General features: G+C 68.1%; 30 protein-coding genes and 1 tRNA gene (1 of these 31 cut by a window edge). 17 read left to right on the top strand and 14 right to left on the bottom strand.

The genetic code is table 11. The annotated features are described in order from the left end of the window. Positions 1 to 218 carry the final stretch of an aldo/keto reductase gene (locus NUV79_RS17555; RefSeq protein WP_257734391.1) on the top strand. It extends 835 nt beyond the left edge of the window, so 218 of the gene's 1,053 nt are visible here — the last part of the coding sequence; the start codon falls outside the window, past its left edge; its stop codon occupies positions 216 to 218. A gap of 3 nt (positions 219 to 221) precedes the next feature. On the opposite strand, the gene NUV79_RS17560 is transcribed toward NUV79_RS17555, so the two are convergent. The 6 genes from NUV79_RS17560 to NUV79_RS17585 form a co-directional block, all read right to left on the bottom strand. Next, entirely contained in the window at positions 222 to 1,496 is a 1,275-nt protein-coding gene (locus tag NUV79_RS17560) for a M20/M25/M40 family metallo-hydrolase (protein ID WP_257734392.1), read from the bottom strand. Between the two features lie 44 nt (positions 1,497 to 1,540). Continuing rightward, a complete protein-coding gene (locus NUV79_RS17565; protein WP_257734393.1) occupies positions 1,541 to 2,473 on the bottom strand; it encodes an acetamidase/formamidase family protein in 933 nt (310 codons plus the stop codon). 157 nt (positions 2,474 to 2,630) lie between these two features. Beyond that, entirely contained in the window at positions 2,631 to 4,178 is a 1,548-nt protein-coding gene (locus NUV79_RS17570; RefSeq protein WP_257734394.1) for an ankyrin repeat domain-containing protein, read from the bottom strand. Between the two features lie 191 nt (positions 4,179 to 4,369). Then, a complete protein-coding gene (locus tag NUV79_RS17575) occupies positions 4,370 to 6,124 on the bottom strand; it encodes an ABC transporter ATP-binding protein (protein ID WP_257734395.1) in 1,755 nt (584 codons plus the stop codon). Between the two features lie 22 nt (positions 6,125 to 6,146). Beyond that, positions 6,147 to 6,947: an ATP-binding cassette domain-containing protein gene (locus NUV79_RS17580; RefSeq protein ID WP_257734424.1), complete on the bottom strand. Its 801-nt coding sequence runs from the start codon at positions 6,945 to 6,947 to the stop codon at positions 6,147 to 6,149. Between the two features lie 189 nt (positions 6,948 to 7,136). After that, positions 7,137 to 8,036, bottom strand: coding sequence for a helix-turn-helix transcriptional regulator (locus tag NUV79_RS17585; RefSeq protein WP_257734396.1), 900 nt, complete (start codon positions 8,034 to 8,036; stop codon positions 7,137 to 7,139). A 228-nt stretch (positions 8,037 to 8,264) separates the two neighbouring features. Here NUV79_RS17585 and NUV79_RS17590 point away from each other — a divergent pair, with 228 nt between their 5' ends. The 9 genes from NUV79_RS17590 (at position 8,265) to NUV79_RS17630 (ending at position 20,011) form a co-directional block, all read left to right on the top strand. Next, positions 8,265 to 10,481, top strand: coding sequence for a TonB-dependent siderophore receptor (locus tag NUV79_RS17590; protein ID WP_257734397.1), 2,217 nt, complete (start codon positions 8,265 to 8,267; stop codon positions 10,479 to 10,481). Positions 10,482 to 10,550: 69 nt separating this feature from the next. Beyond that, positions 10,551 to 11,441 (top strand): ABC transporter substrate-binding protein, encoded by an 891-nt coding sequence (locus NUV79_RS17595; protein WP_257734398.1) that lies wholly within the window; start codon positions 10,551 to 10,553, stop codon positions 11,439 to 11,441. Then, positions 11,434 to 13,431, top strand: a complete 1,998-nt coding sequence (gene fhuB, locus NUV79_RS17600; RefSeq protein ID WP_257734399.1) for a Fe(3+)-hydroxamate ABC transporter permease FhuB — start codon at positions 11,434 to 11,436, stop codon at positions 13,429 to 13,431. Before NUV79_RS17595 ends, fhuB begins: the two co-directional genes overlap by 8 nt. Further along, positions 13,424 to 14,500: a siderophore-interacting protein gene (locus NUV79_RS17605; RefSeq protein WP_257734400.1), complete on the top strand. Its 1,077-nt coding sequence runs from the start codon at positions 13,424 to 13,426 to the stop codon at positions 14,498 to 14,500. Before fhuB ends, NUV79_RS17605 begins: the two co-directional genes overlap by 8 nt. 139 nt (positions 14,501 to 14,639) lie before the next feature. Then, positions 14,640 to 15,149 carry an RNA polymerase sigma factor gene (locus NUV79_RS17610; RefSeq protein ID WP_257734401.1) on the top strand — a complete coding sequence of 170 codons (510 nt, stop codon included), beginning with the start codon at positions 14,640 to 14,642 and terminating at the stop codon, positions 15,147 to 15,149. Between the two features lie 96 nt (positions 15,150 to 15,245). After that, on the top strand, positions 15,246 to 16,205 hold the full coding sequence (locus tag NUV79_RS17615; protein WP_257734402.1) for a FecR family protein: 960 nt from the start codon (positions 15,246 to 15,248) through the stop codon (positions 16,203 to 16,205). 101 nt (positions 16,206 to 16,306) lie between these two features. Further along, positions 16,307 to 18,580 (top strand): TonB-dependent receptor, encoded by a 2,274-nt coding sequence (locus NUV79_RS17620; protein ID WP_257734403.1) that lies wholly within the window; start codon positions 16,307 to 16,309, stop codon positions 18,578 to 18,580. Then, positions 18,580 to 19,689 (top strand): ABC transporter substrate-binding protein, encoded by a 1,110-nt coding sequence (locus NUV79_RS17625; RefSeq protein WP_257734404.1) that lies wholly within the window; start codon positions 18,580 to 18,582, stop codon positions 19,687 to 19,689. The genes NUV79_RS17620 and NUV79_RS17625 overlap by 1 nt, the downstream gene beginning before the upstream one ends. A gap of 10 nt (positions 19,690 to 19,699) precedes the next feature. Next, complete coding sequence (locus tag NUV79_RS17630) at positions 19,700 to 20,011, top strand: DUF2218 domain-containing protein (protein WP_257734405.1); 312 nt, start codon at positions 19,700 to 19,702, stop codon at positions 20,009 to 20,011. A gap of 60 nt (positions 20,012 to 20,071) precedes the next feature. Here the strand turns inward: NUV79_RS17630 and NUV79_RS17635 are convergent, their stop codons facing one another. The 3 genes from NUV79_RS17635 to NUV79_RS17645 all read right to left on the bottom strand — a co-directional run bounded on the left by NUV79_RS17635 (position 20,072) and on the right by NUV79_RS17645 (position 28,211). Continuing rightward, positions 20,072 to 25,894 carry an autotransporter domain-containing protein gene (locus NUV79_RS17635; RefSeq protein ID WP_257734406.1) on the bottom strand — a complete coding sequence of 1,941 codons (5,823 nt, stop codon included), beginning with the start codon at positions 25,892 to 25,894 and terminating at the stop codon, positions 20,072 to 20,074. Then, positions 25,895 to 27,055 carry a D-alanyl-D-alanine-carboxypeptidase/endopeptidase AmpH gene (gene ampH / locus NUV79_RS17640; protein ID WP_257734407.1) on the bottom strand — a complete coding sequence of 387 codons (1,161 nt, stop codon included), beginning with the start codon at positions 27,053 to 27,055 and terminating at the stop codon, positions 25,895 to 25,897. A gap of 220 nt (positions 27,056 to 27,275) precedes the next feature. Further along, the gene (locus NUV79_RS17645) at positions 27,276 to 28,211 is read right to left on the bottom strand and encodes a LytTR family transcriptional regulator DNA-binding domain-containing protein (protein ID WP_257734408.1); all 936 of its coding nucleotides are present in this window, start codon (positions 28,209 to 28,211) and stop codon (positions 27,276 to 27,278) included. A 170-nt stretch (positions 28,212 to 28,381) separates the two neighbouring features. On the opposite strand from NUV79_RS17645, the gene NUV79_RS17650 reads away from it, so the two are divergent. Beyond that, a complete protein-coding gene (locus NUV79_RS17650) occupies positions 28,382 to 28,939 on the top strand; it encodes an EAL domain-containing protein (RefSeq protein ID WP_257734409.1) in 558 nt (185 codons plus the stop codon). 78 nt (positions 28,940 to 29,017) lie between these two features. On the opposite strand, the gene NUV79_RS17655 is transcribed toward NUV79_RS17650, so the two are convergent. Further along, positions 29,018 to 29,107 (bottom strand) — tRNA-Ser (locus tag NUV79_RS17655). 187 nt (positions 29,108 to 29,294) lie between these two features. On the opposite strand from NUV79_RS17655, the gene NUV79_RS17660 reads away from it, so the two are divergent. The 5 genes from NUV79_RS17660 (at position 29,295) to olsB (ending at position 35,245) form a co-directional block, all read left to right on the top strand. Further along, a complete protein-coding gene (locus NUV79_RS17660) occupies positions 29,295 to 29,615 on the top strand; it encodes a hypothetical protein (protein ID WP_374679292.1) in 321 nt (106 codons plus the stop codon). 82 nt (positions 29,616 to 29,697) lie between these two features. Beyond that, entirely contained in the window at positions 29,698 to 30,354 is a 657-nt protein-coding gene (gene msrA, locus NUV79_RS17665; RefSeq protein WP_257734425.1) for a peptide-methionine (S)-S-oxide reductase MsrA, read from the top strand. 116 nt (positions 30,355 to 30,470) lie between these two features. Further along, positions 30,471 to 32,009, top strand: a complete 1,539-nt coding sequence (locus NUV79_RS17670; RefSeq protein ID WP_257734411.1) for a YifB family Mg chelatase-like AAA ATPase — start codon at positions 30,471 to 30,473, stop codon at positions 32,007 to 32,009. Between the two features lie 92 nt (positions 32,010 to 32,101). Continuing rightward, positions 32,102 to 34,195 (top strand): hybrid sensor histidine kinase/response regulator, encoded by a 2,094-nt coding sequence (locus tag NUV79_RS17675; RefSeq protein WP_257734412.1) that lies wholly within the window; start codon positions 32,102 to 32,104, stop codon positions 34,193 to 34,195. Between the two features lie 186 nt (positions 34,196 to 34,381). Next, positions 34,382 to 35,245: a l-ornithine N(alpha)-acyltransferase gene (gene olsB / locus NUV79_RS17680; RefSeq protein ID WP_310095200.1), complete on the top strand. Its 864-nt coding sequence runs from the start codon at positions 34,382 to 34,384 to the stop codon at positions 35,243 to 35,245. Between the two features lie 6 nt (positions 35,246 to 35,251). Here the strand turns inward: olsB and NUV79_RS17685 are convergent, their stop codons facing one another. From NUV79_RS17685 to NUV79_RS17695, 3 genes are read right to left on the bottom strand one after another with little or no spacing between them, the layout of a single operon-like run. After that, a complete protein-coding gene (locus tag NUV79_RS17685; RefSeq protein WP_257734414.1) occupies positions 35,252 to 36,118 on the bottom strand; it encodes an SDR family oxidoreductase in 867 nt (288 codons plus the stop codon). Beyond that, positions 36,115 to 37,353, bottom strand: a complete 1,239-nt coding sequence (gene queG, locus NUV79_RS17690; protein WP_374679294.1) for a tRNA epoxyqueuosine(34) reductase QueG — start codon at positions 37,351 to 37,353, stop codon at positions 36,115 to 36,117. The genes NUV79_RS17685 and queG overlap by 4 nt, the downstream gene beginning before the upstream one ends. Then, a complete protein-coding gene (locus NUV79_RS17695; RefSeq protein WP_257734416.1) occupies positions 37,251 to 37,943 on the bottom strand; it encodes a glutathione S-transferase family protein in 693 nt (230 codons plus the stop codon). The genes queG and NUV79_RS17695 overlap by 103 nt, the downstream gene beginning before the upstream one ends. 257 nt (positions 37,944 to 38,200) lie before the next feature. On the opposite strand from NUV79_RS17695, the gene NUV79_RS17700 reads away from it, so the two are divergent. Continuing rightward, positions 38,201 to 38,998 carry an undecaprenyl-diphosphate phosphatase gene (locus NUV79_RS17700; RefSeq protein ID WP_257734417.1) on the top strand — a complete coding sequence of 266 codons (798 nt, stop codon included), beginning with the start codon at positions 38,201 to 38,203 and terminating at the stop codon, positions 38,996 to 38,998. Here NUV79_RS17700 and NUV79_RS17705 read toward each other — a convergent pair whose 3' ends face one another. After that, complete coding sequence (locus tag NUV79_RS17705) at positions 38,999 to 40,729, bottom strand: MFS transporter (RefSeq protein ID WP_257734418.1); 1,731 nt, start codon at positions 40,727 to 40,729, stop codon at positions 38,999 to 39,001. Between the last annotated feature and the right edge of the window lie 186 nt (positions 40,730 to 40,915).

Below are 40,915 nucleotides of genomic sequence, written 5' to 3' on the forward strand. Positions count from 1 at the left end.
AGGCGGTCTGCGCCAGCCATCGCGTCGCTCTGCCGCAAGCCGCGCTCGCCTTCTGCGCCTCCCATCCGGCCGTGGCGACGATCGTGCTCGGCGCCGTAACGCCGCAGGAGGTCGCCCGCAATCTCGACCTCGTCGCACGGCCGGTCCCGGCCACGCTCTGGCGCGATCTGAAGACCGAGGGACTGCTCGGCGAAGCGGCGCCGGTCCCAGAGACCTGAGCCTTACTTGGTGGCTGCTCCCGTCGAGCCGAGATAGTCGACCGCGCAGGCGACATGCAGCTTCATCACTGCGATCGCCTCGTCGATGGTGACATGTTCCTCGTCGGTGCCCATGCTGATCGGCGAGGGCCCGCAGATCAGCGCGGGCACGCCGCGCCAGCGCCAATAGCGGGTATCGGTGCCGCCGAGGCTCGAGACCGGCGGCGCGTCATGGCCGAGCAGCTCCCGGATATTGCCGCGCAGGATGTTGGCCATCTCGCTGAACGGATCGGTCAGGCTCGCCGGGTAGCTGTGATCCTCGTTGACCACCATCTCGCAATCGGCCTCGCGGGCGAGTGTTTCGAGATCGGCGCGGATCGCGTCGCGGTCGGAGCCGATCGGGATGCGCATGTCGAGATGGGCGATGCAATGCGTCGGGATCTGCGTCGCCTTCTGCCCGCCCTGCAGGATGCCGACATTGACGGTGATGCGCCTTGCGACGTCGCCCGCGCCCTTGCCGAGGTTGAGATCGGCCGCCGCGATCGTCTCGGCCGAGGTCAGCACCGCGTCGATGTCGGGCGGCAACTCCGCGAGCTTGAGATGGTAGCGGTCATAGATCGCGGTCACGAGCCGGCTCACATCCGCGATCGGGTTGCGCGCCCGATGAGCATAGCCGCCATGGCCACCGATGCTCCTGGCCGAGAGCGAGAAGCGCAGCGTGCCCTTCTCGGTGAAGCGCAGATTGGCGAGGCCGCTCGGCTCGCCGTTGAGGCAGCAATCGGCCTCCATCTCGTCGCCGAATTCATCGAACAGGTATTTGGTGCCGTAGCGCCCGCCCGACTGCTCGTCCGAGACCACGGTCAGCGATAGCGCGCCATTGAGCTTCTCGCGATGGGGATAGAGCTGGCAGAAGGCGAGGATCGAGGCGAGGGTCCCGGTCTTCATGTCGGAAGCGCCGCGGCCCATGATCTTGCCGTCGATGATCTCGGCCTCCCAGAGCCGCTCGTTGGTGACCGGGAAGATGTCCATATGGCCGTTGAGCATGAGATGGCGGCCGGGCTGGCCGGCCTCCCAGCGGCTGATGATGTTCGGCATCTCCGGCACGAAGGCCTCGGTGCGGTGCGAGACGCCGGCGGCATCGAGCAATTCGCGCACGAAGGCGGCGGCCTCGCGCGTGTCGCCCGGCGGGTTGACGCTCTTGATGCGCAGGAAGCGGCGCAGCAGTTCGATGATCTCGTCGCGGCGCTGATCGATCGCCTGAAGCAGTTCGGCTTTCAGGGCGGCTTTGTCGGTGGACATGGTCGGTCTTCTTGGTCGGCGTTTCGAAGCGAGAATGGAGGAGATCAGCCGCCGGTGCGGAACGACATGGCGCGCGTCAGCTCGGTTTTCTCCAGCCGGGCGGCGACGCAATAGGCGGGGTTGAAGACATTGGCGATGTCGTAGCGCACCGCCTGTCCGAGCAGATGGCTCGCCTCGACCGGATCGACGCCGAGATCCTCGCCGACCCAGCGCAGCAGTTCCGTCGTGGCGAATTGCAGGGGCTGGTCGAGCGGGCGTCCGCTGGCGATGACGAGCAGATCGGTCTCGGTCTCGCAGCGCGGCCAGCGCAGGTTTTGCTTCTTCAGGAGCTTCACGGTGAATTCGACCTCGAACGAGGTCTCGACGCCGGTGCCGGCAATCTCGCCATCGCCCTGGCAGGCATGGCCGTCGCCGAGGAAGAACAATGCGCCGTCGACGAAGACCGGGAAGGCGATGGTCGCGCCGGGTCCGAATAGCCGGTAGTCCATATTGCCGCCATTGGCGCCGCTGGTCGCGGTCGAGATCGCCTGGCCGCGCTCGGGTGCGACGCCGAAGCAGCCCATCATCGGGGCGAGCGGGAAGCTCCAGTCCTTGATCCGGGCGGAAGGCTCCAGCAGCTTCACCGTGCCGGCTTCGGCATCGATCGCCCATTCATGGCGCTCGCGCTTCGGCAGATCGGCCAGGACCGAAGGGTCGAGCACGCCGGGCGCGAGTGGCGAATAGGTCCAGCCGGTCTTCCGGTTCGGCGTCATCCGCTCGATCGTGACCAGCAATGCGTCGCCGGGCTCCGCGCCGGTGACGAAGAACGGCCCGGTCATCGGGTTGCCGCGTGGGGCATGCTGCGCGCCGTCGCCGCCAAACCCGGCCGCATCGAGCGTGGTGGTGACGACGCTGTCGCCGCTGGCGATCTCCAGCACCGGCGGCAAGGTGGCGAGCACGTTCGAATACTGCGTGGGAACGAAGTTGTGGCGCGCCATGGAAGCCTTCCTGAGCCGGGTTCGCGTCGGTGTCGGACCGCGACCGTAGGAGCAAGCCCCCGGCTTGAGAAGCACTCGCAGGCGAGGGGGCGCCCTGCATGCGCGGCGACCGGCCGCTGCGGGGCACCCCCTTTCAAGTCGAAGCGAGAGGGAGCGGCTACGCCTCCTCCGCCGCCTCCCCATCCAGCAGGTCCTGGACATCGTCGGAGAAGCCGTAAGGCTTGAACCGCTCCAGCGGGACGCCGTGGTCCAGCAGGGCCCGCGCGCAGCCTGCATGGTCGCCCGGCGCGGGCTCGCCGAGATCGTCCGCCTGCGACGCGAAGGACAGCGTGCCCAGCGCATTGTCGCCATAGCCATGGCGCGTCTGCCAGTCGGCGCCATTCTCAAGCAGCAGGCGCGTCATGACGGCGTCGCCGGCGAAGATGGCGAGGTTGAGCGCCGTCGCCTGCCAGGCCGTCTTGACCTCGCGGGGCCAGCCGAGCGCGAGCATCGTTCGCACGGCTTCCGTCCGGCCGATGGCGGCAAGCTGCGGCAGGATCGTCAGCAGGCTCTCATCCAGCCCGGCGATCAGGCCGGGATCGTCCAGCAGGAAGGCGCGCGCGGCGGCCTCATCCGCGCGGCTGCAGGCCGCGACGAAAGCTTCCGCCGTCGACAGCGGCTCTTCGGCTCCGGCCTGCGCCAGCAGCTCGGCGATATCGTCCCGCCCGAAAAGACGGGCGAGCTTGTGGGCGCTGCGGCCGCGCCGGTCGGCGTTTCCGTCGTCGACGCCGGCCGCGATCAGCGCCGCGATATGCGCCTTCGACCGTCCGCGCCGGATTGCATGGTGCAGCCAATACCCCTTTTCGTTGGCGGAGCCTTGCGCGAGCAGCAGCTGCAAGCCGTCGATGCGGTCGTAGTCCAGCGCGCGCCCGATCGCGTTCGTCCCCGCGACCTTGGCGCCGGCATCGAGCAGCAGGCGCGCGCAGGTCGGATCGGGGCTCTCCATCGCATGATAGAGCGACTCGTTGTCGTCGGGATCGGCGCCGGCTTCGAGCAGGAGCTGCGTCATGCCGGGGTGGTGGGTGCGCCCGGCGGCGCAATAGAGCACCGAGAGCGGATCGCCCGGATAGCGCGGATCGGTCCAGCGGCCGTTGACATCGGCGCCGCGGCTGATGAGCAGGCCCGCGCTTGCGAGCAGGCCGGTGGCGAAGGCAGGCTCCCAGATCAACTGGGAATTAGCGACGAGGGCGAGCGGCGGCATCGTGTAGGGCCCGACCGGCCGGTTGGCGAAATCGGCGTCGGCGTCGAGCGCGGCTTCCAGCCTGCCGGTATCGCCGGTCAGGCAGGCGAGCCAGGGGGCGCCGAGGGCGAGCCCCGGTTCCGCCTCCAGCATGCGCCGCGAGAGCGCCCGCTCGCGCGCCCGTTCCGAGAACATAAGTTCGAGCCAGCGCGTACGCCTTTCGGCCTCGGAGCTACGGCACCAGTCGACATGGCGCTTGAGCTCCAGCCAGGAGCGGAAGCCGTGCTCGCGGGCGATCACGGACTGGGCGTCGTGCAAGCGATAGGGCTGGGCGGCGACGAGGGCTGTGGGGCGGTCCTGCGCAGCCGGCAGGCTGCTCCGGAAGCGGGCGATGGCTTCGCCGTCACCGGCGCGGAAGGCGCGCAGCAGCCGCTTGGCCTGCTTGCGCAGATGGTCGAGATCGGGAGATGCGGGAAGTCTGGACATGAATCCTCCTGTGCATCAGGCCGAGAACCCGCAATCGGCTGCACGGAGGGCAGACAGGACAATCAGTCGTCGAGCGAGCAGGTTAGACCTTTTCCGCGGGTCCGGAGGCGTCTCGTTCCGCCTGCGCCTTGGATAGAGCCTGTCGCTTCCGCGCTCAAGCCCCCTGACGCGATTCCGTTGCCGTCGCCCGCTCAGGCGACGGCATTACCCGAGACCGCTCCCGGCATGCCGGACTGCGCGGCATGCAGGCTGCGATAGCGCCCGCCCTGCCGGGCCAGCAGCTGGACATGGCTGCCTTGCTCGACGACGTCGCCATTCTCGACGACCACGATCCGGTCGGCATTGGCGATGGTCGCGAGCCGGTGCGCGATGACCAGCGTCGTCCGCCCGCGCGACAGTTCCGCCAGCGAGAGCTGGATCGCCTTCTCCGTCTCGGTGTCGAGGGCGGAGGTCGCCTCGTCGAGGATCAGGATCGGCGGGTTCTTCAGGAAGATGCGGGCGATGGCCAGCCGCTGCTTCTGACCGCCGGAGAGCTTGACGCCGCGCTCGCCGATCACCGTGTCGAGTCCGTCGGGCAGCGCCGCGATGACGGCGTCGAGCCGGGCCTGCCGGGCGGCCTCGACGATCTCTCCTTCGCTCGCGCCGAGGCGGCCATAGGCGATGTTGTCGCGGATCGTGCCGGCGAAGAGGAACACGTCCTGCTGCACGATGCCGATATTCGAGCGCAGCGATTTCAGCGTCATGTCGCGGATGTCGATGCCGTCGATGGTGATCGCCCCACCTGTAACCTCGTAGAAGCGCGGCAGCAGTGAGCAGATCGTGGTCTTGCCGGCGCCGGAGGGGCCGACGAAGGCGATCGTCTCGCCCGCGCTGATCTCCAGGTTCAGCCCGTCGAAGATCGGCCGCCCCGCGCTGTAGCCGAAGCGCAGGTCGCGATAGGCGATGTCGCCCCGCAGGCGCTCGATCTCGCGGGCGCCGGGCCTATCGGCGACATCGGGGCGCGTCGCCAGGAAGGCGAGATAGCGCTGGAAGCCGGCGATGCCCTTCGGATAGCTCTCGATCACCGCGTTGATCTTGTCGACGGGGCGGAAGAACACGCCGACCAGCAGCAGGAAGCCGACGAAGCCGCCGGCCGACAATTCGCCGCGCACGACGAACCAGCCGCCGGCCAGCATCACCACCACCTGCACGAAGCGCATCGAGAGATAGGACAGCGAGGTCGAGGCGGCCATCAGCTTGTAGGCGGCAAGCTTGGTGTCGCGGTAATGCCGATTGCTCTCGGCGAAGAGCCGGCGCTCGTGATCCTCGTTGGCGAAGGCCTGGACGACGCGGATGCCGCCGACATTCTCCTCGATCCGGGCGTTGAAATCGCCGACCCGGCCATAGAGCGCATGCCAGTTCGTGGTCATGCGGCTGCCGTAGCGGATCGTGACGAAGGCGGTGAGCGGCACGACCAGCGCGGTGATGATCGCGAGCTGCGGATGGACCCAGAGCATCAGCGCGAAGGCGCCGATCAGGGTCATCACCGCGATGAACAGATCCTCGGGGCCGTGATGGGCGACCTCGCCGATCTCCTCGAGGTCCTTGGTCAGGCGCGCCACGAGATGGCCGGTCTTCTGGTTGTCGAAGAAGCCGAAGGAGAGCTTCTGGAGATGGTCGAAGGCTTTTGCGCGCATCTCCGTCTCGATGCCGATGCCGAGCATATGGCCCCAATAGGTCACGATGACCTGCAGGCCCGCGCTGATCAGATAGGCGACGAAGAGGCCGGCCGCCGCAAGTCCGATCATCCCGAGCTCACCGGTCGGCAGCAATCGGTCGATGAACAGCGTCACCGCGACGGGAAAAGCGAGTTCGAGCAGGCCGGCCGCGACCGCGCTGCAGAAATCCAGCAGGAAGAGGCCGCGATGCGGCCGGTAATAGGCGGCGAACCGCTTGATCAGGTCCATGTCGGTCTCCGCGGGATCGCTCTCAGGCTGGGAGGGCGATCGGGCGCTGTGTCTGCGGATGGGCGATGACGCTCATCTCGACGCCGTAGATACGGGCAAGCTGCTGCGACGTCATCACCTCGTCCGGTGTTCCCCTGACGATCAGCTTGCCGGAATGCAGCGCGATGATCTCGTCGCAGAACCGTGCCGCCATATTCACGTCGTGCAGCACGACGATGACACCGAGGCCCTTTCTCGCGGAGAGATCGTGCACCAGCGAGAGCACCTCGATCTGGTGGGCGATGTCGAGCGCCGAGGTCGGCTCGTCCAGCAGCAGGCATTCCGCATCCTGCGCGATCAGCATCGCGATCCAGACGCGCTGGCGCTCGCCGCCCGAGAGCGTATCGACCAGCCGGTCGGCGAAGGCCTCGACACCGGTCAGCGCCATGGCCTCCGCGACCTTTTCGCGGTCCCTGGCGCCGAAGCGGCCGAGCGCGCCATGCCAGGGATAGCGGCCGAGGGCGATCAGCTCCTTGACCAGCATGCCCGAGGAAGCCGGCGTCTGCTGTGGCAGATAGGCGACCTTGCGGGCGAAGCCGCGGCTGCTCCAGGCTTCGAGCGCGGTACCCTCAAACCTGACCGTGCCGGCTGTCGGCGCCTGCTGGCGGGCGAGCAGCTTGAGCAGCGTCGACTTGCCCGAGCCGTTATGGCCGATCAGCCCGACGACCTGCCGCGTCGGCAGCGACAGCGTCAGCGATTCCAGCAGCACGCGGCCGGGCACGCCGAAGGAGACGCCGTCGAGATCGAACAGGTTGCCGTCGCCAAGCGGGGTACCGGCGGCCATCGACAAGGCCCTTTCAGCCAGCAGGCCACCGGCCCGGGCGGGAGTGGAAAGCGTGTTGTCCATGGTCCGGTTCGCCTTGGGAAGACATTCGGCTGATGGAGATCGCCTTGCCCTACACCGCAGCCGTCGTCGGCGAAAGATGGGCTCTGGCATCGAGGCCTTGCAGCAAGCTGCCGGCGCTTTCGCGCTTCAATCCAGCGCCAGCGCCTTTTCCAGCGTGCCGCGCCGCCAGGCGGCCGGCGTCTCACCGACCATACGCCGGAAGACGCGGGTGAAATGCGCCTGGTCCGAGAACCCGGCCTCCACCGCGACCTCGGTCAATGACCGGTCGCCGGCCGCCAGCAGCCGCTGGCCCTGCTCGATCCGGGCCTTGAGCTGCCATTGATGCGGCGGCAGCCCGGTCGAGGCCTTGAAGGCGTGGCTGAAATGCGATTGCGACAGGCCGACGAGCCCGGCGAGATCCTGCAGGCGGATCGTGCCGGCCGCGTGCTCGGCGATGTAGTCCGTCACGGTCCGGAGCTGCCGGCTGGTCAAGGGCGTGCGGCGGCGCGGCGCCTCGCGCCTGACACCGAACAGGTCGATCAGCACGGCCATGACGAGGCCGTCGCCATAGAGGTCGTGCCGTGCGTCGGGCTCGGCGCATTCGCCGGCGATGAGCCGCGCCAATGTCTGGATGCGCTCGTTCGTGAACATGATGCGCGGCTGGCGCAAGAGCTCGGGCGACAGGGCCTCGCCGAGGCGCTCGCTGACACTGGCCGGTTCGAAATGCAGGTCGAGATGGCGGATGCGCATGCGCTGCTGCGTGCGCCCCCAGACCGGCACGCCGGCCGGCATGAAGCTGATCGAATGCGCGCCGCCCCGTGGCGAGACGCCCGGCTCCGACGGATCGAGCCGCGTCTCGAAGCTGCCGCCGACCTTGTCGAGCACGATGAAGAGCCGCGGATGGTCCGAGACGTATTCACCGGTGGCGCCGGCCTGGCACTCGGCCTGCCAGAGATCCGCGATGACGCCGTTCCAGCTGCGGCATTTGAGCGAGCCGATCACGCTGATGCCTTCGCGGACGGATCGCATGCCTGGCTGGAAACCCATCCTGACCCTCCTGCGGCCGGATCGTCGCGCCGATGCGCGTGTTCAAAATGCAACGCGAAGAACGCAATTGTGCCTGCCTGCCCAGGAACGTTCAATGCATGACAGGAACGATCAATCCCCTATTACTTAGCAGTGATACGTCGCCATGCAAAGCAGTGCCCGCATTTTGAATGGTTCTAAATTTGAGCAATTCTCATAAGGCACACAATATTGGGGCTTGGTCTGGCCATGTGCTATAAGCGAAACATGAATAAGAACTTTGTTCTTCGTTCGACTGTTTCTTTGGGTGCGATGCTATACGGAGCGGTCGCCTTCGCGCAGTCGGCGCCCGGCCCGACGGTCCAGCTCGACACGATCACCGTCGAAGGCCAGGGCGAGAAGGCGACGGGGCCCGTCACCGGCTATGTCGCGACGCGCTCGGCGACCGGCTCGAAGAGCAACACGCCGATCACGGCGATCCCGCAGTCGGTCTCGGTCATCGGCCGCGAGGAGCTCGACGATCGCAAGGCGCTGAAAGTCGACGAGGCATTGCGCTATACCGCTGGTGTCCAGGCCCAGCCTTTCGGCTCCGATCCCGATACGGACTGGTTCTTCGTCCGCGGCTTCCAGGCGACCCAGACCGGCGTCTATCTCGACGGCCTGCAGCTCTATTCCTACGGCTTCGGCGGCTTCCAGATCGACCCGTTCATGCTGGAGCGGGTCGAGGTGCTCAAGGGGCCGGCCTCGGTGCTCTATGGCGGCTCCAATCCCGGTGGCATCGTCAGCCTCGTCAGCAAGCGGCCGAACGGCAAGAATTTCGGCTATGTCGAGACCGGCATCAATAATTTCGGCAATGCCTATCTCGGCATCGATGTCGGCATGAGCGACAAGCAGGGTGTCTGGAGCACGCGCCTCACCGGCAAGCTCTCGGGCGGAGACCAGTACACCGACTACTCCAAGGATTTCCGCGGCACGATCATGCCGCAGATCACCTACCAGCCGAACGGTGCCACCCGTATCACCGCCTATGGCGCCTATAGCTATCTCGACCAGGTTCATTCCGGCGGCGGCTTCCTGCCTTATGTCGGCACGGTGGTGAACGCGCCCTTCGGCAAGATCCGGCGCGATGCCTTCTTCGGCGAGCCGTCGATCGACAGCCAGAAGCGCGTCACGACCATGCTGGGCTACGAGTTCCAGCATGATTTCGGTGGAGTGACCTTCTCGCAGAACGCCCGCTACGGCCAGATGCGCGGGTCCCAGCTCGGCCCCTACGGCTATGGCTATGCCGGGCCGGATGCGCCCTTCGGCAACCGCTTCCAGCCGCTGGCGCCGGATTACCAACTCTATCGCATCGGCTTCCAGGAGAACACGAAGGTCAACACCTTCACCATCGACAACCGCCTCGAAGGCAAGTTCGACACCGGGCCGCTGCAGCATTCCTGGATGGTCGGGCTCGACTACAAGTATTTCGAGATCGACCATGTCCAGGCATCGGGCGGCGCCACGACGATCAGCGTCACCAACCCGGTCTATGGCACGCCGCAGGGGGCGAGCTTCGTTTATCTCGACCAGAAGCTGAAGCACCATCAGGTCGGCGTCTACCTGCAGGACCAGATCCGCTTCGGCGGCGGCTGGCTCGCGACCTTCAACGGGCGCTATGATTATGCCGAGAAGAAGTCGGTCAGCCCGGCCGCGCTCGCCTTCTCGCCGAGCTATGACGACCGGGAAGGTGCCTTCAGCGGGCGCGCCGGCCTCGCCTACGAGTTCGCCAACGGCATGACGCCCTATGCCAGCGTCGCGTCCTTCTTCAACCCGGTCTTCGATGGAACCTCGACCGGGACGCCCGGCGTCTTCCTGCCCTTCAAGCCCGAGAAGGGCTGGCAGGTCGAGGCCGGCGTCAAATACAAGCCGACCTTCGCCGATGCGCTCTTCACCGCCTCGGTCTTCCATATCGTCAAGGACAATGTCCTCGTTCCCGCGCCGACCTTCTTCAACGCCTTCGCCCAGCAGCAGCTCGGGCAGGTGACCTCGAGCGGTGTCGAGTTCGAGGCGAAGGCCAACCTTACCGAGAACCTGAAGGTGCTGGCCTCGCTGACCGCGTTCAATCTGGAGATCAGCAAGCACACCGATCCGTCGCTGGTCGGCAAGACGCCGTTCATCGTTCCAGAGATCACCGCATCGGGCTGGGCCGATTACACCTTCACGGAAGGAGCGTTCAAGGGGCTGAGCCTCGGCGCCGGCATCCGCTATGTCGGCAAGTCCTGGGCCGACAATGCCAATACCCTGAAAGTGCCCGGCGCGACGCTGGTCGATGCCGCGATCCGCTACAAGCTTGGCAACTGGGGGCTGGCGGTCAACGTCACCAATCTCTTCGACAAGGCCTATGTGAAGAGCTGCCAGGATTTTTCGAGCTGCAGCTATGGCGATGCCCGCACCGTCACCGTCTCCGCGAACTATCGCTGGTGAGGCTCGTCTCCCAGGCATCGAAGGCCGCAGCCCTGCGCTGCGGCCTTCTGCTGTGGTAGTGCCACGCGCATGACGTGCTTCACGGCATATCCGACGCGCCGCGCCGCGCTCGCCCTGATCGCGGCGGCGGGCGTCTCCCGGCCGGCGCACGCTGCGGGCCTGCGCGTCGCGACCGTCGACTGGTCGGTGCTGGAGACCCTGCTCGCGCTCGGCCTCCCGCCGGTCGCGGCGCCTGAACTGCGCCAGTTCCGCGAGATCGCCGTCGAGCCTGCGGTTCCAGCGAGCGTTGTCGATCTGGGCCTGCGCGGCACGGTCAATTTCGAACTGCTGCTGCTGTCGCGGCCGGACCTGATCTTTTCGTCGAGCTTCTATATTGGCTCCGAGCCGCGCCTGCGCCGGATCGCTCCGGTCGAGAGTTTCTCGGTCTATGCGCCGGGGCGGCCGCCCTATGAACCGGCAGTCGCCATGACGCGGGCAATCGGCGAGCGCCTTGGCGTCGCTGCTGCCGCCGAACGCTACATCGCCGAGACCGGGGCTGAGTTCGCGGTTCTGCGCGACAGGCTGAAGCCCTTGGCGACGCGCTCGGTCATTCCCGTCAATCTCGGCGACGCCAGGCATTTCCGCGTCTTCGGCGACGACAGCCTGTTCGGCGAGGTGCTGAAGCGGCTCGGCCTCGCCAATGCCTGGACCGACCACACCAGCTATTCCGCGATGGCGCCGATCGGGCTCGAAGCACTGGCCCGCGTGCCGGAAGCTCATATCGCGCTGATCCCGCCGGTGCCGCCCGGTGCGATGGAGACCCTCGCGCGCAGCGCCTTCTGGAACGCCCTGCCCAATCTGCGCGAGGGCCGGCTCCTGAAGATCGGTTCGATCAATCCCTATGGCGGCCTGCCGGCGGCGCGGCGCTTCGCGCGGCTCCTGAGCGAGGCCCTGATCGCGGCGGAGGCGCCGCGTGGCTGAGGCCGCCGCTCCCCTGCGCCGCCCGCTCGGTGGGCGCCCCGGCATCTGGGCTCTCGCCGTACTGGCGGCGGCTGTGCTGTCCGCAGCGGTGATGGCGACGCGGCCTTCGCTGCCGGCTTCTCCGGAGCTGGCGCGAGCGCTTGAAAGCATCCTGCTTTGGCACAGCTTGATGCCGCGTGCCGTGACCGCGCTGATCTCAGGCGCGGCGCTCGGGCTTGCGGGCATGCTGCTGCAGCGCGTGCTGCGTAATCCGATTGCGGATGCCTCGACGCTCGGCATCGCCTCGGGTGCACAGCTCGCGCTCACCATCGCCTCGGCCTATGCGCCCGCGCTGATCGCCTTCTCGCGGGAAGGCGTGGCGCTGGCCGGCGCCTTCGCGGCGGTCGCTTTCGTGCTCGGCCTGAGCTGGCGGCGCGGCCTCGATCCGATGACGGTGGTCCTGTCCGGCATGGTCGTCTCGCTGGTCGCAGCGGCGGCGAGCGCGACCGTCATTCTCGCCAAGGGCGAATATGTGCTGTCGCTGTTCATCTGGGGCGCCGGCTCGCTCAACCAGCAGAGCTGGGATGCTGTCCTCGCGCTCGCGCCGCGTCTGGCCCTGAGCGCCGTCGCTGCGGCGCTGCTGCTGCGTCCGCTCGCCTTGCTCGGCCTCGACGAGGACGTGGCGCGTGGACTGGGGCTGACCTTGCATGCCGCTCGCCTCGCGGTGCTCGGCATCGCGATCTGGCTGGCGGCCAGCGTTACGGCCGAGGTCGGGGTGATCGGCTTCGTCGGCCTCGCCGCGCCGGCTTTGGCGCGCGAGCTCGGCGCCCGCACGCCACGCCAGATGCTGCTGGCGGCACCGGCGCTCGGAGCGCTGCTGCTCTCGATCACCGACAGCGCCGTGCAACTGCTCGGCTCAGGCTTCAACGATCTCGCACCGACGGGCGCGGCGACCGCACTGTTCGGGGGGCCGCTCCTGCTCTGGCTGATGCGGCGGGTCCCGCCATCCCTGCCGCCGCAAGCCAATGAAACTGCGTGGCGGCTGGATCGGCAGGCGCGCTCGCTGCTCTCGCTCGCTCCTCTGGCCGTTCTCGTCCTGGTGGTGGCAGCGCTCGGCCTCGTGCTCGGACGCGGGCACGACGGCTGGGGTTGGGCGACGGGCGCGCTGTTCTGGGACCTGCTGCCGTTTCGCGGTCCGCGCCTCGCCGCTGCCGGCGCGGCCGGGGCGCTTCTCGGGGCGGCCGGGTGCCTGATGCAGCGCCTGACCGCGAACCCGCTCGCCGGTCCCGAAGTGCTCGGCGTCAGCGCCGGCGGCGGCGTCGGGTTGCTGCTTGCACTCACATTGATGCCGGCCAGTCCCTTCGCGATGCTCGCCGGCATCGCCGGTGGTTCACTCGCGGTGCTCATCGTCATGCTGGTTTTCGCCGCGCGCCCCGGCATCGGCCCGCAACGCCTGCTGCTGGCCGGCATCGCAATGGGGGCGCTCTGCATGGCCGTGGTCTCGACGGCGATGGCCCAGGGCGACCTGCGCGCCTACATGCTGCTGGTCTGGCTGTCGGGCTCGACCAATCGGGCCGGCCCGTTCGAGGCCTGGACCGGCCTGATTGCCTGCGTCGTCCTGATCCTGCCGCTCCTGCTCGCCATCCGCTGGCTCGACCTGCTGCCGCTTGGCGAGGCGACGAGCCGCAGCCTCGGTCTGCCGGTGGAACGCAGCCGCCTCTGCCTCGCTGCCATGGCCGCGCTGGCGACGGCGGTCGCCTCGCTTCTGGTCGGTCCGCTTAGCCTGATCGGCCTGATCGCGCCGCATCTCGCTCGCCTCGGCGGCTTCGCCCGCAGCCGCGACCAGCTGCTTGCCGCCATGCTGATCGGCTGCGGCGTGATGATCCTTGCCGACTGGCTCGCGCGGCTCGTCGTCTTTCCCTATCAGGTCCCGGTCGGGCTCTTCGCCGCATTGATCGGCGGGCCCTACCTGATCTGGCTCTTGAACCGTGGAGGAAGCCGCCATGGCTGAGCCCGAACTGCGCGCCGATGCGTGCGTGACGATGCGTGATCCAGCGGCCATGCTGGAGCGGCTCTGCGCGCATTTCGTCGAGCACGGCACGGTGACGCATCACGACAGGGGCGTCCGCCTCGAAGGTCGTTTCGGCGCTGTGGAACTCTGCTCCGCCGCCGGCGCCCTCGACATCGCCGTGACGAACCCGAACGAGACCTATCTCTTCGTCGTCACCTCCTCGGTCGCCGAGCACCTGCATGAATTCGCCGAAGGCGAGACCCTTAAGGTCGGCTGGCGCGGCAACTTGCCCGAGCAGCCGCGGATTCCATACTTTCGCGAAGCGGTGGTGCGCGAGGCCTATGACATCACCCCCGCAATGCGCCGCGTCATCCTGTCCTGTGAGGACACCGCGCATTTCGAGAGCGGTGGCCTGCATGTCAGCGTGCTGATCCCGCCGTCGGGGCGCGAGCCGGTCTGGCCGGGCGTCGGGCCGGATAATCGGGTGATCTGGCCGTCCGGCGCGGACGAGCTGATCAGGCGCATCTACACGATCCGCTTCATCGATCATCAGCGCCGGGAACTCGCCATCGACGTGGTGCTGCATGATTCCTCGCCCGGATCGACCTGGGCCCGCAATGCGATGCCTGGCGACCGCGTCGGCCTGCTCGGGCCGGGCGGCGGCGATGTCGTTGCGGCCGACTGGTATCTGCTCTGCGGCGACGAGACCGCACTGCCGGCGATCGCCCGTATCGCTGCCGAGTTGCCCACCGCGGCGCGGGCTAAGATCGTCATCGAGATCGCCGATCGCGCCGAGCAGCAGGCGTTGTCCTCGCATGCCGCGATCGACGTCACCTGGCTCCACCGCGGCGATGCTCCGGCCGGGACCACCGACCTTCTGCCGCAGGCCGTCATGGGCGCGGCCCGACCGGAGGGCGACAACCCCTTCGTCTTCGTCGGTTGCGAGCAGTCCGCGGCGCGGGCGATCCGCAAGCATCTGCGCAGCGCATGGAAGCTGCCGAAGGATCGCCATCTCGTCGCCGCCTATTGGCGCCGCGGCCATGCCGATGCCCACGATCACGGCGAGTAGTCGAGGTGGCGTACGAAGCCCCGAAGGTTCTCAGTCTTAAATTAGCATTGCTCTAATCTATTGATCTTGCAGTATTTTTGCTTGTTATTCTGTTGCTCTTGCCAGCATAAGCGCGGTTACAGCCACGAGCCGCGCGGGTATGAGCGACAAGACAGCCGGAATCGCCGCGATCTATGCCGCCGAGCAGCACAAGCTGCAGCTACGGCTGATCCGGCGCGGGCTCGATGCGCAGCAGGCTTCCGATGCCGTGCAGGATATCTTCCTGCGCCTGCTCCGGTCCCCGCCAGCCGAATTGCGTGATCCAGGCGCCTATCTGCGCCGCTCGGCCGATACGATGGCGGTCGATCACTGGCGCCGGCAGCAGCGCCATACCGCTCTGTTCGAGCCCTTGCCGCCCGAGGCTCCGGCGGTAAGCGACGAGGTGGCATCCCTGGAAGGGCAGCTTCTCGCAAGCGAGCGCGACAGGCGCCTGCGCCGGGCGATCGAGGCGTTGCCGCCGCGCAGCCGCGAGGTCTTGCTGCTGCACAAGTATGAGGGGCTGAGCTATGCCGACATCGGCCTGCGGCTCGGCATCGCCCGCAACACCGTTATGGTCCATCTCGCGAATGCCATGCGCAGCCTTCGCGCCGCTTTGCGCTCATCCGACTAATGCATCCGGCGGCGCGGATCGTCTATTGAGAAAGGCTTCGTCCGGTTGCCAGAGCGGCCCTCGGCCGCAAAGGTGGATTCGGCTCGGGATAGGGCGATGGCAGATCAGGCTGAGGAAACACCGGACGAGCGGGCCTTGCAGTGGTTCGTGCGGCTGCGCGATGGCGAGGCCGATGTGGCCTTGCGCCGGGATTTCGATGCCTGGCTGGCGGCGAGCCCCGATCATGCACGTGCCTGGACGGAGCTCGAGACGCTCTGGTCCGATCTCGATCGTCTCACCCCCCTGAAGGCAGCTGAGACCGCGCCTCCCGTTCACACAGCTGTTCCGGCGAGGCCGAGGCGCTGGCGGCAGGTCGCTTTCGCTCTGGCGGCATCGCTGGTCGTGGCCGCAGGCATCATGGGCGTCCTCGCCCAGTCCGGCCGCTTCGCGGATTTCCGGACGGCGGCCGGCGAGCGCCGCACGATCGCGCTTGCCGACGGCTCGCAGGTCGAGCTCGCCCCGGCCTCCGCGATCGATGTCGACCTGACCGGCTCGCGCCGGATGATCAGGCTCGTCTCCGGTCAGGCTTTTTTCACCGTCGCGAAGGACTCGGCCCGGCCATTCTCGGTGGCGGCGCGGGGCGGCACCGTGACGGCGCTCGGCACGGCCTTCGACGTCAAGCTCGGGCTGGGCTCGGCGGTCGCGGTCGCGGTCGATGAAAGCCGGGTCAAGGTCGAGCTGCCCGGCGCGGCCGGTGTTGTCGTCGGCCAGGGCCAGGGCGTCGGCTACGAGGGCGAGACCATCTCGCCGCCGGGCCCGCTCGATCCCGGCGAGATCGGTGACTGGCGCCGGGGCCGGCTGGTCTTCCATGACGTCCGGCTCGCGGAAGCCGTGGCCGACCTCGAGCGGTATGGCGGCGGGCGCATCGGCATCCTCTCGCGGGAAGCGGGCCAGCGCCGCGTGACGGCCGTGCTCGATGCGCGCGATCCGGCCGGGGGGCTGGACATGCTCGCCGGCGGCCTGGGGTTGCGTGTGGTCCGCCCCTTCGCCTGGCTCACCCTGCTTCTTCCCGCCTGAAAATTTTTCCGCACTGCACTAATGAGTCCGGCCACTACCGGCGTCTTACCCTTGCGAGGGCCGGAATCGTCTCGACCCTCGCAATGTTTTGGGGATCGACAATGGGTATTCGGGTCGGAGCGCGGCTTGTCCGCCAGGCGAGACTGGCTGCGGCGCTGTGCGGAACCGCTCTGGCGGCGGGAATCGTCAGCTTGCCGGCGATGGCGCAGTCCGCCCGGACGCTCGACATCCCCGCGCAGCCCGTTTCCTCCGCGCTGATCGCCTTCTCGCGCCAGACCGGCATCGCGGTCGTCGCTCCGGCCTCGGCCACCGCCGGCAAGCGCTCCGCAGCGGTCAATGGTGCCTTGTCGTCGGAAGCGGCCCTGTCCCGGCTGCTCGCCGGCACCGGCCTGAATTTCCGCTTCACCAGCGCGACCAGCGTGACAATCAGCGCCGCGGGATCGGCCGGCGCTGCCGGTGGAGCGGTTCCGGAAGGCGCCATCGCGCTCGACACGATCGACGTCGCGGGTAACCCGCTGGCGCGCGGCGGCGTTGCCGAGATCCTGATCGGCCCGCGCGAGCTCGAGCGCCGGAACCCGACCGACATCCGCGATGTCTTCGGCGGCGAGCCGCGCGTGAAGGTCGGCGGCTCCACGCCGATGTCGCAGAAGGTCTATGTCAACGGCGTCGAGGAGACCAATCTCGCCGTTACCATCGACGGCAGCCGGCAGAACAACAAGGTCTTCCACCATAACGGCACGACGCTGATCGATCCCTCCTTCCTCAAGGCGGCGCGGATCGATGCCGGCGTGGCCCCGGCCGATGCCGGCCCCGGCGCGCTGGCCGGCGCCATCGCCTATGAGACCAAGGATGCGCGCGACTTCCTTACCGGCAACGGCGTCGGCGCCTTCGCCAAGACGCAGTTCAACACCAACGGCTCGGTCTTCACCAACAGCCTGTCCGGCTATGCCCGCTACGAGGGCTTCGATGTTCTCGCCTATGGCACCATCGGCAAGGGCGACAACTACAAGGCGGGCGACGGCCGCGAGGTGCTCGGCACCCAGACGGACCTGCTGAGCGGACTCTTCAAGCTCGGCTGGGAAGCGCCGACCGGCGATCGTTTCCAGATCAGCCATGAGCGCGTCCGCGACGACGCGCTCCGGCCGTTCCGCGGCAATATCGGCTTCATCACCGGCCGCCCGGCCTGGGAGCCGCGCGTCCGCCGCTACGAGATCGACCGGCAGAACACGGTCTTCACCTATAGTCGGACGTCGCCGATCGGTCTCTGGGACCCGAAGGCCGTCATCGCCTATAGCCGCACCGATGTGGACACGCCGATTTTCGAGCGGCCGGTGGGCAGCAATCCGCTCCCCGTCACCTATCCCGGCACCGGCGTCACCGACAGCTTCAACGGCAAGTTCGAGAACCGCTTCGGCTTCGGCGAGTTCGGCAACGTCGTCGCCGGCGTCGATTTCTACAAGGACAAGGCGCTCTACAAGGACCGCAATTACCGCGTCAGCGAGAAGGCCAGCAATCTCGGCGTCTACGCGCAGGCACGGCTGAAGCCGTTCGAGCGCATGCGCCTGTCCTTCGGCCTGCGTGGCGACCGGCAATGGTTCACTGGCACGACCGGGCAGGAATTCGACAATTCCGGCCTGTCGCGCAACATCTCGGCCGAGTTCGACCTCATCCCCGAGCACCTGACGGTTCGCGCCGGCTACTCCCATGTCTGGGGTGGCGTGCAGTTGGCCGAGAACTTCATCATGAACACCGCCTGGCGTTATGGCCGCGGCGTCCGGCCGGTCCACTCGGACAACGTGATCGCCGGCCTCGTCGGGCGCTGGAACGGCTTCACCTTGGAAGGTTCGGTCTTCCGCACCGAGCTGGAGAATGCCCGCGCCGCCCGCTTCGCCGTCGCCAGCGCCACCTTGGCGCGCGAGATCGAGTCGCAGGGCTACGAGATCGGCCTCGGCTATGCCTGGGAGGACGGCTATATCCGCGGCAAGTATGCCAGCGTCGATGTCCGGATCGACGGGCAGCGTGCGGACTCCGATACCGGCACCTATCTTGCCACCCCGATCGGCGACGTCTTCACGCTGACGGCAGCGCATACCTTCAAGCAATGGGGCGTGACCGTAGGCGCCGATGTCGAGATCGTGCGCGACTACAAGAAGGTCGCCCCGGGCAACCTGCCGCTCAAGGGCTACGAAGTCGTCAACCTCTTCGCCGAGTACAAGCCGCTGCAGATGCCGAATCTGACCTTCCGTGCCGAGGTCAAGAACCTGCTCGACCAGACCTATGCCGACCGCGCCACCTACGGCCAGGAATTCGGCACGGTGACGCCGCTCTACCAGCCCGGCCGCGCGTTCGTGCTCAGCGCCTCGGCCCGCTTCTGATGCGTCTGGCCGGCATCCTCGCCCTGCTGGCCCTGCTGCTGCCCTCGCTGGCGAGCGGGCGGGAGCTGGTCGATCTCGCCGGCCGCACGGTCGCCGTGCCCGACAAGGTCGAGCGCATCATCATCGGCGAGGGGCGCCATCTGCCGGCGCTCGCCATCCTCGACCGGGCCGACCCCGTGGCGCGGCTCGTCGGCATGATGGGCGATTACGAGGCGGTCGATCCGATCAGCTACCAGCGTTATCGCGAGCGCTTCCCGGCGCTCGACGCGGTCAAGCGGATCGGGCGCAACACGCGCGATACCTTCAGCATCGAGCAGGCGATCTCGGCAGCACCTCAGGTCGCGATCTTCGGGCTCTACGGCCATGGCCCGGATACCCGCTCCGGCGAGGTCATTCGCGCGCTGGAGGCGGCCGGCGTCGCCATCGTCTTCATCGATTTCCGCAGCGACCCGCTGGTCAACACCCCGAAATCCATGGAGCTGCTCGGCGCGCTGCTCGGCCGCGAAGCCGAGGCCGCCGAATTCATCGCGGCCTGGCGGGCGGCACTGGCCACCGTCACGGACCGGCTGGCCGCGGCCAAGCCGAAGCCCGCGCGCGTCTTCGTCGAGAGCCGGGTCGGGCTTGGCACCGGCTGCTGCGAGACCATGACGCGGGGCATGATGGGGCGCTTCGTCACCGCGGCCGGCGGCGTCAACATCGCCGACGCGCTCATTCCGGGCGAGGCCGGCGTGGTCAATCTGGAATGGCTGATCACGAACCCACCCGAAATCTATATCGGCACGGCGATCGGCAACGGCTTGCAGCCTGCCGATGCGCCTTGGCTCGCGCTCGGCCCCGGGGTCGATGCGGCGCGGGCGCACGAGCTTCTCGCCCGTTCGCTGACGCGCACCGGCATCGCCGGGCTCGACCCCGTCCGGCAGGGGCGGGCCCATGCCGTCTGGCACCATTTCTACAATTCGCCCTACAACGTCGTCGCCGTGCAGGCCTTCGCGCAATGGCTGCACCCGCAGCTCTTCGCCGATCTTGACCCGAAGGCGCTGCTGGCGACGATGCAGCAACGCTTCCAGCCAGTGCCGCTGGACGGCACCTACTGGACGAGCCTGCGCTGAGGTGAACGCCATGACCGATCCATCGAACCGGCAGCACAGTCATGCGGAGGTCGCGACCGCCAACGCCTCGCGCTATCTCCAGCAGCTCTGCAAGCATTTCGGCCACAAGGTCGAGGCCAGCTTCGACGAGAAGGCGGGGATCGTCCGGTTCTCGATCGGCGATTGCCGGCTCCTCGCGGAAGGCGAGGTGCTGCGCCTCGCGCTCGACGCGCCCGACGCCGAGGCGCTGCTTCAGTTGCAGGACGTGGTTGCAAGCCACCTCGTGCGCTTTGCCTTCCGCGAGCCGCTCGTTGTCGAATGGCGACCGGGGCCGGCCGCATAGAAGCGTCAAGCTGCGGCGAGGTTGCCGGGCGGCGCGAACACGTGTGGCCGAAGGGCTGACTCAGAACCTGACGGCAAACCGTGCATTGAAAGCGTGGTCGGACGCACGCTGCGCGAGCTGGCCGTCATAGGCCATCGAGATGTCTGCATCGGCTGTGAGGTTCAGCGCCAGGCTGGCGCCGACCGCGAGCGTATTGCGTGCGATCGGCGTGCCCGCGATCGAAAACGGTGCTCCCCCGGAGAAGGCATGCTGCGACAGCGGCGTCACGTCGCCCGTCGCATGCCGCCAGCCGAGCGTGCCGCCCAGCCGCATGGCCGTGTTGCCGAGATCGAAGCGCGTCTCGGCGCGCAGGCCGAGCGTGGCGAAGGTGACCGACGTGCTCTGCGCCCTGGCGGAAAGCGCGGCGACGCCACCCGTCTCGGCGAAGTCTCCGCTGCGGAGATTGACATAGGCGAGATTGGCGAAGGGCTCGAAGGCGACCCGGCCAAGGTCGAAGCGATGGGCGATCTCGCCGAAGGCCTGAAAGCTGCGGGCGTCGTAGTCCGAGCGCAGCGCCTCGCCGAACCCGGAAAAGGCGGCGGTGCGTCGCGTTGAAAGCTCATGCCAGGCGTAGGTGGCCGCGCCGGTCAGGCGGAAGCCGCCGAGTTCCGCGCCGCCATAGAGGCCGACATGGTAGTTGTCCGCCGTGCCCTGAGATCCGCGGCCCGCAACCTCGAATGTCGAGCGTGAATAGCCGGCCAATGCGCCGATCCGCGCGCCCGATGCCAATGGAATGTCGAAGCCCGCAAGAAGGCCACCGCTCGAACGCGTGACGGACGCGGCATTGCCGTCGCCGCGTGTCTGGCCCCAGGAGCCGAAGCCGCGCGCCCAGAGGGCGAAGCCCTCGCCGGCCGGCGCGGCGACGGCACCTTGTCCGGAGGCATAGGCCAGCGTCGCGATGCGGGGGGCTCCGATCCCGTCGAAGACGGCCAGAAGCCGGTCCGAGACGGCGCCCCGCACCGCCTGGCTGCCCTCGATCACCACCGCCTTGGCCGTGGCATGGATCTCGCCGGACAGGCTGTCATAGGCGCGCCGCGCTTCCGTCACGTCGCGCAACTGTGTGAAGCTCAGCCAGAGCGGGTGAGTATCGCCAAGGCTTTGCAGGCCGAGCGCCGTCTGGGCCTGGTTGCGCGTCTGTGCGATCGCGGCGAAGGACAGGTCGTTGCGCAGCAGGGTCAGGCTGACTGTGTTCGCGTCATAGTCGAGCCGCGGATCGAGAAAGAGGTAGCGGGAGTTAACCCCGTCGAAGCGGCCCTCGACGCCTTGGTCTGCGGTGATGATGGTATAGCGCTGGTTCGGCCGGTACAGGCCGTCTTCGCCGACATGCACCACCGAGCCGCCGAAGAGGCGCGCCTTGCCGCTGGCATGGATCAGGTCGCTCGACGTGCCGCCCGGGCTGACCTCGACCTCGTAGGTCGCGCCCCGCTCGAAGCGGATGTCGCCGGTGACAGAGAGCGTGCCGATCGAGTCGCCCGGCGCGATCGCGCCGCCGGACTGGATGATGGTCGGGCCGACCGTGCCGCTGCCTTGCAGCCGTCCGCCAGCCAGAATGTCGAGGCCGCCGCCGAGCGTGCCGTTGACCACCAGCGTGCCTGCGGAGACCGTGGTGGACCCGGCGAAGCCTGAGCTGTTGCCGGTCAGGGTCAGCGTTCCGCGACCCTCCTTGACGAGGTTGCCGTTGCCGCCGATCGAGCCTCCGAAGGCAAAGCCCGTGCCGGCGGCGGTGTCGATCGTGCCCGTGCCGGAAACCGTCATCGGGCGGTTGCTGGCGAAGTCGGCGAGCGTGGCCAGCCGGCCACCGCCGTCGAAGGCGAGGGTGGAGCCGGCTTGGCCGAGATTGGCGTCGGCGATGACGGCCAACGTGCCGTCGCGGATCACCGCACCGCCAGAATAGGAATTCGTGCCGGTCAGAAGCAATGTGCCGGCGCCCTCCTTCAGCAGGCGGCCGCTTCCCGTGATGGACCCGGCATAGAGGCTGTCATCCGCCTGCCGGACCATCAGATTGGCGCTTCCGAGGGCAATCTCGCCGCCGGTGCCGGCCACCAGGCGCATCGACAGGTCATGGCCGTTGAGATCGAGCTTGCCGCCGGTCAATAGCCAGTCGGTCATGCCCGGCAAGACCATGCTGGCGCCAGCCTGCACGGTGCCGGCTGTGATCAGCGTGCCGCCCGCCCAGCTGTTGTTACCGGTGAGAAGAAGCGTGCCGTCGCCCCATTTGATCAGGCCGCCAGCGCCACTCACCGGGCCGGACAGCGCCAATGTCGTGCCGGCATTCGTCTCGATGGCGCCGGTGCCGCGCAGTACGACGGCCCGGCTGCTCGCCATGTTCGCGGTGGTGTGAAGCGCGCCGCTGTCGAGGGTAAGGTCGCCGCTGCCTGCGCCGAGATTGCCATCGGCCGAAATCTGCAAGGTCCCGCTCGAAACGATCGTGCCGCCGCTATAGCTGTTCGCGCCGCCCAGGATCAGCAGGCCGTCGCCGGTCTTCTCCAGCCCGGCCGTGCCCGTGATCGTGGCATTGATCCGCGCCGTCTCGCCGTCGAGCACGCGGATCTCCGGCGTCGTGATGACGACGCCGCCATTGTTGTAGCCATGCAGGTTGAGGCTGTCCCCGGTCAGCGTGTAGTCGCCGCCTGCGAATTGCAGCCCGACGGCACTCAGGGGGCCGTTGCTATGGTCGAGCGTGACGATGCCCCCGGGACCGCGGAACACACCGTAGCCGCCGCCCCACGATGTGGTCGTCGAACCGCCGAGATTGAACCAGTTTGGATTGGCGGCACTCCAGACGCCGTCTGCGCCGCCGGCCGATGTCGTGCCCCAGAGTTGCAGGATGTTCAGGCCGTTCGCGCCGACGAGGACATCGACCTTGCCGGCTTGCGAGGCATCGACCTGGTAGGTGTAGGCGACCGGCCCGGTCGACGGCATCGTCCCGATGACGAAGGTGCCGTTCGATGGGCTCAGCGCGCCGCTATAGGTGATGACGCGATGGTAGCCGATCGCGGGCTGCGCGCTGCTGTCGAGATTGAGCGTGGCATTGTTCAGGAGGAGATTGCCATTCACCCGCGTCGTCGCGGAGCCCGGCGACGAGTTTCCGTAGCCGTGTAGGCGGTAGTCGTAATTGCTGCTGGCATCGAGTGTCAGCGTACCGTTGACGATGAGCCGGGAGTCATCGGACGGCTTGATCGTGCCGCCGCCATGGGCGGTCAGGTTGCCGTTGACGGTGAGCGACGTCAGGCCCGAAGGCGCGAGCGTGCCGCCACTGTTGATCATGGTCGCGCCGATGGTGCCGCCGCCGGTGACAAAGCCGCCGTTTCCGATGGTGACGGTTCCGCCGAGCTGCGCGGTGCCCGCCATCTGCAAGGTGCTGCCCGCGACCGTGGTCTGCCCTGAGAAGTGGCTGCTGTCGGCGGACAGAATGGTCGTGCCGGCGAGCAGGTTGATGGCGCCAGCGCCGGAAAGCGCGTGAGCAAAAGTATAGCCGGGCGTGTTGTGGTTGAAGACAAGTCGGCCGGTGCCGGCGCCGAAATGGATGCCGCTGGTCAGCGTGCCGGCGGCGGCTGCTGCCTGCCCTGCTGCCGCGCCGATATTGATGGTGCCGAAGCTGCCAGCATTCCGGGCGAGTTCGATGGGGCGGCTGCCGCCCGCGCTCACCTTGCCGCCATCGGTGACGGTCAAGGTGCCGCTGCCGGAATTGCCGACCGTGAGCATGGTCGTCGCCAGGCTTGCGCCAGCGCCGCTCACCAGTGCCGATCCCGCGCCGCCATCGCCGAGCGTGAGAGCGCCGGCTCCGATATGCGATCCGTTGCCGATGATGCTGACCGTGCCGCTGCCGCCAGCCACAGTGCCTGCGTTGATCGCGCCGGCCTGGACGTTGCCTCCGGCAGAGACCGCGAGGCTGCCCAGACCCTGGTTGCCGACCACGAGCAGTCCGTCCAGAGTCCATCGCGATCCAGCTCCGGCGACGGAGACAGTTGCGGCCGAGCCCGCGCCCTCTGCTATCCCGGCCTTCGCGGCCGTCAGCTGGGCGCCGGGCGCGAAGGCGAGCGTCCCCGCGCCGATCGCTATGTTGCCGCGAAAGGCGGTCGGGGTGCCGCTGAGCGTCCAGGTGCTCGCGCCGGTCTTGTTGAAATCCGAGAACCCGAGATATTGGTCGCCCAGTCCGGCAAGAGCGAAGCTGGCATTGGTGCCGCCGCCAAGGATGAGGGCTGCGTTGCTGCCGCCATTGACCTTACCGACGAGGTTGTAGCCCGCCTGCAGCTCGACCGTGTTGCCGCTGCCGTTGAGGGCAATCGCGGCGCCTTGCGCACCGAAGACGGGCCCCTGGCTGTCGCCGCCACGCACCTCTCCGGCGATGATCAGGGATGTGCCGCCGCGCAGAACCTCGATTCCGGAGCCGCCATTGCCGCCGGGGCCGTTGGACGATGTCTGCCCGAGCCCGCCGCGCCCGCCCCGGACCTGCGCGCCGTTCTGGACGGTGATGGTGGCCCGGCCGTCGATGAAGATGCCGGCGCCACCGCCGCCGACCGACTGGGTGCTTCTGGCATCGCCGCCGGTACCGCCCACGATGCTTCCGCTCGTGGTGACGGTCGCGTCGCCGATGACGCGGATGCCATCGCCGCCCCAGCCCGGCAGGCCGAAAGGTCCGCCGCGACCGCCCGCGCCACCCAGTGTCTGGCTGTCCCAGGATAGAGAGATGACTGTGCTGCCCCCGCTCGCCGCCATGACCTCGATGCCGGAGCCGCCATTGCCACCGTTCCCGTCGGCGCCCAGATTGCCCTGGTTGGCTTGCGGCATCGGGTAGCCGTAGGTCGAGCCCGCATTGCCGCCGCCACCGCCGCCGCCCCCCTCGCCGCCATTGCCGCCGCGGGCGGTCGTCGCGAAGAGATTGAGCTGCCGCCCATAGGCCGAGAACAGGCCGGCGCCGCCCGCGCCGCCATTGCCGGCGCCGCCGCCGGCCCCGCCATCGCCGGGATACCAGCGTGCGGTGACCGTGCAGATGCCGCGGCCATAGCAGATCGTTGTCTCATAGGCTCCGGAGCCGGACCCACCGTTGCCACCGTTGCCGCCGCGGCCGCCATTGCCGCCCTGCAGAACCGCATTCGTGCTCGTCACGACCAGATTGGAGGGCGTGACCCAGTGAATACCGCCCAGGATGGGGTCGGCCACCCAGCCGGCGCCGGGCAGTGCCAGTCCGGAGCCTCCGCCGCCGCCCCCGCCACCTCCGCCGCCACCGGCGCCGCGGTGCCCTATGAAGGGGTCCCTGTAGGAGTCGCCGCCTTTCGCCCCGGTCCCGCCGTCGCCGCCATTGCCGCCGGTCAGGTTGATCGTCTGGCCAGCCGTCAGCAGCGTGCCGGAGAAATCGAGGCCGGCGGCTCCGCCACCGCCGCCACCGCCGCTGCCGCCATCATGTCCCGGCGCGCCGCTCCCACCATGGGAGGGCGAGCCGCCCGCCGAGCCGGACTGCCCGATATGCCCGCCATATCCGGGCGGGATAGCGGACAGGATGGGTGCGCCATTGACTCCACCACCATGGCCGCCGCCATGGCCGCGCGCGCCGCTGCCGCCCTTGCCGCCGGAAGACCCGGAGCCGGATTCCGCGTTGGCTCCGCCACCGCCACCACCGCCACCGCCGGCACTTGCGCTTGCGGTTCCGCCGCCGTGGCCACCTGTCGGGTGGCTGGCGCCATGGGCACCGCCAGTTCCACCTTTGCCGCTCACTTGCCCCCAGGCAGGCAAAGCGAGAGCAACCGGCGCACAAGCTCCGGCGAGCGCTGCCAGAACGCGCAGCATCGCGGTCGAGGAGGCGAAGCGGCCTGATCCGTGGACGGGCTGGAGCCGGGCGATCATTTACGGCCCTGCCGGCGCCAGCTCCGCCGCCAGATCGCGTATGGTGGTTCGCAACCCCTCGAACATGGCGAAATCGACCTTGCTCGCGACGACGAAGATGCCGAGCCGGCGATTAGGCGAAAGCACGACATAGCTCATGAAGCCGCCGATGCCGCCGCTCTTGCCGAGGAGAAGCGGCACCCGGTCCTTCGGCCGGCTGACGACCCAGCCGAGTCCCATGCCTTCGGAATCGGTCGCCTCGACGCCGACCAGCCGCTTGAGCCCGTCATGCGGCCGCCAGAGCGCATGCGCGAGTGTCCGTGCCGGCCGTCCCGCTGCATCGTCGGCAAGGTGCCAGCGCATCCACCGCACCATGTCGTCGGCGGTCGTGTAGATGCCGGCGCTGGCCTGCATCACCTCGCTCGCCTCCCAGTTCGGATCGGGCTTGCCGAACGGGTCGAGCCCGGTCATCAGCCGCGGCTTCTGCGCATCGGACAGGCGCAGGGTCGTATCCGCCATGCCGAGCGGCCGGGCGATGCGTTCGCCGACCAGCTCGGCGAATGGCTTGCCGCCGGCCTTGCCGAGAGCCTCGCCGAGCAGTCCGTAGCCGAGATTGGAATAGATCGCGGTCGTCCCCGGACGACAGGCGGGGCGATTCCCGGCGATCCAGTCCCAGTAATAGGAGGCCTTGTAGGTCGCGAACGGATTCGGTTCGCCCGGCGGCGTCGCCGGGTCCGGCAATTCGCGCGGCAAGCCTGCCGAATGGGTCGCAAGATCGAGCAAGGTGATCGGCCGGTCGTCGAAGACCAACGGCGCCTTGCCGGGCGGAGCATAGCGCGCGAGCGGAGCGTCCAGCGCCAGCTGCCCGCCGGCGGCCATGGCCGCCAGCACGTCGGTGGCGAAGACTTTCGAGACCGAGCCGACGCGGACGATCGAGCGGCCATCCGGTTCCTTGCCGCTCCCCGGTGCCGTTTCGCCATAGCCGGTGACGAAGCTGTCCTCGCCACGCACCACGGCCAGAACCAGCCCGGGCGCCCGGGCATTGAGGAACATCGCGACGCCCGCCATCGACGCCGCTTCGCGCAGGGCAAGGTCCTCGGCAGCGGCCCGCTGCGGGTTGGCGAGTGCCGCGATCGCGAGAGAGAACGGAAGGGCGAGCCGTGCGACCGCGCGCATCGGCATGCGTCGCGGTCTCGAGCCGTCGGGGAGAGCGGAACGGCGAAAGGTCATAGGCAAGGCGAATCCGTCGAGCGATACCCGCATTGAGATCGTGCGGCGGCCTGGCAGCAAGTGCCGTTCGACGAACCGACATGCGGGTTCGACGAACGGCGCCTCGCGTCGAATTCATCGTGAGAAATCAGTTAAAGGACAGAGCCGGCAGATATCGAATCAGCTGCGGCACTCACACGCCGAGCCGCTTTCGCAGTTCCTGGCGGTACTGGCGCGACACCGGCCAAGGCTCCGCCACGCGATTGAGACCGATCGTCCAGGACTCGCCCATGCGCCGGTCGAGGCCGTTGACATGCTGCAGGTTGACGATCGCCGTCCGGTGGATGCGCAGGAAAGACGCCGGCGGCAGCATGCCCGTCCACAGCGCGAGCGAGCGCAGGTCCAGCACGGCCGAGCCGTCCTGCAGCCAGACCTTCACATAGTCCCGCGCCGAGCGGACACCGAGGATGGCTTGCGGCTCGACGCCGATGGTCTGCCCCGGCCGGCGCAGATAGATCAGCGGAACGAACGGCTTCGCCGCATCGGCGCGGGAGCGCCCGCTTGGAAGCGAGCCGTAGCGCGCCAGGGCGATCAGGTCGGCGCATTGGAACAGGGCGGCTATCTCCGCGGCGAGCCAGCGCCGGGTTGCTATGGTCGCGTCGAAGCCGATGCAGGCCCGCAGCCGTCCTTCATGGAAGACCGGAACGCTGAGCACGCTCTTGTCGTTCTGCCGGAGCATCTCGACCTGGAGCGTGCGGGCCGGACGCGGCAGATCGGCGACGCGGTTGATCATCACGGCCTGGCCTTTCACCAGGAACTGGTGAAGCCAGGCGATCATCGCCACCGGCGTGTTCTGCAGGTCCTCGACATAGGATCTGACGCCGTGCCGGCTCCATTCATGGGTGTTCCGGAAGCGCAGCAGATCGGCGTCGTACTCGAACATCCAGGCCCGGTCGGCTCCGGCGAGCGCGCCGATCTCGGCCAGCGCCGCGGTGATCGCGATATCGACAGGCTCCCGGAACAGCCATCTGGCCATATGGTAAGACCAGTTCGGCACTGCCCCTTCGCTATCTGCCGCCGCTGGATGGACTTCATAGGCGGCATCGACCGCGGGAGCCGGACACTCCATGCAAGGCAGGACCTTCTGTTGGCGATAGCCCGAACCAGTCACAGCCAATCCGGCTGAAAATCAAGACCGACCGGACGATTGCACAGCCCGGCCCTGCGCCGATGGCAAGGGCGCTCCCTGAGAGCGGGAGCGTGCCAGCTGCCGGGTACCAGGGCCTCGAATGCGGGCGGGTGGCGGTCAACCTGTCCTCGGCCGATTTCTCCGACGCGCGCCTCGCCGCCAGGATCATTCGCATTCTGGAAGAGGCCCGCGTTCCCCCGGCACATTTCGAGGTCGAGGTCACGGAAACGGTCTTCCTGGCGCGCAGGACGGCAACGGCGTCCTTCATCCTGAGCGAGTTGCATAAGGCCGGCGTCTCCATCGCGCTCGACGATTTCGGCACGGGTTTCGCCTCGCTGATCCATCTCAAGCAGTTTCCCGTGGACCACATCAAGATCGACAAGAGTTTCGTGCAGAATCTGATCTGCGACGACGGTGACGCTGCGATCGTCGCCGCCATCGTGAATCTCGGCCACGCCATGGGCATACACATCACCGCCGAAGGGGTCGAGAACACCGAGCAGATGATGCGCCTGCGAGAAGTCGGCTGCGACTTCGTGCAAGGCTACCTCTACGCGAAGCCTCGCTCCGGCGCCGAGGTGCCTAAGACCATCCAGGATTGGCCCCTGCGCCAGCTTCATGGCGCCACCGGAGCCGACAAGGGCAGGTACGTCCGTAACCTCCGCTGACGCGCGTGACCAGTTACGCGGCCGGCCGGAAGGCCGCCCTATCGGGGCCGGGAGCGAAGCGAACTGGCGTGAGAAAAATGGCGGACAGGGCGGGATTCGAACCCGCGATACGGTTTCCCGTATACACACTTTCCAGGCGTGCGCCTTCAACCACTCGGCCACCTGTCCGGCGCGCTGCTTATGACTGCCGGCCCGCCATCTTTCAAGGGCCGAGATGCAGGGTTTTGCACAATCGCGATAAATCGCACGCGATCGGTTGCGATCCGCGGCCGGCAGGGTCACATCTGGGGGCCGGTATGCCGGGCGACAGGACGCGACGCCGTTCGCGACCGTGGAATGCGACAGGGAGCGGATGGTGCGGTTTCTCCTGCGGTTGATCGGTTACCTGTCCGTCGCGGCCGGCTTCGTCACGCTGGTGATCGATGGAGCGAGGTCGATCGCCAATGCCGGCTTGCGTTTCACGCCGGTCGGCGAGGTGCTGAGCGGCGTCATCCAGGAGCGCTATCAGCTCATCCAGCCGGCAATCGAACGCAATATTCATCCCTGGCTCTGGGACCCGGCCCTGCTGACGCTGTTGCGCGCGCCGGTCGCCCTGGCCGCGCTCCTGCTCGGCTTTGCGTTGCTCTGGCTGGGGCGGCGTCCGGATGAAGTGATCGGCATCGTCACGCGTCGGTGATGACGACCCTGCGCTCAGACCCCTGTGAGAACCGGGTGCGTCGGCTTACATAGGCGTCGAGCCCGAACGAACGGAGCGAATGATGTTCTCCCTGCGCAAGAAGACCGAGATCCCGACCGCCGCCGAGGCGCTGCCCGGCCGTGCGGCGGCGATTCCCACCGCCGAAACCCATTTCGTCAATGGCCGCTCGCTGGCCGGCCCCTATCCCGAAGGGCTGCGCAAGGCCGTCTTCGGCCTTGGCTGCTTTTGGGGCGCCGAGCGCAAGTTCTGGCAGAGCGGCGAAGGCATCTGGGTGACGGCGGTCGGCTATGCCGGCGGCTCGACGCCCAACCCGACCTATGAGGAGGTCTGCAGCGGCCTGACCGGCCATACAGAGGTCGTTCTTGTCGTCTTCGACCCCCAGAAGATCGCCTATGAAGACCTGCTCAGGATTTTCTGGGAGAACCACGACCCGACCCAGGGCATGCGCCAGGGCGGTGATATCGGCACACAGTACCGTTCCGCGATCTACACCTACGACGCCGCGCAGCAGGAAGCGGCCGAGCGCTCGCGCGCCGAGTACGGCAAGGCTCTGGCCGCTGGCGGCTACGGTCCGATCACGACCGAAATCCGCGAGGCGCCGACGCTCTATTTCGCCGAGGATTATCACCAGCAATATCTCGCCAAGAACCCGGGCGGCTATTGCGGCCTGGGCGGCACCGGCGTGGCCTGTCAGATCGGCCTCGGCGTCGAAGCCTGACGACAAGGGGAGGCATTGCCTCCCCTTCTTTTTTGACCTGTAGAGTTCCTGATATGTTCTTGCGTTGCCGCTGAAGCTTCGCTAGCTTTCCCAAGGGGCAGGGGAGCGAAGCCGAAATGGTGGCGCGGGTCGCGACGGTGGCGTTCGAGGGCATCGAGGCACGCGCCGTCGACGTTCAGGTCCAGATCGCGCCCGGCGGCGTCGCCTTCGTGCTGGTCGGCCTCCCCGACAAGGCCGTCGCCGAAAGCCGCGAGCGGGTTCGCGCCGCGCTGCTCGCGTCCGGCCTCGCCTTGCCGGCCAAGCGCGTCACCGTGAACCTCGCCCCGGCCGATCTGCCCAAGGAAGGCAGCCATTACGACCTGCCGATCGCGCTCGCCGTGATGGCGGCGATCGGGGCGATCCCCGCCGATGCTCTCGCGGGCTACGCGGTGCTCGGCGAGCTCGCGCTCGACGGCTCGATCGCGCCGGTCGCGGGCGTCCTGCCGGCCGCGATCGCTGCCTATGCGAAAGGGCAGGGGCTGATCTGCCCGGCGGCTTCAGGACCGGAGGCGGCCTGGGCGGCGGCCGACATCGACATCCTGGCGCCGCGCTCGCTGATCCAGCTCGCCAATCACTTCAAGGGCACGCAGGTGATGGCGAGACCCGAGCCGGCCGTGGCGCGCCAGGCCGGGCCCTTGCCCGATCTCGCCGACGTCAAGGGCCAGGAAAGCGCGCGGCGCGTGCTGGAGATCGCGGCGGCGGGCGGGCACAACCTCCTGATGAACGGGCCGCCCGGCGCCGGCAAGTCGATGCTGGCGAGCCGCCTGCCCTCGATCCTGCCGCCGCTCTCGCCGCGCGAATTGCTCGAAGTCTCGATGGTCCTGTCCGTTGCCGGAAAGCTGGCCGATGGCGCCTTGACCGACCGGCGGCCTTTTCGGGCGCCGCATCATTCCGCTTCGATGGCGGCGCTCGTCGGCGGTGGCCTGCAGGCCCGGCCAGGCGAGGTCTCGCTTGCCCATCACGGCGTGCTCTTCCTCGACGAATTGCCGGAGTTCCAGCCGCAGGCGCTGGACGCCCTGCGCCAGCCGATGGAGACCGGAGACGTCCTGATCTCCCGCGCCAATCACCGCGTCGTCTATCCCGCGCGCTTCCAGCTCGTCGCCGCTATGAACCCCTGCCGTTGCGGCCGGGCGACTGAACCCGGCTATGCCTGCCGCCGCCAGCCGAACGATCGCTGCATGGCGCAGTACCAGGCGCGGGTATCCGGCCCGCTGCTCGACCGGATCGACATCGCGATCGACGTGCCCGCGGTAACGGCCGCGGATCTGATCCGTCCGGCGACCGGCGAAAGTTCCGCAATCGTTGCGTCCCGTGTCGCCGCGGCCCGCCGCATTCAGGCGGCGCGCTTCGAGGGTCTCGGCCTCGGCCACGTCCTGACCAATGCCGCCTGTCCGGTCACGGTGATCGAGGAGGTCGCGCGGCCGGACAATGCGGGGCTCGCGTTGCTGCGCGATGCGGCCGAGGCGTTGCGCTTGACGGCGCGCGCCTATCACCGCGTGCTGAAGGTCGCCCGCACGCTCGCCGATCTCGACGGGGAGGCGAAGGTGGGCCGGCGCCATCTCGCGGAAGCCTTGTCCTACCGGGCGCGGGGCGAGGACCTCGTCCAGGCCGCCTGAGGCCGAGGGTTAACGGACCCTCCTCTGCGACCGGTCGAATTCGCGGCTTTCCCCGGCCGCTTTTTCAAGGTGACCTGCGTAGATCGAAGGGCATGGCTTCTTCGATCTGGTCATGGCTTGCTCTTGCCTTCGCGGCGCTGCTCCTCCCGGCTGTGGGGGGCGCCTTGTCGCTGTTGCGCCAGCGTGGCGGCTTGCGCCGGCAGGTGGCTGCCTTGTCCCATGAGGTCGAGGTTCTCAACGACCGGCTCTGGAATCTCGCGGATAGCGAGGAGCGCTATCGCAGCCTGATCGAGGCCCAGGGCGACCTGATCGTGCGGCGTGACGGGGTCCGGATTGTCTACGCCAACCGCGCCTATGCGGCTTTGTTCGGCGCGGGCGAGCAGGATCTCGTCGGCAGCGAGATGTTGCTGCCGCAGCTCGCCAGCCGGCCGCTCGTGCTGCTGGAGGGCGGCGCGCGCAGCTTCGATGAATGCCTCGCGACCTATGAGGGCGAGCGCTGGATCTCCTGGATCGAGACCGCGGTGCCCGGTCCGGACGGCCGCACGCTGATCCAGCGCGTCGGCCGCGATATCTCGGCGCGCGTCGCGAGCGAGGATGCGCTGGTCGAGGCGCGGGCGCGCGCCGAAGCCGCGAACGAGGCGAAATCGCGTTTCCTCGCGACCGTCAGCCACGAGTTCCGCACGCCCCTCAACGGCATTCTCGGCATGGCCGACCTCCTGACCGATACCGGCCCCGATGCCGAGCAGGCGACCTATGTCGCGGCGCTGCGCACCTCCGGCGAGGCTCTGCTGGCGCTGGTCGACGACATCCTCGATTTCGCCAAGGTCGAGGCCGGCAAGCTGGAACTGGTCGAGGAGCCCTTCGACATGGTCCAGCTCGTCGAGACCGTCGCGGAGCTGATGGCGCCGCGCGCGCAGGCGAAGGGGCTGGAGCTCGCCGCCCATATCGCGCCCGACCTGCCGTCGCGACTCGTCGGTGATCGCGACCGTTTGCGCCAGATCCTGCTGAATCTCGTCGGCAATGCCGTGAAATTCACGGAAGCGGGCGGCGTGGGGCTCAGCCTTGCCCGGTTCGACGATCGCCTCGAAATTACCGTCGCGGATACCGGGCCGGGTATCCCGGCCGATCGGCTCGACACGATCTTCGGCGAGTTCGAGCAACTCGATCAGGGTGCTGCCGCGCGGCAGGCCGGCACCGGGCTCGGTCTTGCGATCGTGCGCCGCCTCGCGCGTCTGATGGAGGGCGAGGTCAGGGCCGAAAGCCGGCTTGGCGAGGGGGCAATCTTCCGTGTCATCCTGCCGCTTCGGGCTGCGTCCGATGCGCCGGAGGCGCGGATTCCGCATTGGCCGGACCAGCATGTCCTGCTCGTCTCGCCGGCACCTTTCGCGGTCCGCTTTCTCGCCGAAACGATCCGGACGACCGGCGCGTCCGTCTCGGTCGCCGGCACGGTCGAGGCTGCACGGGCGAAGCTGGCCGGGCCAATGCCGGTCACCGCAGTGTTAATCGATCATGCGCTAGGTGATGTGCCGGCAAAGGAGCTGGCGACCGCCGTGGCGGCGACCGGCATCCGCGACTGCCTGATCCTGTTGTCGCCTCATGCGCGCCGGCAGTTCGGCGCGCCCCAGGCGGCAGGCTTCTCCGGCTTCCTGATCAAGCCGGTGCGGACGCGCTCGCTCTACGAGCGGCTTGGAAATCGCTTCCAGCCAGGGCGGCCGGTGGTGGCTGATGCTGCGGTGTCCGGCGCTATGCCGGTGCGGCAGCCGGGCACCGGCCTGACGGTGCTGGTCGCGGAGGACAACGAGATCAACGCGTTGCTCGCGACACGCACGCTGGAGCGCTTCGGCTGCACGGCGATCTGGGCGCGGGACGGGCGCGAGGCCCTGAAGCGGGTCGAGGCGAGCTTTGCCGGCGCGGCGCCGCCATTGACGCTGGCCCTGCTCGACGTGCGCATGCCGGTGATGACCGGGCTCGATTGCGCCCGCACCATCCGCGCGCTGGAGCGGCGCCTTGGCCGCGCCGCGCCGCTGCCGCTCGTCGCCGTCACTGCCAATGTCTCCGCGGCCGACCGGGCCGCCGCTTTCGCCGCCGGGATGGATGATTGCCTGGCGAAACCGCTGGAGCGCGAGGCCCTGCTGCGCTGGCTGGAACGCCTGTCGCAAGGCTTGGCCGGCAGCCTGTCGGCTTGACGGCCGTCATCGCTCCGACGCAGTTTCGTCGCGAAGTTGTAAGATCATCGGAGCAAGCCTACCTCATGCCGGTAGCGGCAGGAGATGAGAGAAGCGATGGCATTGCACGTTTCTGGAAGCAAGAACGCGCTGCCCAGCCGATTTTCAGCCGGCAATCCGTTCTCGCGCTTCGCCCCGTTGATCTTGATGAAGGGTGGAGCCATGCGCCGGACCGGCGCCGAGATCGATGAAGCGCCGTTGTCCGGTACGCTGGGCCGGATCGGCTCGCTTGAGGTGCGGCTGGCGCGCGGCCCGCGCGAGGTCTGGCGGGCGCAGCGCCTGCGCTATCGCGTGTTCTATCAGGAAATGTCAGCCAAGCCCGATGTGATCTCGCGGATGTTCCGCCGCGATGCCGATCGTTTCGACAAGGCTTGCGACCATCTCCTCGTCATCGATCACGCGGCGCGCGGGCGCTTCGGCGGCATCAAGCCGAAGGTCGTCGGCACCTATCGCCTGATGCGCCAGAGCGCTGCCGAGCGCCTCGGCGGCTTCTACACTCAGGGCGAATACGATCTTGGCCCGATGCTGGAGCGCCATCCGGGCAGCCGCTTTCTCGAGCTAGGCCGCTCCTGCGTGCTGAAGCCCTACCGCACCAAGCGGACGGTCGAACTGCTCTGGTCGGGCATCTGGGCCTATCTCCAGCATCACCGCATCGACGCGATGTTCGGCTGCGCTTCCTTCGACGGCACCGATCCCGGCGCCCTGGCGCTGCCCTTGAGCTTCCTGCACCATCAGGCTCGCTCGGAGGGCGATTGGGCGGCGACCGCCCATCCCGATCAGTTCGTCGGCATGGATCGCCTGCCGCCGGAGATGGTCGATGCCAAGCTCGCGCTCAAGCAGTTGCCGCCGCTGATCAAGGGCTACCTGCGCATCGGTGCCCGCTTCGGCACCGGCGCGGTCATCGACCGCCAGTTCGGGACCACCGACGTGCTGGTCGTGCTGCCGGTCTCCGCGATCGACAAGCGCTACACGGATTATTACGGCGGCGAAGGCCCGCGCCACGCCGCCTGAACCAGCTTATTCGCCGGCTTGGGCCAGCGCGCGCAGCGCCTCGCGATAGGTCGGATAGCGGAAGGCATAGCCGAATTCGCGCTTCACCAGCGCATTTGAAACGCGCTTGCTCTCACCGTAGAAACTTGCCGCCATCGGCGAGAGCTTCGCCTGCTCGAACGGGATTTCCGGCGGCGGCTCAAGGCCTGTCAGCCCGGCAGCGAAAGTGATCACATCCTGTGGCGGGCCGGGCTCGTCATCGGTGACGTTGTAGACCGCGCCTTGGCGCGGCTGCACCAGCGAGGCCATGAGCACGCCCGCGATATCGTCGACATGGATGCGGTTGAACACCTGCCCGGGCTTGATCAGCCGGTTCGCGGTGCCGGCGCGCAGCTTGGTGATGGCGTTGCGCCCGGGGCCGTAGATGCCCGACAGGCGGAAGATTTGCACGGGCTTGCCGCTGTCCCGTCCGAGCTGCAGCCAAGCCTCCTCGATATCGACGCGTTGGCGCGTGCGGTCGTTGGTCGGTGCCGGTGGCGTGGCCTCGTCGATCCAGGCGCCGCTCTGGTCGCCATAGACGCCGATCGTCGAGAGATAGCCGATCCAGCGCAGGTTCGGCGCCGCTATCAGCGCGTCGCGCAAGGGCCCGAGCGCGGGGTCGCCGTCTTCCGCCGGCTGCACCGAGACCAGCACGGCATCGGCTTCCGCCACCGCCTTGGCGAGCGCCGACGAGACCGCGAAGCCGCCGAAGACCAGCGTCCGGATGCCCGCGCGGCTGAGCTCGGCGGCTTTCTCGGCCGAACGGACGGTGCCCGTTACCTCCCAGCCCCGCGCCAGCGCGGCGCGCGCGAAGAACCCGGCGGAATAGCCGAGGCCGAGGATCAGGATGTTCATGCGGCATCTTCCGTCTGGAGCATGAGCGCATGCCATTCGGCGCGCACCTGCGGGTCGTTCTCTTCGCCAAGGCCAGCGATGGCAAGTTGGCGGCCACGCTCGGGATCGAGTCTCCCCAGCGCCCAGACCGCCATGGCGCGGACGAGCGGCGAGGGATCGGCGAGATGGGGCAGGGCGCTATCGACAAGCTCGGCGCGGCCGCTGTTGCCGATCGCGATCAGGACATTCCGCAGGAAGCGGTCGCGCCCGGTGCGCTTCACCGGCGTGCCCGCAAAGAGCGTGCGGAAGGCGGGATCGTCGAGCCGGGCGAGCGCGGCGAGGTCGAGCCCGTCGAGCTCGTCCTTGAGCGCCAGCCGCGTCTCCTGCGCAGCCGCGGCAAACTTGTTCCAGGGGCAGACGGCGAGGCAGTCGTCGCAACCGAAGACGCGGTTGCCGATGCCGGGCCGCAGGGCGGTGTCGATATGGCCGGCATGCTCGATGGTGAGATAGGCGATGCAGCGGCGCGCATCGAGCTGATAGGGCGCCGGGAAAGCATCGGTCGGGCAGATGTCGAGGCAGCGCCGGCAGGAGCCGCAATGGTCGCGCTCGGCTGCATCCGCAGGTAGCTCCGCGGTGGTGTAGATCGCGCCGAGCAGCAGCCAGGAGCCGTGCTCGCGTGAGACCAGGACCGTGTGCTTGCCCTGCCAGCCGAGCCCGGCGGCCTGTGCCAGCGGCTTCTCCATGACGGGCGCGGTATCGACAAAGACCTTGACGTCGGCGCCGCCGCGCGCGGCGAGCAGCCCCGCGACGCTCTTCAGCTTGCCCTTGATGACGTCGTGATAGTCGCGCCGTCTCGCATAGAGCGAGATCGCGGCCTTGTCGGGCTGCGCGAGCATGGCAAGCGGATCGCCCTCGCCGGCATAGTTCATGCCGAGCATGACGACGGAACGGACCTCGCTCCAGAGCTGGCGCGGGTCGGCGCGCTGCGCCTGCCGCTCCGCCATCCAGCCCATCTCGCCCTGATAGCCATTGGCGAGCCAGGCTTCGAGGCGTTCCGGCGCCTGCGGGATCGCATCGGCCGAGGCGACGCGCATCACCGCGAAGCCTTCGGTGAGCGCCCGCGCTTCGACGGCGCGCTTAAGCTTCTCAGCCTTCAAAAATCCAGATTGTCGTAATGGGCGCTCGGAGCCATGCCCGGCACGCGGTCGCTCAGCAGCGGCCGGAAGCTCGGTCTCGACTTGATCCTCGCATACCATGCGCGAGCCGCCTCATCCTCTTCCCAGGGCACGTCGCCGAGATAATCGACGCAGGACAGATGCGCCGCTGCCGCGAGATCGGCATAGCTCATCTGCGCCCCCGCGAGCCAGTTCCGCTTGGCCAGCAGCCAGGAGATATAGCGCAGATGATAGCGCACATTGGCGCGCGCCGCGCGGATCGCGCTCATTTCCGGCGGGCCGCCGCCCTCGTCGCGGCTCATGAAGCGCTTCATCACCTTTTCCAGCACGAGCGGGCTGGTGATCTCGTCATGAAACTTGAGGTTGAACCAGTCGAGCAGGCGGCGCACCTCGACACGCTCGCCCGGGCCTTCCGGCAGCAGGCGGCGATCGCCGAGGGCGAGGCCTCGCGTCTCGTCGAGATATTCCGCGATCGGCCCGGCGCCGGGCACGGCGAGCCCGTTCTGCTCCTGGAAGACCGGCGTCGTACCCGCGGTATTGAGCTCGATGAACTCCCGCCGGCGCTCCCAGACGCGTTCCTCGACCAGTTCGGCCTCCATGCCGAACTCGCTGAGCACGAGGCGGATGAAACGCGAATGCGGGCATAGCGGGTAATGATAAAGGGTCGCCATGGCACTCATGAGGACTGTGAAGCAGGCAAAATGCGACGGAAGCAGGGCCGCCGGGCTTGCAGCGACCCGATAGACGACGGCGGCTTGCTATAATCATGCCGGAAAAACGCCACAACCCGCGATGATGGCGATCTCCGCAATTTGCCGCTGCTGCTTCGCGAAGTGGTAACCAATTTGCAAAGAGCTGGGCGTAAGCCGGCAGCAGGCTGACGCGGGCGGACGACCGGGCCGGCTGATTCGCACGAGGACAGCCTTCCATGCACAACCTGATCGAAGCCTTCATCCTCGGCATCGTCGAGGGCTTGACCGAGTTCCTACCGGTCTCCTCGACCGGACATCTGCTCCTGCTCGGCCATTTCCTCGGCTTCGAATCCAATGGCAAGACCTTCGAGGTGCTGGTCCAGCTCGGTGCGATCCTGGCTATCACGCTGGTCTATTTCCGCCGCCTGCTCGATATCGCCCTGCGCATTCCGAGCGACCCGTCGGCGCGCCGCTTCGTCATCGGCGTGCTCATCGCCTTCCTGCCGGCGGCGGTGATCGGCGCGTTGCTGCACGGCTTCATCAAGGGCGTGCTGTTCAACCCCTTCATCGTCTGCTGCACGCTGATCGCCGGTGGCCTGATCCTGCTCGTCGTCGACGAGCTGGAATTGCAGGAGAAGCATACCGACGCCACCACCTTCCCGCTGCCGATGTATTTCAAGATCGGGCTGATCCAGTGCCTGGCGATGGTGCCGGGCGTCTCGCGCTCGGGCTCGACCATCGTCGGCGCCATGCTGCTCGGCGCCAGCAAGCGCGCGGCGGCTGAGTTCTCCTTCTTCCTGGCCATGCCGACCATGGCCGGCGCCTTCGCCTATGACCTGCTCAAGAGCTACAAGAACCTCACCTTCGACGATGGCGTGCTCATCGGCGTCGGCTTCGTCGCCGCCTTCTTCTCGGCGCTGATCGTGGTGAGGAGTTTCCTCGACTTCGTCTCGAAGCGCGGCTTCGCGCCCTTCGCCTGGTGGCGCATCATCGTCGGCATGGTCGGCCTCGCCGGCCTCTGGATCGTCGGCTGATCAGGCAGGCCGCGCCGGGTCGTTGAGAGAGTCGGCGAGCGTCGGCGTCCGGCTTGGCGTGAGTTGCGGCAGCGAGGCCGTCTGCCGCTCGATCATGCGGTGGACAACCGGCGGGTTCGGGCCGCTATGCAGCGCGCGGACCTGCTCGCCGATCTCGGCATCGGCCTGGGTGACGCGCTGGTTCTGCCGGACATACTCGACCCAGGTCGGGCTGTCGTAACGCTCGATCCAGAGCGTTGGGTCGGTCAGGTCGCGCAGCAGTGTCCAATGCCGGGCGCCGTCGCGGCGCCGGATGCGCCGCCGCTCCGCCATCACGGTCAGGAAGGCGACGACGTCCTCGGGCTTGATGATGTATTCGATGGTGACGATGACCGGGCCGGAGCGCGGCTCGATATCGACCGCGACCTTGGGCTCGCGCCAGCGGCTGAGCGGGTCGAGATTGAGGGCCTCGAGCGGCGGTAGCCGGTAGCGCAGTCCTAGCACGGCACCGGCGACGAGGACTACGGCCGACATCAGCAGCGCCTTCTCGACGCCGAAATGTAGCGCCGAGCGGCCCCAGGCCCAGCTTCCCATCGCCATGCCGCCGAAGGTTGCCATCTGGTACATCGCCAGTGCCCGGCCGACGACCCAACGCGGCGCCGAGAGCTGCACCGTCGCGTTGAAGGTCGAGAGCGCCAGGACCCAGCAGGCGCCGCAGACGCACAGGCCCGCCATGGCCAGCCATATCGTCTTGCTGAAGGCGATCAGCGTGACGCCGCAGGCATAGGCGACGAAGGTCGAGCGGACGAGCGCCTCGGTGCTCATTGCCCGGCGCAAACGCGCGCTCATGAAGGCGCCCGCTACCGCGCCGGCGCCGAAAGCGCCGAGCAGCACGCCATAGGTCAGCGGGCCGCCGCGCACGAGATCGCGCGCGATCAGCGGCAGCAGCGCCAGGCCGACGATGGCGCCGAAGCCGTAGACGAAGGCGCGCAGCGTGACGGTGCGGATATTCGGGGACATCGCGACATAGCGGATGCCCGCGCTCATCGCGATGAACAGGGTCTCGCGCGGCAGCAGGCGCTCGACCTTGGGCGGCTGCCAGCGCGCCAGCACGACGAGCAGCGGGATATAGCTGAAGGCGTTGATGATGAAGGCCGCGACCGCGCCAGCCGCGGCGACGATCGCGCCGCCGATCGCGGGGCCGACGCTGCGGGCGATGTTGAACGCGACGCTGTTCAGCGTCACCGCCGCCGGCACGTCCCGGCGCGGGACCATGTCGCCGACCGAGGATTGCCAGGCCGGGTTGTTCAGCGCCGTGCCGCAGCCGATCAGGAAGGTGAAGGTCAGCAGCAGCCAGGGCGTGATCAGGCCGAACCAGGCGAAGACAGCAAGCCCGATCGAGACCGTCAGCATGAAGCCCTGCGCGATCAGCAGGATCTTGCGCCGGTCATAATTGTCGGCGATGGCCCCGGCCGCCAGCGAGAACAGCATCACCGGCAGCGTCGTCGAGGCCTGCACCAGCGCCACCATCTCGGCCGAGGGCGAGATCGAAGCCATCATCCAGGAGGCGCCGACCGCCTGGACGAGGCCGCCGAAATTCGAGACCAGGCTGGCGAACCAGACGGCGCGGAAGATCGGTTGCTGCAGCGGAACGAAGGGCGAAACCCGAGCCTGCGTAGGCTTGATGCCCTCCGAGGCGAGCTCGGCTTCTACGACATCGGCCGTGGGTTGGGCGTGCTGGTCGTCAGGCATGTCATAGGGTTAGAGCATGAGCGCTGGAGGGGGAAACCCTTTCCATCTGGAAGATGTCGAAACTTGGAAAGTTTTTCTCTCACGCAGCTCGTGCGGTCGCCGGCTCGCGCGCCTGCCGTGGCGGGCGGGGGGGGGGGGGGGGGGGGGGGCGGGGGCGCGGGCCCCCCCCCCCCCCCCCCGGCGCCC

This window comes from Allobosea sp. 47.2.35, assembly GCF_024655635.1.
In the GTDB taxonomy this organism is placed as follows: Bacteria; Pseudomonadota; Alphaproteobacteria; order Rhizobiales; family Beijerinckiaceae; genus Allobosea.

Excerpts from the sequence above, each read along its gene's own strand:
- NUV79_RS17570 (WP_257734394.1), bottom strand. The coding sequence starts at position 4,178 with ATGTCCAGACTTCCCGCATCTCCCGATCTCGACCATCTGCGCAAGCAG.
- NUV79_RS17700 (WP_257734417.1), top strand. The coding sequence starts at position 38,201 with ATGCACAACCTGATCGAAGCCTTCATCCTCGGCATCGTCGAGGGCTTG.
- olsB (WP_310095200.1), top strand. The coding sequence starts at position 34,382 with ATGAAGGGTGGAGCCATGCGCCGGACCGGCGCCGAGATCGATGAAGCG.
- NUV79_RS17605 (WP_257734400.1), top strand. The coding sequence starts at position 13,424 with ATGGCTGAGCCCGAACTGCGCGCCGATGCGTGCGTGACGATGCGTGAT.
- NUV79_RS17560 (WP_257734392.1), bottom strand. The coding sequence starts at position 1,496 with ATGTCCACCGACAAAGCCGCCCTGAAAGCCGAACTGCTTCAGGCGATC.
- ampH (WP_257734407.1), bottom strand. The coding sequence starts at position 27,055 with ATGCCGATGCGCGCGGTCGCACGGCTCGCCCTTCCGTTCTCTCTCGCG.
- NUV79_RS17645 (WP_257734408.1), bottom strand. The coding sequence starts at position 28,211 with ATGGAGTGTCCGGCTCCCGCGGTCGATGCCGCCTATGAAGTCCATCCA.
- NUV79_RS17620 (WP_257734403.1), top strand. The coding sequence starts at position 16,307 with ATGGGTATTCGGGTCGGAGCGCGGCTTGTCCGCCAGGCGAGACTGGCT.
- msrA (WP_257734425.1), top strand. The coding sequence starts at position 29,698 with ATGTTCTCCCTGCGCAAGAAGACCGAGATCCCGACCGCCGCCGAGGCG.
- NUV79_RS17685 (WP_257734414.1), bottom strand. The coding sequence starts at position 36,118 with ATGAACATCCTGATCCTCGGCCTCGGCTATTCCGCCGGGTTCTTCGCG.
- NUV79_RS17580 (WP_257734424.1), bottom strand. The coding sequence starts at position 6,947 with ATGGCCGCCGGTACCCCGCTTGGCGACGGCAACCTGTTCGATCTCGAC.
- NUV79_RS17575 (WP_257734395.1), bottom strand. The coding sequence starts at position 6,124 with ATGGACCTGATCAAGCGGTTCGCCGCCTATTACCGGCCGCATCGCGGC.
- NUV79_RS17695 (WP_257734416.1), bottom strand. The coding sequence starts at position 37,943 with ATGGCGACCCTTTATCATTACCCGCTATGCCCGCATTCGCGTTTCATC.
- NUV79_RS17585 (WP_257734396.1), bottom strand. The coding sequence starts at position 8,036 with ATGGGTTTCCAGCCAGGCATGCGATCCGTCCGCGAAGGCATCAGCGTG.
- NUV79_RS17670 (WP_257734411.1), top strand. The coding sequence starts at position 30,471 with ATGGTGGCGCGGGTCGCGACGGTGGCGTTCGAGGGCATCGAGGCACGC.
- NUV79_RS17630 (WP_257734405.1), top strand. The coding sequence starts at position 19,700 with ATGACCGATCCATCGAACCGGCAGCACAGTCATGCGGAGGTCGCGACC.
- NUV79_RS17565 (WP_257734393.1), bottom strand. The coding sequence starts at position 2,473 with ATGGCGCGCCACAACTTCGTTCCCACGCAGTATTCGAACGTGCTCGCC.
- NUV79_RS17615 (WP_257734402.1), top strand. The coding sequence starts at position 15,246 with ATGGCAGATCAGGCTGAGGAAACACCGGACGAGCGGGCCTTGCAGTGG.
- NUV79_RS17625 (WP_257734404.1), top strand. The coding sequence starts at position 18,580 with ATGCGTCTGGCCGGCATCCTCGCCCTGCTGGCCCTGCTGCTGCCCTCG.
- NUV79_RS17705 (WP_257734418.1), bottom strand. The coding sequence starts at position 40,729 with ATGCCTGACGACCAGCACGCCCAACCCACGGCCGATGTCGTAGAAGCC.
- NUV79_RS17595 (WP_257734398.1), top strand. The coding sequence starts at position 10,551 with ATGACGTGCTTCACGGCATATCCGACGCGCCGCGCCGCGCTCGCCCTG.
- NUV79_RS17610 (WP_257734401.1), top strand. The coding sequence starts at position 14,640 with ATGAGCGACAAGACAGCCGGAATCGCCGCGATCTATGCCGCCGAGCAG.
- NUV79_RS17635 (WP_257734406.1), bottom strand. The coding sequence starts at position 25,894 with ATGATCGCCCGGCTCCAGCCCGTCCACGGATCAGGCCGCTTCGCCTCC.
- queG (WP_374679294.1), bottom strand. The coding sequence starts at position 37,353 with ATGGTATGCGAGGATCAAGTCGAGACCGAGCTTCCGGCCGCTGCTGAG.
- NUV79_RS17590 (WP_257734397.1), top strand. The coding sequence starts at position 8,265 with ATGTGCTATAAGCGAAACATGAATAAGAACTTTGTTCTTCGTTCGACT.
- NUV79_RS17675 (WP_257734412.1), top strand. The coding sequence starts at position 32,102 with ATGGCTTCTTCGATCTGGTCATGGCTTGCTCTTGCCTTCGCGGCGCTG.